Origin of the sequence: Micromonospora sp. DT44 (genome assembly GCF_049841635.1) — a bacterium.
GTDB lineage: Bacteria > Actinomycetota > Actinomycetes > Mycobacteriales > Micromonosporaceae > Micromonospora.
On sequence record NZ_JBNCKS010000018.1, the window covers coordinates 1 to 57,318 of the forward strand.

Here is a 57,318-nt window from a genome sequence, read left to right on the forward strand (position 1 = left end):
CCCCACACCCTCGAGCCAACGCACCGAACCGACACCACCCACGCGATAACGGCGGTCGACCAGAACTCGGTCAACCGCCGTTTAACACCAGTCACCTAGGCCGTGTCTTCAGAGGATCTTGGTGGAGGATGACATAGCGCGTCCTTCGATGGCCTGGGTCGGACTCTGGCGTTCGTGCTCTCGGGCGGCAACGTCAACGACTGCACCCGCTTCGGGCACACCATCCCTGAACGCGCCGACCAGCAGGCCAACCGCCACCGACGAGGCACCCGCGGCGGCCGGCCACCGGCGTTCGACAACAGCTCTACAAACGGCGCAACGTCGTCGAACGCTGCTTCAACCGGCTCAAGCAGTGCGGCGCCGTGCGTCTTCGCGACCGCCACGCCAAGCGACCGACGGCGACAACACCCTGATGAGCGTGATGCCTGTGAGTCATCTAGATGACTCACAGGCATCAGGGTCATCAGCATTACCGCCACCGCTCAGCGCCGCGGCCCCGACCGCGCTGATCGCGGCCTCGTTCCGGGCCACCGTCACGATCGCCGCGCTACTCCAGTGGTTGTGAACCTTTGAAGACACGGCCTCGGGCCAGTTCTTATGAGACAGGCCCCGGGAACCCGCCCGACTCGGCCGGTGTCTCTCTGGTGCGGGACACGTCCGTGTGGGAGGGGAGCGCGATGATCACTTGGGGCAGGTTTCTGCTGGGGTCGGTTCTGCTGCTGGCGGGCTGCGGCACGGCCGGCGACGGGCCGGCGACGACTGCCGGCGACGCAACCACTGCGGCGGTCGGCTGCGCGTCGAGGGTCGACACGGGGTCGCTGCCCGACTGGGCGGACGAGGGGTTCCACGGGGACACCCGGATGCCGCACGTCTTCGGCGCACGGGGTGAGATCGTGGCGGTGCTGTTCGGCCACCCGCTGGCGCAGGTCCGACCGGACGCGTCGAGCAACAAGATCCTCTGGGTGGCTCGGCCCGCCACGACCTCGCCGGCCCCGGACGCGTCGACCACGCTGAAGATCACCGCGACGTTGGACGGCACCGACACGAGAGTGACCCACGAGGTCGCCGGAGGGCCGGGGCCTTCGATCATCGACCTGCCCCGAGCGGGGTGCTGGCATCTCGACCTGCGCTGGGCCGGGCGTACCGACACGGTGGATCTCGTCTACGCCGAACGGAAGCAGTGACGGCGGGGAACAACACCTCCCGCCATATCCAACATATACCGCATGGGGGGACTTGCGGCAAGGCCCCCGCTGTGCCGCAGAATGGCCCGTCCAAGGCCATGACCTGCGCAAACGGGAGCCATGAGAATGAACGTGTCGTCGGCGGCGGCCAGTGTGTTCGACCTCCCCGAGAACCTCGCCGCCAAGGCCGACCCGGCGCTCGTCGCTCGGGACGAGGAGCACTTCGCCGTGATCGCGGCGAGCCTTCAGCGGTCGATCGCCGACCTGTCCGACCGCCTGGACGCCGAGCGCCGGGCACCGGCGGGCAAGGGTCGGCAGGCGGTCGTCCGGGACGATGAGGTCCGGCGGCTGACCGCCCGCCTGCGTGCGCTGCGTCGTTTCGGTCTGGATCTATGTCTCGGCCGCATGGTCCACGCGGACGACCCCGATCCCGTCTACATCGGACGGTTCGGCCTCAGCGACGGCGACGGCCGCCGGCTGCTGCTCGACTGGCGTTCACCGGCCGCCGCGCCGTTCTTCGGAGCGACCCACGCCAACCCGATGGGTCTGGCGAGCCGGCGTCGGTACCGCTGGACCCTCGGCCGGATCAGCGACTACTGGGATGAGGTGTTCACCCCGGACGGGTTCGAGGGGCACGCCGCGCTGGACGACCAGTCGGCGTTCATCGCCAGCCTCGGCGGCAACCGGTCGGCCCGGATGCGCGACGTGCTCAGCACCATCCAGGCCGACCAGGACGCCATCATCCGGGCCGGATCCCGCGGCGCGCTCGTCGTCGACGGCGGTCCGGGCACAGGCAAGACCGTTGTCGCCCTGCACCGCACCGCGTACCTGCTCTACTCCGACCCGCGCCTGCGGCAGGGGCGCGGCGGGGTGCTGTTCGTCGGGCCGCACCAGCCCTACCTGGCGTACGTCGCCGACGTCCTGCCCAGCCTCGGCGAGGAGGACGTGCAGACCTGCACCCTGCGGGACCTCGTACCCCAGGGCGCCTCGGCCGTCGCCGAGAGCGACCAGGAGGTGGACCGCCTCAAGTCCTCCCTCGGCCTGGTACAGGCGATCGACGCGGCCGTTCGCTTCTACGAGGAGCCGCCGACGACGGCGCTGACCGTGACGGCCGGCGACACCGACATCCGGCTGAGCGCCGACGACTGGGCCCAGGCGTTCGAGGCGCCCGGACCGGGCACCCCGCACAACGAGGCCCGCGACGAGATCTGGGACGAGTTGCTGAGCATCCTGCTCGGCAGGTACGACGGCGACGAACCCGAGGACCTCGTCCGCGCGTCGCTGCGGCGCGACGCGGAACTCCGTACGACGGTCAACCGCGCCTGGCCGCTGCTCGACGCCGCCGACATCGTCGCGGACCTGTGGTCGGTACCCGCCTATCTGCGCAGGTGCGCCCCCTGGCTCGGTCCCGACGACGTCCGCCGGCTCCAGCGTGCCGACGCCCGCGCGTGGACGGTGTCCGACCTGCCGCTGCTGGACGCGGCGCGACAGCGGCTCGGCGATGCGGAGGCGTCGCGGCGTACCCGCCGCCACGAGGCCACGATCGCCGCCGAACGGGCTCGCATGGCGACGGTCGTCGACGAGCTGATAGAGGCGCACGCCTACGACGACGGCGAGGGCGTGCTGTCGAGCCTGCGCCAACTGGACCTGCAGGACGCGCTTGTCGACGAGGCGGTGCTGCCGGGCGTCGCCGCGGATCTGCTGGCCGGCCCGTTCGCGCACATCGTCGTGGACGAGGCGCAGGAGCTGACCGACGCGCAGTGGCAGATGCTGCTGTCGCGGTGCCCGTCGCGCAGCTTCACGATCGTCGGGGACCGGGCCCAGGCCCGGCACGGATTCACCGGGTCGTGGCGGGAACGGCTCGCCCGCGTCGGGCTCGACGAGGTGACCCTGACCTCGTTGACCGTCAACTACCGAACGCCCCGGGAGGTCATGGCGCGGGCCGAACCGGTCATCCGGGCCGTACTCCCGGACGCGAACGTGCCGACCTCGATCCGCGGCAACGGGATCCCCGTCACCCACGCGTCGGTGCGCGACCGGGACGCGATCGTCGACGGCTGGCTCGCGGAGCACGCCGAGGGGATCGCCTGCGTCATCGGCGACCCCACGTTCCGGCCGGCGACGAATCGCGTCCGGTCGCTGAGCCCGGAACTGTCCAAGGGGCTGGAGTTCGACCTGGTCGTCCTCGTGGACCCGGAGGCGTTCGGTGAGGGCGTCCAGGGGGCGGTCGACAGGTACGTCGCGATGACGCGCGCGACCCAGCGGCTCGTCGTGCTCACCGATTAGGCTGCCGGGCGTGCCGGACGACGTGCGGAAGGCGGCAGCGCACAACAACGCGCAATGGTGCGAGGTGGTGTGCGCCAGCCACGGGCTGGTCGGCCGGACCGACGCTGACGCGTGGTCGGTGCCCCGCCGCTCCCCGCCCTGGTATCCGGACGCGGTCACCCTGCGCCCCGGCGTCGACCCCGAAGCGCTGCTCGCGCGGATCGACGACGGGGCCGGCGCGTCGGTGAAGGACAGCTTCGCCGACCTCGACCTGGCGGCGTACGGGTTCCGGGTCCTCTTCGACGCGCAGTGGATCCACCGCCCGCCCACCGAGCCGCCGGCCGGCCCGCCGCTCACTCCGGTCACCACCGGGCACGGGCTGGCGGCCTGGGCGAGCGCGCACGGCGGTGGGGAGCTGTTCCGCCCGGCGTTGCTGGCCGACCCGCGCATCCGGGTGCTGGCCCGCTATGACGAGAACGGCACGGTCATCGGCGGTGCGGTGGTCAGCGGCGACGACCCGTGCGGCGTCTCCAACCTGTTCAGCAGCACGGACGACGCGGACGAGATCTGGCGTGCGGTCGTCGTCGCCCGACCCGGCGTACTCCTGGTCGGCTACGAGTCCGCGCCGGACCTGCCCCCGGCCCGCCGAGCCGGCTTCCTCCCCCTCGGCCCTCTGCGCGTCTGGCTCCGGTGATCATGAAGTTATTGACGTGACACGCCGACACCGAGGGCAATAACTTCATGATCACCGGGAGCGGGCGGGTCACCGGGAGCGGGCGGGTCACCGGGAGCGGGCGGGTCACCCCAGGCGGGTCAGGTCTTCCGGGGTCAGGTTTAGGGACGCGGCGGCGATGTTCTCCTCCAGGTGTGCCGGGTTGCTGGTGCCGGGGATGGCGAGGACGTGCGGGCCCTGGTGCAGGGTCCAGGCCAGGCGTACCTGCGAGGGGGTGACGCCGTGGTCGCGGGCGACCGCCTCGACGGCCACGTCCGGCGCGGCGGTCGCGCCCGCCTCCCGGGACGTTCCGGCCAGCGCGAAGAACGGCACGTAGGCGATTCCCCGCTCGCCGCAGGCCCGGACGAAGGCGTCCTGTTCACGGTAGGCGTCCACGCCGTAGTTGTTCTGCACGCAGACCACGGGCGCGACGCCGGCCACCTCGTCGAGTTGCTCGGACCGGACGTTGGACAGCCCGAGGTGCCGGATCAGCCCGGCGTCGCGCAGCTCGGCCAGGGCGCCGAACCGCTCGGCCAGCGGCACCGCCCCCGGCCCCCGGCCGAGCCGTAGGTTCACCACGTCGAGCTGGTCGCGGCCGAGACGACGCAGGTTCTCCTCGACCTGCGCGCGCAACTGCGCGGGATCGACCGCCTCGTGGAACCCGTCCACCGGGTCGTACCCGAAGCCGACCTTGGTCACGATCACCAGATCCTCCGGGTACGGCGCGAGGGCGGCGTGGATCAGCTCGGTGGCGTACCGGGCGGGACCGGTGCCCACCCGCAGGGTTCCGCCGGGCGAGACGTAGAACGCGGCCGTGTCGATGTGGTTGACGCCCAGCTCCACGGCGCGGCGCAGCAGCGCGATCGCGCGCTCGCGGTCGGGGTTCGCGGTGATCCGCATCGAGCCGAAGCCCATCCGGCGCACGGTGCGGTCGCCCAGGGTCCAGGTGCCCGCCGCGGCGGCGGTGATCTCGTCGGTTGGCATCGGGCGACCGTAGCCAGCACGGGCGCGCGGCGCACTCGGCCGCGCGCCCGATACCGGTACGCCCTGATCCGGGCTAGTTTTGTCGTGCTGCCGACGCCTGCTCGGCGACGGCCTCGTCCGACTCCCGATCGGCGGCGCGCGGCGGGCGCAGCGCCGGCACCAGCGCCAACGTCGGCAGGAGCAGCAGCGGCACCACCAGCAGCGCCCGCAGGATGCCGACGTGGTCGCCGAGCAGCCCCAGCAGCGGCGGGCCACCCAGGAAGGCCGTGTAACCGATCACGGCGACGACGCTGACCCGTACCGCCGCGTGCGCCTCCTCGTCGGCCGCCGCGCTCATGCCGACGGGGAAGCCGAGTGACGCGCCGATCCCCCACAACGCGACGCCGACGATGGCCACCGGTCCCGAGCCGGCCAGCACGGCCAGCGTCGCGCCGGCGGCGGCGAGCAGGACGGTGCCGGTGAGGACCGGCACCCGCCCCCAACGGTCCAGCGCGACCGTGCCGGCGGTGCGACCGAGGGTCATGCCGACGACGAACACGCCGAAGACCGCCGCACCGGCCGCCTCGCTCAGGTCCCGGCCGTCCACGAACGCGACCGCCAGCCAGTCGTTGGCGCTGCCCTCGGTGAAGGCCGCCACCAGCACGAACAGCCCGATCAGCAGGGTGCGCGGCTCGCGCCAGGCGGCGAGCTGGGCCCGCCGACGGCCGGCCGGGCTGGTGTCCGTCGGCCCGTTGGCCGCGTCCACGACGGGCTGCGGCAGGTACGCCCGGGACGCGAAGACGGTGCCGACCAGGACCACCACGGCCACCACGGCGAGGTGCGCGCCCACCGGCACGTCCAGGCGGGCCGCCCCGGCGCCGACGCCCGCGCCGGCCACCGACCCGAGGCTCCAGGCCGCGTGGAAACGGGGCATGACGGTACGCCCCAACCGACGCTCCACGGCCGCGCCCTCGACATTCATCGCCACGTCACACGCGCCGGAGCCGTAGCCGAAGGCGACCATCCCCAGCGCGACGACGGCGGCCGAACCGGCGACCGTCGCGCCCAACCCGGCCACGATCAGGCCCACCGCGACCAACACGGTGGCGAGGGTGACCGTGCGGGCGGAGCCGAGGCGCTGGGCGAGCAGCCCGGACGTCGGCATGGCGAGCAGCGCGCCGACGCTCAGCGCGAGCAACAGCAGCCCGAGGCGGCCGGCGGACAGGTCCAGCGCCTCCCGGACGGCCGGTACCCGGGAGAACCAGCTACCGACGGCCAGGCCGTTCAGGGTGAAGGTCAGGGCGACGCCGTTGCGGGCGAGCACGACGGCCCGCGCCGGCGCGGTGGCGTCCGGGGCGACGGCGGGACTGGTGGGGGCACTCAAGGGGTGTTCCTCTTCCTGGGGGGTGATCTCCTGGCACGATCGCACACCTGAGAGCGCTACCACCACAAGCGGGCCCCGCCCCTTACCGCAAGCCCGCAGGTCGGGGGATGATGGCTGGCAGGCGCACGCCCACGGGGGGCGGGCGTCGTCGGGGAGGACGCGATGACGGCAGCGGCACAGCGGCCAGCCACCCTGGAGGACGTCGCCCGGGCCGCCGGAGTGTCCCGGTCCACCGCCTCGCGGGTGATCGCCGGCACCGGGTTCGCCTCGCCGGCCGCCCGGGCACGGGTGGTGACGGCCGCCGACCAGCTCGGCTACGTGCCCAACCCGGCCGCGCGCGCACTGGTGCGCGGCGGCGGCGTGCGGCTGGTGGTGGCCGCCCTGGGGACCAGCGCGGCCGTGCTGGACGACCCGTACGTGGACCGCGTGGTCGGCTCGGCCGCCCGGGTGTGCGCGCCGGCCGGCGTCGGGGTGGCCCTGCACTGGCTGGCGCTGGGCGACCCGCACGGCCTCGACCAGCTCGCCGCCGACCGCAGCGTGTGCGGGGTCGTGCTGGTCAACACCACCGAGGACCTGCTGGCGGCCGCACCCCGGGCGCTGCACGGCCGGATCGCGTCGATCGGCATCGGCTCGGCCACGGTGCCGTCGTTCGACGTCGACAACACCACCGGCGCGGGCGCGGTGTTACGCCACCTGTACGGCACGGGCCGCCGCCGGATCGCCATGGTGACCGGTCCGCGGTGGCTGCCGTGCGCGCAGCGGCCGGTGCGGGCGTACCGCCACCTGATGCACGAGGCCGGCCTGCCGGAGCGGGTCGTGTGGGGGGACTTCACGGCGGCGCGGGGCCGGGAGGCGGCCGGTGAGGCGCTGCGGCGCTGGCCGGACGTCGACGCGATCTACGCGATCAGCGACGAGACGGCCCTCGGGGTGATCGCGGCGCTGCGTGAGGACGGCGTCCGGGTGCCCGGTGACGTCGCGGTGGCCGGCTTCGACGACATCCCGCTGGCCGGCATGACCGCGCCGGCACTGACCACCGCGAGCCACCCCGTGGGCCGGATCGCCGCCGCGGCGGCCGCCGCCGTGCTGGCCGGTCGCCCGGGAGCGCCGGTGACGCTCTTCCCGTCCGACCTGGTGGCCCGCGACAGCGCCTGAACGGCCGCCCGGTTAACGGGCGGCCGTCCGGGTAACCGCCTCGCACCTCTCGTCGACCGCGAGGAGTTGGTGGCCCGTGTCCGACCCCGCGCCGCCGAGCCGGGAGCCCGCACAGGGTCATCGGCACGGCCGGTTGACCACACGCCCACACCCGCCGGTGGTGAGCGGGCCGACCGGCATCGTGCCGCTGCCCGGCGGTGACGGTGGCCGGCCCGCGATGGCGTACGTGCCGGAGCCGGCCGCCGACGGGGCCGCGTACCGGCTGGTGGTGCTCCTGCACGGGGCGGGTGGTTCCGCGCGGCACGGACTGGACCTGCTGCTCGCGGAGGCGGACGCGCACCACCTGCTGCTGATCGCCCCGCAGTCGTCGGCGACCAGTTGGGACCTGATCGCCGGTGGCCTCGGGGTGGACGTCGGGCACATCGACGCGTTGCTGGCCAGCGCGTTCGACGGCTACCCCGTACGCGGGGTCACGCTCGGCGGATTCTCCGACGGGGCGTCGTACGCGCTCTCGCTGGGGCTGGCCAACGGCGACCTGGTCGACGCGGTGCTGGCCTTCTCCCCCGGCTTCGCCGCGCCGCCGGTCGTCCGTGGGCGACCACGGATCTTCGTCTCGCACGGGGTGAACGACCCGGTGCTGCCCGTCGACGTGTGCAGCCGCCGCTTCGTGCCGCACCTGCGCGGCATCGGCTACGACGTCACCTACGAGGAGTTCCCCGGCGGGCATGATCTGCCCGCGGGAATCCGCGCGAGGGCCACCGGGTGGCTAACCGGGTGACCCTCGGTGTCGGTCAGACGGCGGGTAGGCCGAGGGCCGCGTCCACGCGGGCCAGGACGGCGACGTCGTCGTCGGGGTGCACGCCCCGCAGCAGGTCGATCGCCGTCGCCCGGACCTGGCCGATGATCATGGCGAGGGGGAGGGTCTGGGTCGACCCGAAGAGCTGCCCGGCGGTACGGACGGCAGCCAGCGCCGCCTCGTCCGCCCGCAGGGCGTGCCGGTCGGCGACCTCCTCCTGCCCGTCCAGGTCGGCGGCGAGCGCCGCGCCGGCCTCCCGGACCGCCTCCACCAGGCAGCGCAGCGCGTCGCCCAGCTCGGGCGGGTTGGGGGTACGCAGTCGACTGAGCGTCACGCCCGCGCGGGCGAGCACCCGGACGTTGCGGACCACGTAGTCGATCTGCCGGACCGACTCGTCGACCGACCGCAACCGGCCGATGTGCCGGCGTCGGCGCACGTTGAGCCGCAGCGCCTCACCGGCGGCGAGCACGCCGTCCCGCAGCCCGTCGACCCGGGCGTCCATGCTCCGGGCGCGCGCCAGGGCGGCCACCGCCGCCGTCTCGTCGCGCCCGTCCAGCGCGTCGGCGATCTCGCCCAGCAGACCGGCCAGCTCGTCGAACGTGCGCCGCACCTCGGCGGCCAGCGGCGCGAGCGGGTGCCGGGCGTCGGCGAGGAGGCTGACGGCGAGCGCCACCGCGCCGCCGATCAGCGCGTCGACGAAGCGGAACGGCACCAGCGACCCGTCCGGCGGCGCGACCACCACCAGGTAGAGCGCGGAGACGGCGGCCTGTACGAGAGTGACGCCGGTGGCGCCGAAGGCGACCGCGAGCAGGACGGTGAGCAGGATGACCGTGCAGACCGTCCACGTGCTGCCGGGGCCCAGCGCCTGCACGACCAGGTCCGCGACGAGCACCCCGGCGGCCACCCCGAGCACGACCTCGACGGCCCGCCGGATGCGCTGCCCACGGGCCTGACCGAGGACGATCAGCGCGGCGGCCGGCGCGAAGAACGGCTGCGGATGCCCGAGCAGGCGGGTGGCGAGCAGCCAGGCCACGGTCGCCGCGACGGTCGCCTCCAGCACCGGCCGCCACCCCTGCCGCAACCGATGGCCGGCGACCCGCAGGCCCGCGAACCACGTCATCGCCACCTCCCACCGGTCGACCGACGCGTTGTGCGGCCGTCAGCGATCACCGGCGTCCGCCGGCTCGCTCTCCGCGATCGTCCACCATCGGCCGGCGGAGCCGCCTACCGGGCCGCCCTCCGGTCACCCGCTCCGCCGATCCCGGGCCGGGCCCGCCGCGCTGCGCCTCACACCGGGCAGCGCCGCCCTGCGGAGCATGACCTGGTGCACCGACCGGCGACCGCCGGCAGGGTGAAAAACGGCGGCGCTCCGGCAGGCCGGGGGCGCAATGCTCCAGTCTATTCTTCGGGGCCACTCTCGGCCTCGGCCAAATACGACAGTCCGCCGGTACAATCGGCGACTACCTTGTGACCAATCGCTGACTGCTAATGGTGAATTGGATCACACACACTGAGCGCATGAACAGGAGCATGAACCGCGGTAGGGCACTCCGCGTCGCGGTGTGCCTCCTTCTTCTCGCCGCGTTGAGCGGCTGCATGCAACTCAACATGGGGCTCACCGTGAACGCCGACGACACGGTCGACGGGCAGTTGCTGCTGACCGCCCAGAAGTCGGTGCTGAGCTCCCAGAACAAGAACATCCCGGCCGCGTTCGCCGAGCTGCGCAAGAACATTCCGGCGCTGCCTCCCGGCGAGGAGACGGGCTACGAGGACAGCAAGCTCTTCGGCGCACAGATCAATTATCGCAAGGCGCCGCTGGCGGGCTTCGACAGCGAGAGCGTCAAACTGGTCCGGGACGGCGACTTCTACCGTTTCACGTTACCGCTGGATCCGAAGAAATACGGCGGGAAAGCCGCCCAGCAGAATCCTCAACAGCAGCAGGCCTTCCTCAAGCTGATGTCGTTCGAGATCTCGGTGACCTTTCCCGGACGGGTGATCGACACCAATGGCACCGTCAACGGTCGATCGGTCACCTGGAAGGTCGACTCCAACCAGGACAAGCCGATGGAATTGCGCGCCGTCGCCGAGGCGCCGCCGCGCCCCTCGGCCTCGCCGGCAGCCGCCGACACCGACTCGGGTGGTTTCCCGTGGCTGCTGGTCGTCGGCGGCGTGCTCCTGCTGCTCGTCCTCACCGCTGTGGCCGTACTCCTGTTGCGTCGCCGTCGCTCGACGGCGCCGGCGGCAGCCGGTCCGACCGCGACCGGCCCGACCGCGCCCGGCCCGACCCCGCCGGGGCCGCCCGCCGGCGCGCCCGGGCCCGGCTGACGCATCCGGTGGCCGGCGTCCGCCGGCCGCGTTCCCGCTCCGGCCGCCCCACGACGACGGCGACCGGCGTCGGCGCTCCCCGCGCGGGAGCGCCGGCCTCACCACCACCACATCCCGGTCGCACCACTGCAGAAAAGGGGGGATCGCCGTGAACGATCTCTTCACCTGGGCAGCCCTGGGCGGTCTCGCCGGAGCGAGCGCCGCCACCCTGCTGGCCACCAACGTCATCGGCGGGTTGATCGGTCCGAGCGGCGACAAGCTCCGCAAGTGGATCGCCATCGCCATCGCCCTGCTGCTGTCCTACCTCACGGCGGCGTTCGCCGACGAGGTCGGCGGCGAGAAGTGGGTCATCGCGTTCTTCAACGCGCTGGTGATCTTCTCCGCCGCGCTTGGCGTGAACCAGTTCCCGCCCGGCAACCGACAGGCCACACCCACCCAGCTCGCGAGCGGTCGCGAGCCCCGCGTCTTCCGCTCCTGGGTCTGAGGGGGTGTCGTCATGATCTTCGGAATCCTCAGCGCGGTGATCCAGATGGCTGCCGGCGCCGTCTTCGGCCTCCTGGCCGGCGGGCCGGTCGGCCTGCTCGTCGGGGCCGTCGTGGGCCTGCTGGTCGGGGCCGTGTTCGGCTGGGCCGTCACCTCCGCCGGGGTGTACGCCCCGGACGCCCGCGGCATCGTCCTCTTCGTCGTCGACCACACGTGGAGCCTGCTCAACACGGTGGTCGGGGCCGTCTACCTGGTCGTGCACCTTATCTTCGGGCACTCGTTGGACCGGCCCACGTCGACCGCCAGCGGCCGGGTCTGCGTGGTGGAGGGGGTCTCCCCGCGCTACGCCACCACCATCGGCACCGTCTGCGCGGGCTCCAACTCCGGCATCCAACGCCACGAGGACGTGCACATCTTCCAGGCGCGACTGCTCGGACCGCTGTACATCCCGCTGGTGCTGGCGAACTACGCGCTCTTCACGATCGCGCCGATCTGGCTGATCTACCACGACCACACCAACGCGCCGATCAACCGGTTCACCCGCTACTTCGAGATCGGCGTCTACCCGCACGTGTGGAACGAGGCCATCGCGTACCGCATCCAGGGGACCCCGCCGCGATGACCATTGACGGGCGCGGACCGATCGAGACGGCCACCGCCGAGCTGGTCGAATGGCTGACCGGCGCGGCGGGGGAACCCGTCCCGATCGGTCCACCCCGCGCGGGCGGCGACGCCGAGGGGCTGACCCTCTGGCCCCTCGAACTGCGCCCGGCCCAGCAGACCCGCTCCAGCGGCGCGGTCCGCGAGCCGTACCGGTTCACAGTCCGCTACCTGCTCAGCGTGGCCGGTCCGGCCGGGCTCGCCGTGCTGGACCGGGTGCTCGCCGCCACGACCCGGGACGGCCGCTACCCGGTGGTGCTGGAGGCCGGAGCGGCGGCGCTGTGGCACGCGCTGGACGCCGCGCCCCGCCCGGCGCTGCTGATCGACGTACCGGCTCAGGTGGACCACCCGACACCGGCCGCGCCCCCGGTCCTGCAACCGCTGCGGCTGCGTCAGGTCGCGGTGCGCGCCCTTGCCGGCCGGGTCGTCGGCACGCAGGACCAGCCCCTCGCCGCCATGCGCGTCGAGGTGCCCGGTACGGCGTCCGCGACCCGCACCGGGCCCGACGGCCGCTTCCTGATCGCCGGGGTTCCGCACGACCCCGAACACCCTCATCCGGTACGGCTGCGACTGAGCGGTCGCGGGCTCGTGCTCACCGCCGACGTGGACGCGGACGACGACGACATCGTCATCGTCTGCGCTCCACCGACCCACTGACGCCCACCCCGCACAGGAGGACCGATGCCCAGCTATTTCTCCCCCGGCATCTATGTCGAGGAGGTCCCCAGCGGCGCCCGACCGATCGGCCCGGTGAGCACCAGCATCGCCGCGTTCGTCGGCGTCGCCCCGAACCGCGACGCCCACCTGGGCAAGGCCGTACCGGTCAACAACTGGACCGAGTTCCTGCGGCTCTTCGCCGACGGCGACCAGGTCGAGAGCACCCCGCTGGCCCGGGCCGTCTTCGGTTTCCTGGACAACGGGGGCGCGCGCTGCTGGGTGGTCAACGTCGGCGACGGCGGCGCGATCACCGGCACCGGCAAGCAACGCGGCGGCCTGCAACTGCTGGAGGCCGTCGACGAGATCTCCATCATCGCCGCTCCGGGCTTTTCCGACCCGGTGTCCCACGACGCGCTGATCAGCATGGCCGAGCGGACCCGCACCATGGTGGCGATCTGCGACCCGGCCCCGGACATCGACGACATCTCCGCGCTGACCCGGGTCGCCACCCCGGCCTCCGGCAAGCCGCCGAAACCCGCCGAGGGTGCGGGCCCTGCCGCTGGTCCGGGCGGCGGGGAGGGACCGCCGGCGTACCGGCCCCGGCAGTCCGAGTTCGCCGCGTTCTACTACCCGTACCTGCAGGTGCGTGACCCGATCAGCGGCGAGTTGGAACTGACGCCGCCGAGCGGACACCTGGCCGGCATCTGGGCCCGCACCGACGCCCTGCGCGGCGTGCACAAGGCGCCGGCCAACGAACCGGTCCGTGGCGCGGTCGACCTCGGCTACCGGGTCACCCGCCCCGAGCACGACGTGCTCAACCCCAAGGGTGTCAACGTGATCCGCTACTTCGCCGGCGAGGGCATCCGCGTCTGGGGCGCCCGTACGCTCGCCGCCGAGGCCAGCGAGTGGCGCTACCTCAACGTCCGGCGACTCAGCATCGCCATCGAACAGGCCATCGCCAACGGCACCCGGTGGATGGTCTTTGAACCGAACGACTTCACCCTCTGGCGCTCGATCCGGCGCGACATCGGGGCGTTCCTCACCCGGGTGTGGCGCGACGGCGCGCTGCTGGGGCGCAGCGCCGAGGAGGCGTTCTTCGTCAAGTGCGACGAGGAGACCAACCCGCCGGACGTCCGCGACGCTGGCATGGTGATCGCCCACATCGGCATCGCCGTCGTCAAGCCCGCCGAATTCGTGGTGTTCAAGCTCAGCCAGTGGGCCGGCGGCGCCGAGACCGAGACGATCGGAGGCTGACATGGCCACTCCCGCCACCCCGCAGCCCGGCGCGCCCGGCGACCCGTACCGGGTCTACAACTTCCGGCTGCTCCTCAACGGCGTCACCAACGGCCACTTCACCGAGATGAGCGGGCTGGAGGTGAACATTCCCGGGCAGCCGTACCGGGAGCACGGCCCCGGACCGACGCGGATGGTCCCCGGCCAGGCCGAGTACGAGCCGGTGACACTGCACTTCGGCCTCACCGCGTCCCGCGAGCTGTGGGACTGGGTGAACGCCACCGCCAAGGGCACCCTCAGCCGCCGCAACGTGTCGGTGGTGCTGCTCGACGCGGCGGGCACCGCCGAGGTGCTGCGCTGGAACCTGATCGACGCGTGGCCCACCCGGTGGCGCGGAGCGCACCTCAACACGGTGAGCCACGAGATCGCCATCGCGTCGCTGACGCTGCGCTACGAGGGCCTCGAACTGGAGGCCGGCGGTGCCGCCGCGCCGACGCCCGCGTAGCTGGCTGGCCGGTCGCCTCCGCTCGGTGGCCGGCGCGGTGCAGCGCCTCGCCGGACGCGTCGACAACCCGACCGCCGAGCCGGAACATCCGGCCGAGCCGCCGCGTCGTTTCGGCGAGCCGCCGCAGCATTGGGTGGACCTGGTCGCCGCGCACGCCCCCGGCCTGCTCCGTGAGCTGGACCTCGACGTCGACCAGGCCGCGCCGACGCGGGACGGGACTCCGCCGGGCGCGACGCCATCGCGGCGGCCGGACCGCTCGGGCGACCCGGTCAACCCGGCGTTCCGACCGGTCGCCAGTCGGACCGGCCGACCGGTGGCGGGTCGGACCGACCGGCCGGTCGCCGCCGCCCACGGCCGGCCCGGCGACCCGCACCCGCGCGCCCGACCGGGCGGCGCTGGTGAGCACGCCCACCCTGGTCCCGGGGCGGGCGGTCCCGGACACCTGGACGGCGGCTCCGAACGACGGCTTCCGATCATTCGACCAGCGATCCCGGACGGCGCGACGTCGTCGAGCGGAACGCCCCGCTCCAACGGCTCCGCGTCGGCGGACGGGCGTGACATCGCGGCGAGCGTCGGCAGGCCGATCCGCGCGCCCGGCGTCGCTTACCCCGGAGAGGCGGTCGCCACCCCCGATAGCGCGCCACCTGTGCCACCCGGCGAGATCGTGGGAGGTCTCGGCACGTCCACGAGCGCTTTTCCTCGACGCTCCGCTCCGGACGCCACGACGGCGCGGCACGGACACGGGAGGGTGGCCGGCCCGTCCTGGCCCGCGCTGCCGGACGAGCCGACCGGGCCGGCCCGGCTCGGGGAGCACCCCACCGAAGAGCGGCCCCACGCCGGCCACCATCCCGAACAGCACAGCGACCGGCTCCCCGACCAACGGGCCGGGCGGCTCCCCGAGCACCACCTCCGTGGACGCTCCCGGCAGTTGCCCGAGCACCACGCGAGCCGGTTCCCTGACCAGCAACGGACGGACCGGTATGCAGGGCCGGAGGGGCCTACGCAGCACGACGCACCGCGCCAGCACGCCCGGCCGGACCGCGACCAGCGCGCCGATGGGCGGCGCGGGCGGCGCGGCGGCGAGGTCGGGCGGTGGGACGCTCGACCGGGGTACGGGACGGGCACCGCCGAGGTCGACAGCGCCGGGCACTGGCCGGTGAGCGCGCCGTTCCCGTCGGCGGCCGTCGCGCCCGGCGTGGACCCGTGGCCGGCTCTACCGGATGACGGACCGCTGTGGACGGTGCCCGGCGCGGCGCTCGACGCGGGCCACGAGCGCCGGCTCGACCGGGAGCAGGCGGGCGGCTGATGGAACGCGTGGCCTTCCTCATCGACTCCACCGGCGAGCGGGTGGACTGCCTGCTCAACCCGGAGACCGTGCAGGTGACCCGGCTCGCCGGCGTACGCCATCGGGGTGCGGGCGGCGCGCAGCTCACCGGTTCCGGTCTGGCCGACGACCCGCTGGTCTTTACCGGCGGTGGCCGTACGGAGTTGGTGCTGGATCTGCTCTTCGATGTCGACTTCGTCCAGGCGCAGGTCCGCCCCACCGACGTACGGATGCTGACGCGACCGTTGTGGATGCTGGCGGAGAACTCCGACGTCGAGCACGGCTGGCTGCGTCCGCCGCTGGTCCGGCTGGTCTGGGGCAAGACGTGGAACGTGCCGGGCGTGATCGTGGCGGTGGCCGAGCGGTTCGACGCGTTCACCGGTACCGGCTCGCCCCGGCGCTCCTGGCTGCGACTGAAGCTGGTCCGGACCGCCGAGAGCGCCGACCAGGCGCAGGCCGGCTTCGCCGAGGAGCTCGCCGCAGCGAGTACGCCGGTCGCCGCACCGGGCAGCGCCGTGGTCGCGGCCGGCGACGGCGCGACCGAGCCGGGCCACGCCGGTGTCCGTTTCGACCTGCTGGCCAACGATGCGCTCGGCTCGCCGCTGCGGTGGCGGCTGCTGGCCGAGCACAACCGGATCACCGACCCGCTCGCGGTGCCGGCCGGTACGACCCTCGCGGTGCCCCCCGTCGGCTCGGGCGGCTCCGCGCCGGAGTCGACGCTCGGCGCGATGGCACGGGCCGGCGGGTCGTTCGTGGACGCCTCGATCGCCGCCGCCGCGAGCTGGGCCGCCTCGATCGCCTCCGCGACCGGTGCCGGCCCGACCGCAACGGCCGCCGCGACCGGGGCCGGCCCGACCGGAACAGTCGCGGGGGGTACGCCGTGACCAGCGTGGCGCCCCGGGCGCTGACCGTCCTGCTCGACGGCGTCGAGCTGAACGCCGTGGCCCGCCAGCGGATCCGCTCGCTGCGGGTGGCCGCCCGGCTCGACCAGCCGACCCAGGCCGAGTTGGTCCTCGCGACCGCCGCCGGCACTGCGGCGCTCGACCCGGCCGTGCGCCCCGGCGCGACCCTCGACGTGCGGCTCGCCGACCACGCCGACGCGCTGTTCGTCGGGGAGGTGACCTGCGTGGAGGTCGAGTACGCCGCCGATGGCGCGGTCGTGCTGCGGCTGCGGGCGTACGACGCGCTGCACCGGCTGCGCAAGCGGCAGGACCTGCGGGTCTTCACCTCGGTGACGGCGGCGGAGCTGGCCCGGGACCTGTGCGGCGGGGTGGGGCTGACCGTGGCGGCCGAGGACGACGGCCCACGGCTGGAACGGTTGGTCCAGCACCGGCACAGTGATCTGGAGCTGCTCTGCGAGGTCGCCGGGCGGGCGGGGCTGCACCTGGCCGCCGACGGCGACGGCGTACGACTGGTGACCCTCGCCGGCTACGGTGAGCCGGTCCCGCTGATCCTCGGCGCGGGTGTGCACACCCTGCGGCTGTCCACGAACGCGGACCAGGCCAGCGGCGCGAGCGTCGCGTTGGGGTGGCATCCGCAGCGGGCCGAGCCGATCAGCCAGCGGGCCGACGAGGCGCGCTGCGGCCGGCCGGCCGGTGACCGTCCGGACCCGGCCGACGTGGGGGCCGACGGCGTCCGCACCGCCGTCGACCAGCCGGGACGCAGCGACGACGAGGTGGCCGCGTTGGCCCAGGCGCGACTGGACCTGCGCGCTGCCGCCTTGTCCACCGCCGAGGGGGTGGCCGAGGGTGATCCGGCGCTGCGGCCGGGCCGGCGGATCGCCCTGGCGGGGGTGCCCGACCCCCTCGCCGGGGCGTACGTGCTGACCGAGGTGGTGCACACCGTGGACGGCGAGGGGCACCTCACCCGGTTCTCGACCGTGCCGCCGGCCGTGCCGTCCTCGCCGGTCGGCGGCGCGGTCGTCACCCTCGGCACCGTGACCGACGTGGCCGACCCGGACGGGTTGGGCCGGGTACGGCTGACCCTGCCCGCGTACGGGGACCTGGACGCCGGTTGGCTCGGCGTGCTCTGCCCGGGTGCGGGACGCGGCAAGGGTCTGGTGGCGCTCCCCGATCCGGACGACACCGTGCTGGTGGTGTTGCCCGGCGGCGAGCCGGCCTCGGGCATCGTGCTGGGTTCGCTGTTCGGGGCCGTCGAGCCGTACGACGCGGGCATCGACGACGGTCGGGCCCGGCGCTGGACGCTGCGCACGGCCGGCGGACAGTCAATCGTCGTGGACGACGTCCAGCGCAGCCTGCGGCTCGGCACCGAGGGCGGCAGTTGGCTGGAGCTCACTCCCGACCTGGCCACCCTGCACGCGGCGACCGACCTGGTGATCTCCGCACCGGGCCGGGCCATGGTGGTCCGCGCCCGCAGCGTGGACTTCCTGCACGCCGAGGCGACCGAGGACCCGACCACCGCGGCGCAGCAGGCCCGTTCGCTCGCCCGCGCCCACCACGAAGGAGGCGGCTGATGCGTTGGATCCACCGCGACTCGCTGATCGCCTGTGATCACGACGGCCGGGTCGAGAACCAACCGTCGCAGCGGTGGGTGACCGTCACCGCCGTGCCGGTGCTGGTGGACGACGACCCGGAGGGACGGAAGATCGTCGCCTGCCCGAACTATGGCCCGACCATCAAACCGTGCGCGAAGACGCTGACCGTCCGCGTCGGCTACAGCGACTGGCTCCGCGTCGACGGACACCGGGTGGTGCTGTCGCACCTGGAGGGGTTCACCGACGGCACACCGCCGGACGCGGTCCACCACACCGTCCGCGACCCCCGGCAGCGCTTCCTGGGGGCGGACCGGTGAGGGCGTTCCGCTTCGTCGGGGCCGGCTTCGACGCCGGCCGGGGCGGCGGGTTGGCGCTCACCGTCGCCGGTGGCCTGGCCATGACCGAGGGCGACGAGAGCGTACGCCAGGCGCTGTTCCTGCTGTTGTCGACGACGCCGGGCGAGCGGCTGATGCGGCCCGGGTACGGCTCGCGGCTGCACCGGTTGATCTTCGCGCCCAACGACGACACCACGGCCGGGCTGGCGATCCACTACGTGCGGCAGGCCATCGCCCGCTGGGAGCCCCGGGTCGAGGTCATCGACGTCGACGCGGGGCCGGACCTGGACGACGCGTGGCGGCTGGTGATCCGGCTGGACTACCGGGTTCGGGCCAGCCTGACGCCCGGTCAGTTGGTGTTCTCCGTGGATCTGCTCCCCGCCGACGACGAACCGGGAGAATCTTCATGACGCTGCCCGTGCCGCACCTGGACGACCGGGGGTTCCTCGACCTCGTCACCGAGGCCCGTGAGCGGATCCGCCAGTCCTGCCCCGCGTGGACCGACCTGTCGGCGCACGACCCCGGCATGGCGCTGGTGGAGGCGTTCGCGCACCTGACCGAGGTGATGATCTACCGGCTGAACCAGTTGCCGGAGAAGGCGTACGTGCAGTTCCTGAACCTGCTCGGGGTGGCGCGGCACGCGCCCACCGCGGCCTGGGCGGACGTGGTGTTCAGCCGCGCCGGCGCCGACACCTCGGCGGTGCGGATCCCGGCCGGGCTGCGGGTCGCGGCGGCGCGTGGCGCCGATCCCCGGCCGGTCGTCTTCGTCACCACCGAGCCGGCGATGCTGCCGGCCGGCGAGTCCTCGGTGACCGTCCGGATGCACCACTGCGAGCCGGTGGACGCGGAGCTGCTCGGTCTCGGCACCGGCCAGCCGGGGCAGGTGCTGCGCGCGGCCCGCGCGCCCCTGGCCCACACCGGCGAGCCGCTGGACCTGCTGCTCGGGGTGGAGGTGCCGACCGGCTCGGTGGAGCTGGGGGCGGCCGCCCGCGAGCACGAGGGCCGCACGTTCGAGATCTGGCAACCGGTGGACAGCTTCGCCGGGCTCGGCCCGCAGGCCAAGGCGTACCTGGTGGACCGCTGCTCGGGCACCGTCACCTTCGCCCCGGCCCTGGACCTGCGGCCGTCCGCCGACGGCACCGCCGGGCCGACACCGGTGGCGGCCGTGCCCCCGGCCGGGCGGCAGGTCCGCCTCTGGTACCGGGCCGGCGGTGGTCCGGCCGGCAACGTCGCCGCCGGCACGCTGACCACCCTGCGCGATCCACTGCCCGGGGTACGCGTCGACAACCCCACCCGGGCGGCCGGCGGCCGGGAGATGGAGGCGTTGGAATCGGTGCTGCTGCGTGGCCCGTACGAGTTCTTCGCCCAGCAGCGCGCGGTCACCGCTCGCGACTTCGAGGTCCTCGCCACCAGCTCGGGCGCGGTGGCGCGGGCCCGCGCGTTCACCCGCTCGGCTGTCTACAGCTTCGCCCGCCCGGGTGAGGTCGAGGTGGTGCTGGTGCCCTACGTGCCGCCGGCGGCCCGCCCGGGCGGCCGGCTGCCGGTGGCGGTGCTGCGCGATTACGAGGTGCCCGAGGCCCGCCACCGCGTCGAGGCGGACCTGGAACAGCGCCGGATGGTCGGTATCCGCTCGCGGGCGAGCTGGGCCCGGTTCAAGGCGGTGTCGGTGCGGGCCCGCGTGGTGGTGCGGCGGGAGGAGGACGTGGACGCGGTCCGGCGGCGCATCCACGACCGGCTGCACCAGACGCTCAGCCCGCTGCCCACCGCGCTCAACCCGAGCGGGTGGCCGTTCGGCGAGCCGCTGCGGGCATCCAACGTGTACCGGTTGTTGGAGCAGGCCGAGCCGGGCGTGCGGTACGTCGAGTCGGTGCGGTTCGTGGTCGACGAGGCGCCCGACGCCAACGTCCGCGCCCTCGCCGTCGACGCGTACCAGCCGCGCACCTGGTACGCCGGGCGTGGCCCGGTGCTGTTCCGCTCCAGCAACGCGGGTTCGGGCTGGGAGCCGGCCGGCCGGTTCGACGACGACGAGACGGTGCTGCGGGTCGCGCCCGCCCCCGCCCCGGTGCGGCCCGGCATCGTGGCGCGTCCCGGCTCAGTGGCCGTGGTGACGGTGCGCGAGTCGGGCGGCTCCCGGGTACGACTGAGCACCGACCTGGGTGAGACGTGGTCGCTGCTGACCGACCTGGACTCGCGGATCTCCGACGTGGCGTGGCTGGACCGCGACGGCGCGGGAGCGCTGCTGGTGGCGACCGACACCGGGCTGTACGAGGTGTCACTGCTGCCCGGCGCGGTGCCGTTGCAGATCCTCGTCGACCCGTCCGACGCCGATCGGGGCTTCTACGCGGTCCGCGCCTTCGTCTCCGAGCGCGGCGCGCCGGGCGTGGCGGTCGCGGCGCAGGCCAGCTTCGGGGTGTACCTGTCGACGGCCGGCGGCCGGCCGGGCAGCTTCACGCACGTCGGGCTCTCCAACGTGGACAACCGGGTCCTCGCGGTGCAGTACGACGGCCCGGCCACACTGCTGTGGAGTGGCGCGGGCGAGCCGGACCCGAAGAAGCCCGGCCAGGGCTGTCACCGCACCCGGCTGTTCGAGTCCGACGTCAAGTGGCAGTCGGTGCAGGCCGGCTGGATCGGCGGCACCTGCCGGGATCTGGCGTTCGCCGGCCAGCAGGCGGTGGCCGCCACGCAGAGCGGCGGGGTGCTGCGGCTGGACACCCTGGCCGCCCAGCCGCAGTGGCAACCGGTCTCGGTCAACTGCGGGCTGCCGTTGCGCGACCGGACCCGGTTCGTGCCGGTCGACGCCGTCGCCGTGAGCGGCCCTTCCGCGGCAGCCGTCGGCACGGGCGGTCCGGCGGCCTCCGGCGCGGGCGGTCCGGCGACGGACCGGCTGGTGCTGGCCTCCGGCGAGCGCGGCGTGTACCGCAGCGCCGACGCGGTCACCTGGACCGCCAGCGCCAACCAGGCCACCGCCGACGTGGTGACCGTCCCGGACACGTGGCTGCTCTGCTCCGGCGAGCACGACATCGAGGTGGTGCGCCAGGATGCGACGCTCGGCGATTGAGCGGCTGCTGCCCGCCGCGTACCAGCGGGCATGCGTGCCGGGCAGCGTGCTCTGGGCGCTGCTGGACGTCATGGAGGGACTGCACGCCCCGGACGAGGCGATCCTCGCCGCGGTGGACGCCCTGTTCGACCCGTACCGGGCCCCCGACGACATGGTCGTACGCCTGACCCGCTGGGTGGCGATGGACCACGTCGTGGCGTCGCACCGACCGGACGCGCCGCTGCCCCTGCCGGTCGGGCGGCTACGTGACCTGGTGGCCCACGGCGCGCTGCTGGCGCGGTGGCGCGGCACCCCGTACGGGATGCGACGGGCCCTGGAGGTGGCGACCGGGGTCAGCGGCTTCGCCATCGACGAACCCGACGAGAGGCCCTTTCACATCGTGGTACGGGTGCCGGCGGCCGCCGCCGACCACCTCGCCGTGATCACCCGCATCGTCGAGGCGGAGAAGCCGGCGGCGACCACCGCCGAGGTCGTCCTCGCCGCCTCGCCACCATCGGATCAGCCGAGCGCGGCACCGTCCGCTTAAGGAGCCTTCATGACCACCGAATGGGCCGTCGTCGGCGCCGCGTCGCAGTTCACCCTGGACGCCGCCAACCACGGCGAGCTGACCTTCACCGTCTCCAACCCGGGTCTCGCGCCGGACACCGTCGTCTTCGACGTGGCACCCGGTGAGGGCAGCCAGCGGGCCTGGTTCACCGTCACCGAGCCGCAGCGGGTGGTGCCCGGTCAGGGTTCGGTCTCGTTCCTGGTCCGCCTCGCGGTGCCGGCCGGCACCGCTCCCCGCCGCTACGACATGACCGGGTTCGCGTACTCGGCGAACACCGCGCCGGAGGAGAGTTCGCGCTCCAGCGGCCGGGTGACGTACGAGGTCCGGGCGGTCGCCGCGCCGAAGCGGACGCCGTGGCCGTGGATCGCCGCCGCCGCGGCGCTGGTGCTCGTGGTCGGCGGGGTGGTCGGCTACCTGCTGACCCGCTCCGACGGCCCACCGACGCCGGGCGCGCCACGGGTCGTGACGCTGGAGGCGGAGAGCCTGGTCGACGGGGCGCGGGTGGAGTCCCCGGCGAAGACCGCCGCGGGCATCGGCGCGCAGCCGAACTGCTGCGACGTGACCTGGTCGGACGACGCGCAACTGTTCTTCACCGGCCTGGCGCCCGGTGACCGGGTGAGCGTCACCGTCGAACTGCCGGCCGACGCCCTCTGGCGTTTCTCCACCACGCGCACCACGAGCTTCGACTACGCCAACACCATCTGGCAGATCGACGGCGTGCAGCTCGGCAGCACCTTCTTCGGCTTCAGCCCGACGGTGATCCGGCAGGACTTCACCGACGTGGGCACCGTCCGGTTGGCGGCGGGCCGGCACACGCTCACCCTGGTCGCCGTCGGCAAGACGCAGGGCTTCGACAGGTACTTCGCGGGCGTGGACCAGATCCGCTTCACCGAGGTGACCGGAGCGGTCGCGCGGCGATGAGCGGTAAGAAGAAGGTCGTCCTGGTGACGCTGGCGGTGCTGCTGGTGGCGTTCTTCGCGCTCGCCGTCGGCGTCGGTGGCGGCGAGCAGGGCCGCGCGAGCGATCGGCCGGGGATCGTGCAGCGGCTGGGCCGCCTGGCCGGCGCGAGCAGCACGATCGACCCGGCGACCGTGCAGGCCGACTGCGACCGTACCGGCGACGTGCTCACCTTCGTCGGCGGCTGCGCGGTACGGGTCGCCGACCCGGGCGAACTGCGGACGTTGGTGCTGCGCAGTGGCCGGACGTTCGTGGTGAGCGCCCCGGCCCCCGGGGATGCCGACCTCACCGTGCGCTCCGAGGTCGAAGCGGACGACGGCGGTGAGGCGGTCGCCCGGATCGCCGTCGACAGCGCGACCACGGTGCTGCTGGGCTGCCCGGGAGGTGTGGGATGCACGGTCACCGTCGCCGCCGAGTGACAGGTCCACCCACCGGCCCGGGCCACGCGCTCCTCGACCGTACGGAGGCCCGTCATGGGTGACCTGCGCAAGCCGTTCCTGCTGCTCGCGCTGGTCGCGATCACGCTGGTGGTTCTCGTCGAGGTGGGATCGTCGCTGCTCACCGGTGGCGGCGACGCCACCGGCGCGCTGCTGGCCGGCGCGGCGGACCTCGGCGTGGAGGTGGACGCGGCCGGGGTCAGTGAACCGTCCGGGCGGGGCACCAGCTACCTGGCGTTGATCGACGCGGTGGCGCTCTGGACCACCGGCCTGTTCTGCCTGAGCCTGGTGGTGCCCGAGCGGGTGCAGGGCCGGATCCAGGGCGTCGCGACGCTGATCTTCTCGATCCTGCTCATCCTGGGCTCGCTGATCCTGCTGATCATCGCGTTCGTGGAACTAATGATCATGGTGTCGCTGTTCCTGGCCGTGCCGTTCGGCACCCTGGCGTACCTGGCGCTGTGGGGCTTCTTCCCGGTCGGCGACGCGGCGGTGCTGCTCGGGCTGGCGCTGCTGCTCAAGCTGGTCTGGGCGGGGCTGTTGCTGCTGGCCCAGCCCCGGTTTCTGCAGAACAAGGGCCTCGTCCTGATAATCATCACCACTTTGCTGTGCACCGTCGTGCTGGAGTTCCTGCACAATCTGGTGCCGGTGATCCTGGTGAGCATCGTCGACGACGTGGCGGCGCTGGTCTTCGCGATCGTGGCGATCATCTGGGGCCTGGTCCTCCTGATCGGCTCGATCCCGGCGATAGTCAAGGCCATCCGCGTCACCGCCGCCGCCGTCCCCGCCGCCCTGCCCCGTCGATCATGAAGTTGTTGTCACCGCGCTCGGCGTGTCGGGACAACAGCTTCATGATCGACGGCTGCTGGCGAGGGTGGCGCAGCGGTCGGGGGGCAGGACGCCGTCGGCGATCCACACCTGGTAGTTGCCTTGGCGGGTGGTGCCTGCTGAGACCTCCGTTGGGGTGTCGAAGGCGAAGGCCACGCACACGCCGGGATACATCGCGGTCCGCACGAACCACCGGTCGCCGGGGCCGAGGCCCGCGAAGACCAGGGTGTACGCGCCACCGCCCGGGCCGGTGCCGACCAGCGCCAGCCACGGGGTGGCGCTGCCGTTGACCGCCTCCTCCCCCGCCGCCTCGGCCGTGAACACCGTCGCCTCGCCCCCGGCGGCGACCGCCCGCCAGAAGAACCCGCCGTAGCCGGCCCCTCCGGGGCGACCGTTGGTGGCCGGGCTGCCCAGGCGCACTGGCCTGTCGGGCGGCGCGGTGAGCGCGGAGTCCAGGTCGAGCCGCCAGACGTCCGGCGTCACCGCCGACGCGGCCAACTGACGCCGCTCGGTGAGCAGCACCCGTCCGCGCGGATCGCGCCACTGGAGCTGATGGGCCAGCCGGTCGGCCGAGCGCCGCGTCCAACCGGTGTGGACGATCCGCCCGTGGTCCTCGCGCCACGTGTAGCCGACGTCGCGCACGTAGGTGCGCCCGCCCCACAGGTTGACGCCGTCGACGTCCTGCACCGCGAGGGAGGCTCCCAGGTGCCAGACATGGTCGGCGGGGAGCGCGTCGGTGACCACCGTGCCGCCGAGGGTGCGGACGGGGTGCAGGTACGGCCGGGGGCCGTGCCGCGCGTCCAACGCGGGGTCGACGACGTACCGGGCCACCTCGGTCCCGCCGACCAGCAGCCGCGCCGGCTCCTCGGCGCTCACCGTGCCTCCACCCGCTCGGGGACCGGCATCCGGTTGGCGACGGCGTGCAGGGCCGCCAGGGTGTAGCCGGCGAGGATGGGCACGGCCACCGGTGTGACCAGGACGGCGAGCAGCCCCGCCAACGCCGTCACGCCCGCGAGGGCGGCCCACCGGGTGGGCGCGTCGAGGCAGGCTCGGGCGCTGGACCGGGCCGCGACCCGCCAACGCCCGCCCCCGTTCCGGCCCGCCTCGACGACGACCAGCCCGGCGTACCCGGCCAGAGCGGCCGCGACCAGCCCGGTCACCGCCAGCACCGGTGGGCCACCGGGCACCCGCCCGGCGGTCAGCGCCGCCAGGTCGGCGGCGAGCAGCCCGAGCACGCAGAGCCCGAGCAGGCTGACCGGCACGCCGGGCAGCACCGAGCGGCCGAACCGGCGCAGGGTCGTACGCGCCGACGGCCAACCGCCGGTACGCGTCCAGTCGTGCACCGCCGCGCTGGCCGTACCGGCCGCCCCGGCGGCGGTGAGCAGCGGCGCCGCCGCGAGGGTCAACAGGATGCCGAGCAGCGCCAGGTCGGCGGCGTCACGGGCGACGTCGCGCCAGTCCCGCCGTTCGGCGTCGTCGACGGGTTCAGCCCTTGATGCCACTGGTGTTGATCCCCTCGACGAGCATCCGTTGGAACGCGACGAAGAACAGGAAGACCGGCAACAGCGACAGCACCGACATGGCGAACATCGGCCCGACCGCGCTCTGACTCGTCGAGTCGATGAAGAGGGTCAGCGCCACCGGCACCGTGTAGTCCTTGAGTTGGGACAGGAAGACCAGTTGGCGGAAGAAGTCGTTCCAGGTCCAGATGAACGAGAAGATCGCGGTGGTGACCAGCGCGGGTCGGCTCAGCGGCAGGATGATGTGCCGGAAGATCCCGTACGGGCCGGCGCCGTCGATCCGCGCCGCCTCGTCCAGCTCGCGCGGGACGCCCCGCATGAACTGCACCATGAGGAAGACGAAGAACGCCTCGGTGGCCAGGAACTGCGGGATGAGCAGCGGCAGGTAGGGCCAATCGCCACCGACCAGACCGAGGGTGCGGAACAGGATGTACTGCGGCACGATCAGCACGTGCTGGGGCAGCAGCAGCGTACCGATCATGACGGCGAACCAGAGGCCACGCAGCCGGAACCTCAGGCGGGCGAAGGCGTACGCGGCCAGCAGGCAGGAGAGCCCGTTGCCGACGACGGTGAGCAGGCTGACCAGCGCGCTGTTGAGGAAGAACCGGCCGAATCCGACGTCGAAGTTGAACCACCCGGCGGTGTAGTTGCCCGGGGTGAACCGCTCGGGCAGCAGCCCGACGTTGTTGACGATCTCCTCCCGGGACTTCACGGAGGTGCCGACCATCCAGATCAGCGGGTAGAGCACCACGGCCACGATCACCACCAGGATCAGCAGCCGCAGGACCGGCCCGCGCCCGCGCGTCACCGGTCCTCCCCGTCGGAGTAGTGCACCCAGAACCTCCCGGTGCTGAAGAAGATCGCGGTGATCAGCGCGATGGCGAGCAGGAACACCCAGGCCATCGCCGAGGCGTAGCCCATCTCCAGGTCGGTGAAGCCGGTGATGTAGAGGTTCAGCGTGTACATCAGGGTGGAGTCGACCGGGCCGCCGGTGCCGTTGCTGAGCACGAACGCGGCGGTGAACCCCTGGAAGCCGTTGATCGTCTCCAGCACCAGGTTGAAGAAGATCACCGGGGAGAGCAGCGGCAGGGTGACGTTGCGGAACTGGCGGAACCGGCCGGCCCCGTCCACCGAGGCGGCCTCGTACAGCTCGGTGGGCACCTGCTTGAGCCCGGCCAGGAAGATCACCATCGGGGCGCCGAACTGCCAGATGGCCAGCACCATGAGCGTCTGCAGGGCCCAGTCCGGGTCGTTGACCCAGGGCCTGCCCTCGATGCCGACGAGACTCAGCAGCGAGTTGAACGCACCGTCCCGGTTGAACATGTTGACCCAGACGATGGCCAGCGCCACGCTGCCGCCGAGCAGCGACGGCAGGTAGAACAGGCCGCGGAACAGCCCGACGCCGCGCCAGGCGCGGTTGAGCAGCAGCGCCACGCCGAGGGCCGCGGCCAGCTTCAGGGGTACGGCGATCAGCGCGAAGGTCAGGGTGACCCGCACCGCGTGCCAGTACGACGGGTCGGCGGTGAACATCCGCTCGTAGTTGGCCAGCCCCACCCACTGGGCCTCGGAGAACGGGGTGAGGATGTCGTAGTTGGTGAAGCTCAGGTAGAGCGACAGCAGCATGGGAACCGCCGTGACACCCATCAGGCCGATGAGCCACGGCGACAGGAAGACGTACCCCGCCAGACCCTCGCGGTGCCGGATGCCGCCGGACCCACGCCGGGTGGTGTGGGTCCGGACGGATCCGGGGCCGGGTCGGGTCGGGTCGGGCGCCGTGGTCAACGCCACGATCGGCTCCTCTCCTCGCCTCGTGGGGCGGGTCAGGCGATGGCGCCCTTGCACGCCTCGAGGAACTGGGCGGCGGCCCGCGCGGAGGTGGCCCGGCCGTACTGGGCGCTCTCCGCGGCCTTGACCAGCTCGGACTTGACCGTGCTGTGCCCCTTGATCGGCACCTGTGGCGACTCGCCGAACTTCTGGGTCAGCTCCGCCTCGACGGCGATCGACTGCTTCATCGCGGGGTCGGTGGTGCCGTCACTGACGACCTGACGCAGGTCCAGGTTGGACGGCAGTCCCCGGTCGGTGCCGAGCAGGGTGACGGCCCCCCGGTCGTTGACCAGGAAATTGATCACGTCGACCGCGACGTCCCTGTTCTTGCTGCCCTTGAACACCGACCAGTACATCGAGGCCCGGGCCCACTGCGCGCTCGGATCGCCGGGATAGGCGATCACTCCCAGCTCGTCCTTGGTGTTCTTCTTCAGGTCCGGCATCTGGTTGGCCCAGACCCAGGACGTCGCCGACTTGCCGGTGACCACCAACTGTTTGGTGACGTCGCTGGAGTTGCCCTCGTGGATGACGTCGGCGGTCGGGGTGGCCTTCCGGTCCCGCGCTCCCTTCCAGAGGTCGAACCAGGCGGTCACGTCCTCGACGGTGAAGCCCAGATCCTTGCCCTTGTAGAGGTCCTTGCCCTGCTGACGCAGCCAGACCCAGAACGCCTTGTAGTCGGCGCTCGGATCCTGGGTGCCGGGAACCCCCGTCTTGGCGGACACTCCCTCGGCCCAGGCGATGTGCTGCTCCCAGCTCATCCCGGTGGTCGGCTCGGGCAGGTTGTGCTTCGCCAGCAGCGTCTTGTTGTAGACCAGACCCTGCGTGTTCTCCCCGGCGGCCAGGCCGGCGAGCTTGCCGTCGACGACGCCGTACTGCCACAGGCTCTTGGGGAACGTGGCGGTGTCCAGCTTGCCGGACTTCTGGTACGAGGTGAGGTCGAGCGTGGTGTTGCGGGCCGCGTACTCGGCGAGGTAGTTGTCGTCGATCTGGAACAGGTCGGGCGGGTTGCCACCGGCGGTGAGCGTGGCGAGCTTGTCGAAGTAGCCCTGGTTCGCCTGCCAGGTCTTCTCGAAGGTCACGTTGGGGTGTTTCCGGGTGTAGAGGGCGAGGGCGTCCTCGGTCAGCTTGGCCCGGGCGTCGCCGCCCCACCAGAAGATCGAGAGCTTGACGGGGGCGTTGGGGTCGGCGGCGTCGTCGTCGCCGCACGCGGCGGCGCCGAACAGCAGCGTCGCGGCGACCGTCGCGGCGAGCAGGCCGCGCAGCAGCCGCCGCCGGGGCAGTGGGGTAGCGTGCGGACGCCCGACGGGCGTGCCGGTGGTGGGGGACGTTGCGGGGTGCATGTGCGCTCACTCCTCGGCTTTAGGAGGCGACGGCATCACCCGAGGCCGCGGTCGGGATGCCCGGGCCCGCAGGACAGTGCGGGTCCGGGCCACGGGAAGCGGCCCGGGAACGTGCCGGCCGGGCATGCGGACCCGGCCCGGTCGAGTCGCGGATGACCAGGTCGGTCTGGAGCATTACCTGTGCGGTGGTACGCCGGACGCCGACCGCCGTGCCGGTACCGGGCCCTCGCGCGCCGCGCGGTGACTCGATGTCCTGTTGCAGCAGCATGTCGACGGCCGTCCGGCCGGCGGCCCCGGTGGGTGTGGCCACCGTCGTCAGTTTGGGTCGGGTGAGCCGGCTCAGGGCGATGTCGTCGACCCCGACGACGCTCACCTGCTGCGGCACCCGGACCCCGAGCGCGTCCAGCCCTTCGATGAGGCCGATCGCCATCAGGTCGTTGTAGGCGAGCACGGCGGTGACGCCGCTGCGCCGCACCTGCTCGGCTACGGCGGAGCCACCGGTCTCGGTGGGAGCGTTGGGACCGAGCACGGTCAACTCCCCGCCACCGGCCCGGACGGCCGTGGTGGCGGCGCGCCGCATCTCCCGGTTGGTCCACGAGCTGCGCGGCCCGCCGAGCAGGGCGATGTCGCGGTGACCGAGACCGATCAGGTGCTCGACGGCCGTCCGGGCGCCCTGCCCGACGTCCATCAGCACGCACGGCAGGCCGGTCACCTGACGGTTCACCACGACCAGCGGCACCTCGCGGCTGAGCTGTTCGATCAGGCTGTTACTCATCCGGGGGCTGCACAGCAGCACCCCGTCGACCTGCTTCGCGAGGGCGTGGACCAACTCCTCCTCGGCGGTCGGGTCCTCGTTGGTGTCGGCCACGAAGACGTGGTAGTCGCGATGGCGTGCCTGACTCTCCGCCGCCTTGATCAGCGGTGGGAAGAACGGGTTCGCGATGTCGGCGATGATCAGCCCGATGTTGTGCGTACGCCCGGTGATGAGGGCGCGGGCGGCGCGGTTCGGCCGGTAGCCCAGGTCTTCGGCGCAGGCCAGCACCCGGACCCGGGTCTCGGGATTGACGAGGTGCGGGGCGGAGAAGGTGCGGGACACGGTGGAGATGTGCACCCCGGAGGCGCGGGCGACGTCCCGGATGGTGACTGGCACGGTGGCCCCTTCGTCCGAGTGCGGCGGTGGTCACGCGGGTGCCGCCAATTAATGCAAACGGTTGCTCCACTGTCAACGGTCAATGTTTGCAGCTCTGTTGCGTCGACGCTTCCATCGGTGACCTCCAACCCCGCATAAACCCACAATTGCCGCCGATTGTGCCGCTGTCGTTGACGCCATCACATTGATCGTGGTTACTTCACTGCAAACCTTTGCAGGGGTCATCCGGAGGGCGATCGCATGTCACCGAGATCCGGCGGGCGGGTCCGCTACGCCGTCGTGGGCACCGGCGCGCGAGCGGAGATGTTCGTCCGGGCCCTGGTGCTCGACCACGCCGACTCCACCGAGCTGGTCGCCTTCGCCGACGTCAACCAGACCCGGATGGACGCGCACAACCGCTGGCTGGGCGAGCTGGGACACCGGCCGGTGCCCACGTACCCCGCCGGCGGGTTCGCCTCCATGCTGGACGCCGAACGCGTCGACGTCGTCCTCGTGACCAGCGTGGACGTCACCCACGACGAGTACGTGGTGGCCGCGCTGCGCGCCGGTCGGGACGTCGTCACCGAGAAGCCGATGACCGTGGACGCCACCCGCTGCCGGCGCATCCTGGACGCGGTGACCGAGACCGGCGGCAGCGTCACGGTCGCCTTCAACTACCGCTACAACCCGCTGCACGAGCAGGTCCGCCGGCTGCTCGCCGAGGGCGCGGTCGGCGAGATCGGCTCGGTGCACTTCGAGTGGCTGCTCGACGTGCGCCACGGCGCCGACTACTTCCGCCGGTGGCACCGCGACAAGGCCACCTCCGGCGGCCTGCTGGTGCACAAGGCCAGCCACCACTTCGACCTGGTCAACTGGTGGTTGGCCGCCACCCCGGTCGAGGTGTACGCGGCCGGTCGACTCTTCTTCTACGGCGAGGACGGCCGCCGGCACGGCTACGCCCGCGACTACGACCGGGCGTACGGAGCCCCAGCCGCCGCCGACGACCCGTTCGCGCTGCGGCTCGACGCGCATCCCCGGCTGCGCGAGCTGTACCTCGACGCCGATGCCGAGGACGGCTACCAGCGGGACCGCAACGTCTTCGCCCCCGGGGTGAGCATCGAGGACGACATGGCGGTGCTGGCCCGCTACTCCACCGGCGCGACGATGACCTACCACCTCACCGCGTACGCCCCCTGGGAGGGCTACCGGGTGATGGTGAACGGCAGTCGGGGACGCCTCGAACTGGAGGTGACCGAGAACGACTACGTCGACCGGGGCACCGCCGGCGCCGTCAAGGGCGCGGCCCTGCACGGCGTCGAGGCGCCGGCCGAGGGGGGCGGCGCGACGCTCACCGTGCGCCCGTTCTGGGAACCTCCCCGACGGATCCAGGTCGCGGGTCGTACCCGCCAGGGGCACGGCGGCGCGGACGCCCGGATGACCGCGGTGCTCCTGGGCGGCCAGCCCGATCCGTTGGGCCGCGCCGCGACGGCCGAGGACGGCGCGTTGGCCCTGCTCACCGGCCTGGCCGCCAACCGGTCCCTGGAGACCGGGCGAGCCGTGCGCGTCGCCGACCTGCTCACCACCCGCTGAGAAGCAGAACGAGGAGCCCCGTGCCGACGTCCGACCACACCGACCTGCTCCTGCCGGCCGAGCCGGGCCAGCGCGCGCTGGCCCGGGAGCTGTACGCCCTCGCCGCGCGGCAACCGATCATCTCGCCGCACGGGCACGTCGACCCGGCCCTGCTCGCCGAGGACCGGCCCTTCCCCGACCCGGCGCGGCTGCTCATCGTGCCCGACCACTACCTGACGAGGATGCTGCTCAGTCAGGGCGTACCCCCGGCGGACCTGGGGGTGCCCACCCGCGACGGCAGCCCGGTCGAGGCCGACGGGCGGGTGATCTGGCGGCGCTTCGCCGCGCACTGGCACCTGTTCCGGGGCACCCCGTCGCGGCTGTGGCTGGAACAGACCCTCCGCACCGTCTTCGGAGCGCACACCCCGCTGCGTCCCGACACCGCCGACGCCCTCTACGACGAGATCGCCGCGAGGCTCGCCGAGCCGGAGTTCCGGCCCCGGGCGCTGTTCGAGCGCTTCGGGATCGAGGTCCTCGCCACCACCGAGTCGCCGCTGGACGACCTCGCGGCGCACGCCAAGCTCGCCGCCGACGGCTGGGGTGGGCCGGGCGGTCGGGTGGTCACCACGTTCCGCCCGGACGACGTGGTGGACATGGAGTTCGACGGCTGGTCGACCAACGTGGCGCGGCTCGGAGCGCTGACCGGCGAGGACACCGGCACGTACCCCGGTTATCTGGCCGCGCTGCGGGCCCGCCGGGCGGCGTTCATCGCGGCCGGCGCGACCTCGTCGGACCACGGGCACCCCACCGCGCGCACCCTGGACCTGACCCCGACCGAGGCCGCCCGCCTCTACGACCGTGGGCTGCGCGGCGCGGCGGACGCCGCCGACGCGGAGGCGTTCCGGGCGCACATGCTGATGGAGTTCGCCCGCATGTCCCTCGACGACGGCCTGGTGATGCAGCTGCACCCCGGCGCGGTGCGCAACCACAACCGCTGGCTGTACGAGCGGCACGGCCGGGACGTCGGCGGCGACGTACCGCAGGCCACCGAGTACGTGCACGCGCTCGCCCCGCTGCTGTCCCGCTACGGCAACGACCCCCGGCTGACGGTGGTGCTCTACACCCTCGACGAGGACACCTTCACCCGCGAGCTGGCGCCCCTGGCCGGCGGGTACGCCGCTCTGCTGCTCGGAGCGCCCTGGTGGTTTCTGGACTCCCCCGAGGCGCTGCGGCGGTTCCGGGAGACGGTCACCGAGAGCGCCGGCTTCTACAACACCACCGGGTTCGTCGACGACACCCGGGCGTTCTGCTCCATCCCGGTACGCCACGACGTGGCCCGCCGGGTCGACGCCGGCTTCCTGGCCCGGCTGGTCGCCGAGCACCGGCTCGCGATGGACGAGGCCGCCGAGACGATCGTCGACCTGGCGTACCGGCTACCCAGACGGGTCTTCCACTTCGGAGGCGCTGACCAGTGACCACCACCATCACCTCCGTCGAGGTGCACGACGTACGCTTCCCCACCGCCGCGCGGGGCGACGGGTCCGACGCCATCAACCGGGGCGACTACTCGGCGACGTACGTCGAGCTGGGCACCGACTCCGGGCCGGTGGGCGCCGGGTTCACCTTCACCAACGGCCGGGGCAACGAGATCACCTGCGCGGCGGTTCGGGCGCTGGCCCACCACGTCGAGGGTCGTACGGTCGAGGAGATCGCCGCCGAGCCGGTGGCGTTCTGGCGCTCGCTCAGCGCGGATGTGCAGTTGCGCTGGCTGGGCCCGGAAAAGGGCGTCATCCACATGGCCACCGGCGCACTGGTCAACGCGGTGTGGGACCTGCGGGCCACCCTCGCCGGCAAGCCGATGTGGCGGTTCCTGGCCGAGCTGCCCACCGACGGCCTCGTCGCCAGCGTCGACTTCCACCACATCAGCGACGCGCTCACACCCGACGAGGCGGCCGCGATCCTCGACAAGGGACGCGACGGCCTGCCCGACCGGCTGGCGACGCTGGAACGGGACGGTTTTCCGTCGTACACCACCTCGGTGGGTTGGCTCGGCTACCCCGACGACAAGGTGCGGGCGCTGACCCGGGCGGCGTACGAGGACGGCTGGCGGGCCATGAAGATGAAGGTCGGCGGCCCGCTCGCCGACGACCTGCGCCGGGCCCGGATCATCCGCGCCGAGATCGGCCCGGACGCGCTGCTGATGATGGACGCCAACCAGGTCTGGGACGTCGACGAGGCGATCACCGCGATGACCGCCCTCGCGGAGGTGGACCCGTACTGGATCGAGGAGCCGACGCACGCCGACGACATCCTCGGGCACGCCCGGATCAACCGCGCCGTCACCGAGCTGACCGGTGGCCGGTGCCGGGTGGCCACCGGAGAGGTCGCCGCCAACCGCGTGATCTTCAAGCAGCTGCTCCAGGCCGAGGCGATCGGCGTGATGCAGGTCGACGCGTGCCGGGTCGGCGGCGTCGACGAGGTCCTGGCCGAGCTGCTGTTGGCGGCGAAGTTCGGGGTGCCGGTCTGCCCGCACGCCGGCGGCGTCGGCCTCTGCGAGTACGTCCAGCACCTGGCGATCTTCGACTACCTGCGGGTGGGTGCCAGCCTCGACGGCCGGATGATCGAGTACGTCGACCACCTGCACGAACACTTCGTCGACCCGGTACGCACCTGCGGCGGCCGGTACCTGCTCCCGGAGCGCCCCGGTTACAGCGCCACCATGAGACCGGCGTCGATCGCCGAGTTCCGGTTCCCGGACGGTCCGGCATGGCGGTGACCGTCGGCGCGTCCCGCCTCGGCCTGGGTGTGCTGCGCCAGCTACCCGTCGACTCCCGCCCCCTGGTGCGGCCGGGCACCGTGCCCACGGGCGTCGTACACCTGGGGTTGGGGGCCTTTCACCGCGCGCACCAGGCGGTCTACACCGAGGCGGCGGTCGGCGCGGCCGGCGGCGACTGGGGCATCGTGGCCGTCGCCCCGCGCAGCGCCGCCGTGGTCGACGCGCTCGCCGCCCAGGACAACCTGTTCAGCGTGAGCGCCCTGTCCGCCGCCGACGCCACCACCCGGGTGGTGGGCGCGCTGAGCGGCGTACGGCACGCGCCGAGCGACCCGGACGCCGTGGTGGCGTTGCTCGCCGACCCGGCGATCCGCGTCGTGACGCTCACCGTCACCGAGAAGGCGTACCAGCTCGACCCGGTGACCGGCCGGTTGTCGCCGGACTCCGTGCTCGCCGCGGACCTCGCCGGTCACCGGCCCCCGGCCACCGTGCCGGGTCTGCTGCTGCGCGGGCTGGCGGCCCGCGCCGCCGCGGACGCCGGACCGGTCGCCCTGGTGAGCTGCGACAACCTGCCGGCCAACGGCCGACGGCTGCGCGGCCTGGTCGACCAGGCGATCGCGCGGGCCGCCGGGACGCCGGCCGGGCTCGTCGACTGGGTGGCGGCCAACGTGACGTGCCCGGGGACCATGGTGGACCGCATCGTGCCGGCCAGCACCCCGGAGACCATCGACACGGCCCGCCGGGCGCTCGGCGTCACCGACCTGGCCGCGGTGGCCGCCGAGCCGTACGCGCAGTGGGTCATTGAGGACGACTTCCCCGGCGGGCGGCCGGGCTGGGAGCACGCCGGGGCGGTGCTGACCGACGACGCCGGGCCGTGGGAGCGGTTGAAGCTGCGAGCCCTCAACGGTGTGCACTCGGCCGTGGCGTACCTCGGCGCGCTGGCCGGGCGGGAGACCATCGCGGACGCCCTGGAGATCCCCCACCTGACCGACGTGCTGCGCCGGCTGATCGCCGAGGACGTCGCGGCGAGCTTCACGCCGCCGGACGGCGTGCGGGTCGTCGACTACGGCGAGCAGGTCCTGGCCCGGTTCGGCAACCCGGCGATCCGGCACCGCACCCTCCAGGTCGCGATCGACGGCTCGCAGAAGCTGCCGCAACGCATCCTGCACACCATCGCCGACCTGCGCGCGTCCGGACGGTCCGCGCGCTGGGGCGCGCTGGTCGTGGCGTCCTGGTTGCGCTTCGCGCTGGGGTACGCCGACGACGGCCGCCCGTTGCCGTTGCAGGATCCCCTCGCCGGGCCCATCCGGGCCGCCCTGGACGCCGGCGCGCAGAGCCCGGCCGGCGCGGTCGACGCCGTCTTCGCGCTCCGCGAGGTCATCCCGGCCGATGTCGCCGAGGACGACGAGGTACGCGCCCAGGTGACCGCCTGGCTCACCGCGCTCGGACGACACGGCGTGGAAGCGACCCTGGCCGGTGCCGGGTGAGCCGGTCCGGCGGCAGGTCGACGGTCTCGGCGGCGGCGTTGGTTGGCGTGCCGTGAACGGGTGGGCGCCGCCCGCGACGGTGGCGGTGATCGGGGCGAACGGGCACGGTCACTGGCACCGGCGGGTGATCGCCCCGCTGCACGCCGACGGCCGGCTGCGGCTCGTCGCCCTGGTCGACGTCGCACCGGTGCGCGACGAGCGGGAGGCGCCGGTGCCGCCCGGCGTGGACGTGTTCACCGACCACCGGGCGATGCTCGCCGCGACCCGCCCGGAGGTGGTGGTGATCTGCACCCCGCCGCACACCCACCTGCCGATCGCCCGCGACGCGGTGGCGGCCGGCGCGGACCTGCTGCTGGAGAAGCCGCCGGTACTGTCGCTGGCCGAGCACCACGAGCTGACCGACGCGCTCGCGGCGGCCGGCCGGGTGGCCCAGGTCGGTTTCCAGGCGCTCGGTTCGGCGGCGCTCACCGCGCTGACCGACGCCCTGGCCGCGGGCCGCCTCGGCACGGTCACCGGCATCGCCACGGTCGCCGCGTGGCAGCGGCCGGACGCCTACTACGCCCGATCCGCCTGGGCCGGCCGTCGGACGTTGGACGGCCGACCGGCGCTGGACGGCGCGCTGGCCAATCCGTTCGCCCACGCGGTGACGCAGTGCCTGGCCGTCGCCGAAGCACTGGGCGGGGCGCCACCGTGGCCGGTCGCGATCGAGGTGGAGCGCTACCGGGTACGACCGATCGAGGTGGAGGACACGGCGGTGCTGCGCGTCCGGTTCCGTGCCGGCCCGCCCGTGCTGGCAGCGGTCACCATGGCCTCGGCGCAGTTCGTGCCGGGCGAGGTGACGGTGACCGGTACGACCGGGCAGGCCGTGCTGGAATACCCGACCGACCGGCTGCGGCTGCCCGGCGACGCGGCACCCCGGAACGTGCCCGGTCGACAGGGCCTGCTGGAGAACCTGCTCGCCCACCGGATCGACCCGGCCGGGGCGCCGCTGATCGCGCCGCTGGCCCGTACCGCGCCGTTCACCGCGCTGCTGGACGCGCTGCGGTCCGCGCCCGAGGCCCGACTGCTCGACGGCGACCTGGTCGACGTGGTGGGCGACGGCGACGAGCGGGTCCGCCACCTGCGCGGCGTCGTCGAGGTGCTGCGCCGCTGCGCCGAACGGGGGTCGCTGCCGAGCGAGCTGGGCGTGCCGTGGGCGGTGCCCGCGTACCGCGCCGACCTGACGGAATAGCGATCGGTCACGTCGTGTCAACGACGCAGGGGTCCATCGATGTGGGGAAGATCGGCTATAAGTGACGCATGGACTTCCCGCCGCACCTGGGCAGCATGCCGATGCACGCGATCACCGAGATCCACGGCGAACCGGGCCTGCTGGAGCGATTCCGGCTGGAGGTCCAGCAGTTCGACGACACCGACCGGGCGCGGTTGACCGCCGCGCTCGATCTGGCGGCCGAGCTGCACCGAGACGACCGGCGCGTTCGTGAGCCGTACCTGAACCACCTGTTGCGGGTCGCGATCCGGTTGATGCACCACTACCAGGTGCGGGACGTGGACGTGGTCGTCGCCGGTCTGCTGCACGACGCGGTCGAGGACCACCCGTCCGAGCTGGCCGGCGGCGACGCCGGAGCCGACCCGACCGCGGCCGCGTTGCGGGCGCTCGCCGCCCGGTTCGGCCCGCGCGTCGCCACGCTTGTCGCGGCCGTCACCAACCCGGTGTACGACCCGCACCGGGACCGCAACGAGCAGTACCGCGAACACCTGGCGGTCAGCCTGGAACGGGAACCGTGGGCACGGGTGATCAAGGTTTCGGACTTCACCGACAACGGCGTGGGGGTCATCCACACGATCGGGCCGAAGGTCGTCTCGTCGGCCCGCAAGTACCGGCCGCTGGTGCCGCTCTTCCGCGACCTGATCAGCCGGCCGGACACACCGCTGTCACCGGCGGTGAAGCGGCACATCTTCGGTCAGCTCGACCTCGCCGAGGAGCGCTTCAGCGCCATCCTGGACCAACCCGCCCCGAACTGACGCCCGCCCCGTCACCCGACCGGGTTCCGCGACAGATTCTCAGGTCTGCGATCACGTTCTCGACCTTACGGTTGGTTCGCGCCGGATGACGTATTCGTCTTTTTCGTCCGGGCGTACCCGATCGAGAGGACTCGGACCATGCGTGACCTATCCCGTCGTGACCTGCTCAGGGCGACGGCCGCCGGCGCCGGAGCTGTCGCTCTCCCCGGCGTGGTCGCCGGCAGCTCGGCGATCGCGGCGGACGGCCGATCCTCCGATGGCCGGCCCTGGAACGACAGGTTCCCGCCAGCCGAGCTGACCGGCCGTATCGTCCGTCCGCAGAGCCCGGACTACGCCGCCGCGAGCCTCGGCTGGGACGAGCTGTTCGTGCACTATCCGCTGGTCATCGTCTTCGCGCAGGAGACCCGGGACGTGGTCAACGCCCTCACCTGGGCGCGGCAGCACAACGTCGCGCTGCGGGTCCGCAGCGGACGCCACAGCCTCGAGGGCTGGTCGAACGTCGACAACGGCATCGTCATCGACGTCAGCGAACTGAAGGGCGCCCACATCGACCCGGCAGCTCGCACCGCGCGGGTCGGCGCGGGACTGAGCCAGTTGGAGGCGGTGACCGCGCTCGGGGAGCACGACCTGGCGGCAACCACCGGCACGGAGGGAACCGTCGGGTTGTCCGGCGCGACCCTCGGTGGCGGCTTCGGATTCCTCACCCGCTACCTCGGGATGGCCTGCGACAACCTGATCGGCGCGGAGATCGTCGTCGCGGCGGGCGCGGACGGCGCGCGGGTGCTCGACGTGGACCCGTGGAACCACGCGGACCTGCTCTGGGCACTGCGCGGCGCCGGGAACGGCAACTTCGGCATCGTCACCTCGCTGACCTACCAGGTCGCCCCACTGCGGAGCGTCGCCTACCTCCAGGCGACCTGGCCGGGCCTCGACGACCTGCGCGACGTCTTCGACACGTGGCAGCGCACCGCGCCGTTCAGCGACCCGCGCCTCGGCACCCAACTGGAGATCCACCGGAACGAGATCCTGCTGTTCGGGGTGCTCGCCGAGGGTTCGGAAGCTCAGGCCAGGAAGCTGTTGGCGTCGATCCTGTCGATCGGCGACCCCACGGTCACGGTGCAGATCGGCGGCTGGGGGGACGTCTACGCCGGATTCCAGATCCCGACCGGGGACGAGCCCGCGAACTGGAAGTTCTTCTCCCAGTTCACCCGCGAGCCATTCCCGGACAAGGCCATCGGGGTGATCCGCGCCTTCATGCGAGACGCACCCACCGACGACAGCAACTTCTTCACGCAGGCGTTCGGCGCCGGGGCGCAACGACACGAGCCGTTCGGTGGCTCGGCCTTCCCGCACCGCGACGCGCTGTTCTACTCCGAGCCCGGCGCGGGCTGGGGCACCCGCGGCGAGCCCGACAGCGGCGACGCCCTCACCCCGATCGCCCAGGCCTGGATCGCCGAGTTCAGCCAGGCGTTGCGGCCGTACGTGGACGGGGCGTACGTCAACGTGCCGAACGTCGGGATGGCCGAGTGGGAGACGGCCTACTGGGGACGCAACTTCGAGCGGCTGCGCCGGATCAAGGCGAAGTACGACCCGCACAACGTCTTCCAGTACGAGCAGAGCATCCCGCCCGCCACGCGCTGACCGAGGCGACCGGTGTCAACTGTGCCGTCGGACCGCCTCCGGGACGGTCACACCGGTCAGGCCGGCGCGGACGAGCTGCTCCAGCCACCGTGTCGGGGCGATGCCCAACTCCCGGCCCAGGTCGGCGCGGAACAGCTCGAACCGCCGTACCGCCTCGTTGAGGTTGCGCTCGGCCAGGTGCACACCGATCAGCACGCGGGTCGCGCTCTCCCGCAGCGGTTCCAGGTGCACGGCGGTCAGCGCCACCTGCACCGCCTCGCTGAGGCGTCCCTGCGCGGTGAGTCGTTCGGCGAGGGCCTCCAGCGCGTGCAGTTGGGTCTGGCGCAGCCGCTCCCGCTCGGTCAGCACCCAGTCGTCGTACCAGCCGGGCAGCAGCTCGCCGGTCGCCAGCGCGGGCACCCCGACGCTGACGCCGGCCGGCACGCCGCCGGTCAGCAGCGCCGCGGCGGCCGCACCGAGGGTGGCCACGTCGCTGGTCACCCCGGCGGCCAGGGCCAGCCGGTCGTCCTCCTCGACGAGCGGCTCGGGGGTGGCCCGGTGCAGTCGCCAGAGCATGGTGCGCAGGTTCGCGCGAGCCCGCTCCTCGTGCGAGCCGGGCCAGAGGGTGCCGGCGGCCTCCCAGCGGGCACACCGCTGGCGTACGCCGAGGAAGGCGAGCAGCCGGCGGGCGCCCTGCGGCACCGCGACGGACCGGCCGTCGCGTTCCAGCGCGAACCCGCCGAGCAGCCGCAACGCGTAGCGCGCTGGTCGCGCCGCCTCGGTCTCCTGCGCCCCGGAGCGGAGGTCCTGTGACACCTCGTGAACTGCCATCCGTGCGCCCTTCGTACCCGATCGCCCCGTGGGAGTCCCACGGTCGGGTGTGGAGGGTCGGTACGCCAGCGCAGTGTCGTCACACCGACCCGGCGAACGGCGCGGATCAACCGTTCGCCGGAGTCGCCGCCGGCCGTTCAGCGCAGCTTGCTCAGCGTCCGGGCGTAGCCGGTCCACTCGGCGGCGTCGCCGACGTCGGCGCGTACCCCCGCCTCCTTCATGATGCCGACCACCCGCTCGGTCGACGCCTCGGCAAGCTTGCCCAGCGTGCTGATCCCGGCGCGTGTCAAAGCCGCCCGGGCCTTGGTCGGCACACCGGTCAGCATGGCGATGTCGGCGTCGGCGACGTTTTCCAGCTCCGCGTCGATGCCGAGCGCGGCGGAAACCGCCGACTGGGCGCCCGAGGTGGTCCGCACGATCGCCGCCTCCCGCTCGCTGACCTCGGCGACCAGCGCGTCCAGGCTCGGGTAGCTGCTGTCCGCCGGCAACACCTTGAGCACGTCGCGGATCGTGCGGCCGTCGGCCAGCTCGTCCTCACCGAAGGAGCGCAGGAACTCCACCACCTTCACCTCGCGGGGGAAGCGCTGCCGGACGTCGGGAGTCTCGACGGCGTACCGGTCGAGGTAGGCGGCGCCCCGGACCTTCGGGCCGGCGACCACGTCCACGCCGAGGGTCTCCACGGCGGGCAACACGATCGTGCCGGCCTTGGTCTGCCAGATGCTGACCTTCTTGTCCATGAACATCGTGGTGCCCATGTACTTGCCGAAGTCCAACGCGCCGATGTAGTTGGGGATCTGCTCGAAGGTGTACGGGCCGGGCACGATCTTGTTCTCGTGCACCGTCGAGTGCAGCCGGTTGATCTCGGCGCGGATCTCGTCGAGCAGCCGGCGCAGGCTCACCCGCATCGCCGCCATGCAGGTGAACGCCTTGGCCAGGTCGGCGCCGAGGTGGTCCAGGTCGTGCTCGATGCGGTGGAAGCGCTCGTTGAAGCCCTGCTCCCCCGGTGTCTGACCGGCCTGTACGACGTCCTCGCCGTCCACCCAGTCGGTGTGCGCGAACGTGCGGGCGAACGGTGGTGGGGCGCAGCCCGGCTCCACCGCCGGGAACGACTCGGCGTAGCTGAACACCCGCTTCGCGGTGCCGACGTTCTCGTAGATCCAGGAGGAGACCAGCACGCTGGCGTCCGAGGCCGGGATGCCGTGCTTGGTGAACGCCTCGTACAGCTCGGTGACGGTCACCCCGTCGTAGTTGATCTCGTTCGCCATCGTGGTGTCCCTCTCAGAGCTGGTCGTACACGCCGCGGTGCCGGCGCTGCTGGAAGGTGCGGAAGGTCCGGGCGACGGCCGGGCGCAGCGGCTCGGCCGTCCCGTCGTCGTCGAGGTCGACGTGGTCACGCCGGATGCCGAAGGTGTTGATCTCCACCCCGAGCGGGCAGATCCTCGTCAGGGTGTTCATCAGCCGCTCGTACTGCTCCAGGGTCAACGTCACCCCGTCGGGCAGCTCGACCCGGAACTCGTACGGATCGGTCCGGCCGGTCCGAACGTAGGAGAGCGCCACCACGGCGACCAGGCCGGCGTGGGTGGGGCGCAGCGCGGTCCGCGCGCCGACCGACTTGATCTCCGCCGTGCCGCCGCCGAGTCCCACCGTGTACCAGCGGAACCCGGTGGCCCGGCGCTCGCTCAGGTTCAGGCCGGCCTGCGGCAGGCCGATGACGCCGCACACCAGCAGCACCCGGTTGCCCGTCTCGACGAGCGGAAGCACGGCGGCGAGGTGCTGGTCGCGCAGCAGCCCCACCAGCCGGGCCAGCCGGTCGGCGGCGGCCGGCTGGCCGGCGATCAGCGCGGACGCCAGCGCGGCCGGCAGTTCAATGGTCTCCACCAGCTCGTCGGGCAGCCGGTTCAGCGCGGCCACCACGGGCGCCGGATCGCGCACCGCGGGCAGGCCGGCGGCGGCGAGGACCGCGTCGACCGGCTGCCCGGCCGGTCGGGTCGGCACGGCGGCCCACCGGGTCCGGGCCACCGCGTCGGTCAACGGGTTCCACGTCGTCTCCCCGGCGGCCACCCAGGCCGTCCGTGCCGCGGCCAGACCGGCCAGCAGCAGGGCGTTGCCACCCGGGTCGCCCGGCGCGTGGAACTGCGCCTCGACCGGCGCGTCGACGCCCACCGGGGCGGTCAGCGGCGCGGTCACCGCGAGCCCCCGGGTGGGCAGGTGCGACAGGTACATCACGGTGGTGGTGAGCCGGTGCGTGGTCGGCAACCCGCAGACCCGCCACAGCCAGGACAGCTCACTGTCCGCCGAGACCGTGGGCACGCCGGCGGCGCGGGCGGCGGCGATGAGCGCCTCGGCGGTCCGGTCGGCGGTCACCGTCCGGCCGGTGTCCAGCACCCGGTTGCGCAGGTCGTTGGCCTGCGCCGGGGTCGGCCAGCTCACGTCGACGCCGAGACCCAACTCGTAGCGGCTCCCACCGGCGTCGTCCTGGGCCCGGCTGACCTGCCACACGATCGTCGAGCCGAGCGCCCGGCACACCCGCCCCGCGCGGTCCAGGGCCGCAGCCAGCGGCGGCGCGATGCCGTGCGCGCTGCCGAAGGTGTACGACTGGCGCAGGCTCGCCCGCAGGGCCGTGACCTCGGCGAGCCGGCTCGCCGGCAGCGCCCGACCGGCGTGGACGGTGTTGTTCGGCGGGGTGTTGGCGGGCAGCACGAGGCGGTCGCGGCGCAGTTGGGCAAGGAAGTTGGCGCGGTGCTGCGGGTCGCCGACGGCCACCAGCCGGACCGCCACCGCGAACTGGTCGTCTTCCTCGCGCAGCGTGAAGCGCGCCCCTCCCGGCAGGTCGGCGAAGAGGCCCGTGTTCGGGTCGGTGTCCGCGCCGGGGCCGTTGAGCAGCCGGCGTACCGCGCCCGGGGTGGGCAGCAGGAACCGCCGGTACAGCCCGAGCCGGTGGGCGTACGCGTCGTCCGGCTCACGGGCCGGTGCGGCCAACCGGCGGGCGTACACCTCGCCGTTGGTCGGCTCGTGGACCAGCTCGTCGACGAAGCGGGCCACCCCGACGTCCGCGCCGATCCGGTCCAGCGCGTCGCGCCGGGCGTGGGCCAGGGTCCGGTACGCGTGCACCTCCCGGGCCGCCCGACGCAGCCGGTGCTTCTCGTACGACACCAGGTAGAGCAGGCGACCCAGGTTGCCCTCGACCACGGCCAGCTCGACGAGGGCGGAGAGCGCCGTACCGGTGACCGCCGTGGCGGCCGCGCCCTCGACGGCCCGCTCGGCCGACACGGCGACCGCGAACGGCGCGACAAGCGGTTCGTCGGCGGTGTCCGGCACGTACGCCGGCACCGACGCGCCCTCGGCGGACCAGGGCGCGAACACCACCGGCGGCAGCACCCGCTGCCCCGCGCCGCCCGGGTCGACGGTGACCGTCACCCGGACGGTCTCCTCGGCCAGGTCGCGGCGCAGCACGACGGTGAGCAGCGGGTGTCGACTGGTCCAGTCCACGACGGCGGCGCCGGCAGCGGCGAGTGGCACCACGACCCGCCGGACCGTCCCCGGGTACGGGCCCTCCAACTGGTCGACGAGGTTGCGTTCGACGGACGGGTCGACGCCGTCCACGGGTACCCGGATGTCGGTCATCGCGCCCCCGCTCAGACGATCCGGAACGGCCGGGGGTCGTCCCGGTCGACGTAGACGGGCACCTGGTTGGCGGCGAGCACCGCGTTGTCGCCGACCGGCAGCCGCTGCACCCCGTCGCCGGTGGGCGCGCTGCCGGTCACCACCACCGCCGAGTCGGCCGGGAAGCGGACCAGCCGCAGGTTGCGCACGTCGGCGACGCCCGGCTCGTTCATGAGCGTCCAGATCACCTCGGCGGCGCGGACCGGCTCGCCGAAGGGCAGTTCGTCGACGTACCGGCGCAGCCGGGCGTGCAGCCGGGCGCGCAGCTCGGTGGCGGCCGTGGAGGCGTTGATCGTCTCCTTTGAGCCGGTGGGCAGCGGCAGGCCCCGGATCACCAGGTCGGCTTCGACGCCGATGCCGACCTCGTCGGCGCGGTCCACCGAGGCGAAGATGCCCACCGGGCGCAGGTCCTCGATGACCGACTCGACGGCGGCGTGCAGCCCGTCCGGACCGTCCCAGATGGCGGCGGCGGTCGGGGCGACGAGCACCGTGACGTAGTACGGGTTGCCCAGGTCGCGTTCGGTGCTGAAGACCCGCTCGATGAAGTTGAAGTTGCCGAAGATGGACTGGTTGAGGTCCAGTCCGCCCCGGCCGTCGAAGACCTGCACCTGGCGTACGCCGGGCACGGTGGCCACGGCGAGGCCGATCGCTTCGGCCGTCCAGATGGAGCGGGGCGCGGCCAGCAGCAGTTGCCGGTAGCGGGCGTCGGAGACCTGCTGCTCGCCGCCGGTGAGCGCGACGGTGTGGGTGATCTCGACCAGTTCCTTGCCGGCGGCCTGCTCGGCGTCGTCCAGGTCGGCCAGCAGGGTGTCGGCGCGGTTCCAGCGGTCGATCTTCTGCTGCGCCTGGGTGGGGTCGAGGTTGTGCGCCGGGCCGGGATAGAAGGCGGCGACGGCCGGTTCGCGCTCACCGACGGCGGCGGAGAGCACCACCGTCTCGTCCAGGGCCACGTGGTGCCCGCCGGGGGTGGACAGTCGGGCGCCCCGGGGCAGCGTGAGCTGCGGGTGGCCGGTCGGCAGCGCGGCCTTGAGCTTGAGCTTCACCGTTCCCCGCGCCGGCAGGTACGGCCGGGGTATGCCGAGTTCCTCGCCGAGGCGGGTCAGCGCGTCGGCGGTCGCGGACACCACGAAGGAGTTGTCGTAGACCGCGCCGAGCGCGGCCCACATCCGGGCGTCCTCCAGGGCGGCGAGTTCGAGGACCTTGCGCAGCACCGCGCCGCTGGTCAGGTCGACGTCCTCGCCGAAGAGCAGCCGGGCGGTGGCCAGCTTCTCGGCGAGCAGCCGGGCGAAGGACTTGGGCACGAAGCCGGTCTCGACGATGCCGAAGCCCGTCGAGCCGGTGGCCCGCAGCGCGGCGGCGTCGACGGCGAGGACGTCGGCCAGCTCGGCCGGGAGGGTCGGGTCAGACACTGGGCAGCTCCCCGAGGCGCACCGAGAGCCGGTCGTCGGTGATGGTTTCGAACTGGACCTGGACCTGGAGGGTGCGCGAGGAGCGCAGCGCGGCGGCCGACGCGTCGTCGGCGCGGCCCGCGCCGAGCCGGCCGTCGTCGAGGTTCACGTCGACGATCTTGCGGACCCGCGGATCGCGGTCGAGCAGGGTGATGATGCCGATCCGGACCTGCTCCCGGATGAGGTTCGGCTCGATCTGCTCGGCGAGGGCGTTGAGCCCGTCGAAGCCGAACGTCGCGTCGAAGACGTTCGAGCCGCGCAGCGTGGTCAGCGCCACCGCGAGGCTCTGCGCCACGTTGCCGGTGCCCTCCACCAGCGCCAGCGTCCGGCCGTTCGGACCGTCGTCGAAGACGATGTCCCGGGCCAGGTCGACGCCGGGCATGGTGGGTTCGAAGGCGAGGCCCCACCCGAGGTAGCGGCGCTGGGCGGCCTGCCGTTCGCGCTCGGTACGGTCCACGTCAGGCCGCCTTCAGCTTGCTCTGGCCGGCGCTGGCGGACAGTCCGGGGCTGGAGCCGTCGGTGGCGCCGCTGAGCGAGTCCAGAGCGACCCAGGCCCCGCCGACAGTGAGCTTGCTGGCGGCTCCGGTCGCCGTGGTCACCGTGCTGCACTGCTTGGTGGAGTTGCTGGTGGTGATGGTGCAGCCGGCCACCGACTTGCCGTTGATGCCGTCGAGGCGGACCACCGGCTTGTGGTCGACGGTCAGCTTGCCCTGCCCGGCCGGAGAGACCTTCCCCTGGTTGGGGCAGTGCACGTCGCTCGACGTGGTGAGCACGAATGCCATGTCGCTCTCCTCAGTGGACGTTCATCGCGTTGCTGACCTGGACGTCGACGTCGTCGGCGGCGATGCTGACCGTGCCGCCGCTGATGTTCACCGCGCCGTTGCCGGCGTCCAGGTCGATCCGGGTGGCGGTGATGGTGATCGAGCCGTCCTGCTTCATGACGATCGAGGACCCGCCGCCGGCGTGCTCGATGGTGATGCTGTCGGCCTCGTCGGCGCGCGCCGGGCGCTGGCCGCGACCCTTGAGCTGGTCCCGGCCCACCCGCACGGTCAGCTCGCCCAGTTCGATGACCCGGTTGCCGTCGCCGTCGGTGAGGTCGTGCGCCACCTTGCCGTCGTGGTCGGCGGGGGTCACCGTGTCGGCGATGGACGAGCGGCTGCTGCTGGCCACCCCGACCGGCAGCGACAGCCACCAGTCCCCCGGCTCGGAGACCGGGGCGTGCCCGGTGGGCCAGAGCGCGCCCACCTCGACCGGGTCGTCCGGCGCGCCGTTGCGGTACGCCAGGGCCACCCGGGTGCCCGGGTAGCGGGGCAGGATCAGCCCGCACCCGCCCCAGGCGAAGGGCGTCAGGTAGGTCACCCCGGGCAGCGGCGCGGGCTGCTGCCGGCGTACCGGCAGGCGGCGGGCGGCGTTGGGGCGGCCGTCCGGGCGAACGAGGCCCTCCCACACCGTCTCGGTCTGTGCCGGCGGCTCGACCGCGTCGCTGGCGTTCGTGGCGACGGCGCGCACCTCGCCGATCTCCAGACCGCGCGTCTCACCCCGGGCCGCGCGGGCAGCCCGGCGCACCGCCTCGGCGGCAGCCACCCCGGGTGACGACGCGGGACCGGCCGGCTCGGCGGTCCCCACGCCGGACGCGTCGCTCCAGGTGTCCCACGCCTGGGCGCTCGACGCGACCTCGACACCCTGCACCACCGTGACGAAACCGGCGGTACGCGACAGCGTGTGCCGGGCGGCGCTGAGGTAGAGCAGCTTCGACCCCGCGCCCAGCTCCCCGGTCGACGGGGCGAACGGCGCGGCGAACGAGCCGAGCAGCGCCGCGCCGACGCTGCCCAGCGTGGTGGCCTCGTCGGTGGCGGGCGGGTCGAAACGCACCAGGTCGCCGGGCTTCAGGTCGGGGCGGCCCTTGAGGGTCAGCGTCCACGCCCGGCGGCGCGGCGCGGCGGTGCCGCCGGTCTCGGTGGCCGCGTACGGGTCGGTGTCCTGGGTGCCGTTCTCGGTGCAGGCCAGCAGGCCGGTGGCGAGGGTCAGCGGCTTCGGCTCGCCCTCCGGGTACGGGATGGGGCGCTTGCCGACGTGCACGGTGCCGTCGCGGATCAGCAGCATCCCCCGCCCGTACGCGTTGAGGGACTGCTGCAACGCGCCGCCGAGGCGTTCCAGGGCGGCGCGGTAGAGCAGCCCGGCCCCGAAGGCGACCCGTTCGTCGCCGGCCGCCTCGGTCGCGCCCCGGGTCATCGTGCCGTCCGGGTTGGCGCCCCATCCGGTCACGTCGACCCGGGTCCGCTCGCCGATGGCGCGGATCGCGGCGGTGAACGTGGCCGCCTCGAACCGTTCGGCGATCCGCTGCCCGAGCCGGGCGTACGCCTGCTCGACGAGGGTCAGCTCGGTGTCGTACGTGCGCTCGCCGGTGAGCCGGCGCACCTTCGTGACCCGCAGGACGGCGACCAGCGCCTGGGTCAGCTCGGCCGGGGTCGGACCGGCGTTGACGCCGACCAGGTTGGTGAAGAACGCGCCGACGGAGGTGTTGGCGTCGCGCCAGTACAGGTGCAACTTCGCCACCAACGGCGGTTGCCCCTCGGCGGTGCGCAGCGCGGCGAAGTGTTCGTCGATGAGCCCCTGCACGGTGACCGTGTACGCGCCGGGACCCAGCCCGTCGGGCAGCGCGGCGTCGATGGCCGCGTAGTAGTCGGCGCTGGACAGGGTGAGCGTGGCGTCCGGGCTGATGCCGGTCGGGGTCTCCCGGTGGAAGGTGATGGTCCAGCCGGCGTCGTTGCCGACGGCGCCCTGGCGTACCTGGCCGGTCTGGAACGGCGTGAGCGTCACCGCAGCACCCTCCGCATCTTCTTGTCGAGCAGGTAGCGGTAGCGCAGCCGGGCGGGACCGAGGTCGGACTCGACGCGCTGCGCGGGCGGCCGGCGACGCCAGACGAACTCGTTGATCGGTGGTGGACCGAACTGGTCCACCGCCCGGTCGGCGGGCCGCCAGGCCACGGTGAGGTAGGAGCCGTAGTCGCCGGAGCCGCGGACCGTCCCGGCGTGCAGCAGCCAGGCCAGCACCAGCACCTCGATGGCGACCGGGGTGACGCCGGGGGCGGCCGGTGTGCCCGCGTCGGGGCAGACCCGGCGCAGGCCGGTGGCGAGCGGCACGGAGCCGAGGATGCGGGTGCCCTGGCGGACGACGAGACGCAGCGGCACCCGTCCGACCAGCGCCGGTGGCCGGGACGTGGCCGTCGGCGCGGGTCGGGGCGCGAGGTCGTCGGCGGAGCTGCTCACCACGGCGAGTGGGTCGGTGGACAGCCACTGTCGGGCCAGGCCGGTGGGCAGGATCAGCACCGCGTGCACGCCCGCGCCCAGCTCGACGCGGTGTGGGAGGCCGGCGGTGAGGCCCTGGCGCACCTCGGTGAACCCGTCGGGCATCTCGATCGGTGTCTCCGGCAGCAGGTAGCGGTCGATCGGGAACGGTGGCATCAGTTGCCCAACCCGTCGGCGAGCGCGCCGACTCCGATGCTGGCCACGTCGAGCAGCTTGCCGAGCAGGCTGGGACGGGGCACGTGGACGAGGGTGATGGTGGTGTCCAGGACGTCGCGGCGGGCGGCCGAGGCGTTGAAGGTCAGCGACTGCACCTGCATGTCGGTACGGATGGTCATGGAGGTGACCAGGATCAGCCCGCCGAACTTCCCGCCGGAGTACGCCGCCAGCGCGGTGCCGCGTTTGCTGGCCTCGGCCATCGTCTCCAGGGCGAACTTCCAGGCGTAGCGTTCCGCGCCGACGAGCACCCCGGTGAGCGTGATGGTGTCGTCGTGGGTCGCCACGATGGCCTTGTGGGCGGTGGAGCCGATCGGCGGCAGGTGGTACGTCTGCGCCAGGGAGATGGCGGTGACCGCCCACAGTGGGATGGGCAGCACCCCGTCGCTGATGATCGCCGACGGCACCGTGCCGTACCGCATGAAGCTGCTGGTGATCGCCATGCTCAGCGTCCTCCGGTGGGTGGCAGCGGCACCGGCGTACCGGTGGGTTCGACGGCCAGGCCGAGGTCGCGCAGGGCCTGGGTGATCTCGCGGACCTCGCCTGCGGCGCTGGTGACGCGCAGCCGCAGCCGGCGCTCGGCCAGGGCCGCGCTGATCCGCGCGGGCCGGGTGGACGCGGATCCGCGCCGGTTGATCCGGTCGATCTCGGCGGCGGCGTCCTCCATTCGGGAGATCGCGTCGAGGATCCGGGGGTCGGGGGTGAAGCCGGGGTCGTCGCGCTGGAGGCGGGCGATGGCGTCGCGGAAGTCGGCGGCGTCGCGCCGCAGGTTGACCACGAGGTTGTCGGTGAGCGCGCTGACCCCGCTGACGCTGGCGGCCCGGTGCGACTTGTCGTCGACGAGCCACACCCAGCCGTCGTGACCGATGCCGACGAGGTCGGTGCCGGCGACCTTGACGTTGGCGTCCGGTCCCTTGAGGAACAGCTCGATGCTGCTCAGCGAGAACGCGGCGCTGTACTCACCGAGGACGCCCCGGCCGTAGGTGACCATGTCGTGGCGCAGGTAGGCGCGGAAGCCGGGGCCGTCGTCGGCGCGTCCGTTCCGGTCGCGGAAGCGCCGCCACAGCGTGGCCAGGGCTTCCGGGTTGTGCACGGCGAGTTGCTGGGTGAGCCACACGTCGCCGCTGGCCACCACGGCCCGCAGGTCCGGATCGCCGATGCGGGCGAGGGCGTCGGCGAGGCGGGCGTCGCTCATCTGCAGGCCACGCGAGCGGGCCCGGCCGAGGTCGTCGACGGCGGTGCGCAGCCGGGCCAGTTCGTCGGGGGTGAGCCGGCCGCCGAGGCGGGTCTGGAGGTCGGCGACGGCGGGGCGTTTGCCGGCCTCGCTCTCGGCGGCGACCGCGCGCCACAGCGCGGCCGGTTCCAGCTCGGCGGCCCGGCGCAGCGCCGCCTGCCGGTCCGCCGGCATGGCCCGGAACGCGTCACCGACGATCGCGGCCGGCTCGGCGTGCCGACCGGCGGCCCCGCCGCCGCCGTCGAACTCCCGCAGCAGCGAGTCGGCGTACGCGCCCGCGTCGTCGGCCAGCCGCAGCGGCGCGTCACCGACGATGCCCTCGCGGGGTCGGCTCAGCTCGCGCATCTCGGTGCTGAGCTGCTCGAAGTACTCGCCGAGGGTCGCCACCCGCACCCCCTCGGGCAGGGTGCCGCCCTCCAACACATGGTCGAGGATCGCGGCGATGTTGTCCCGCAGCACGGCGATGCGTTCCAGCCGGTTGAGCGCGTTGCCCAGGTGCAGGTCGCCGACGTCGTCGACGATGCGGCGGATGAGGTGTTCCAGCAGCCGCCGGGAGCGCACCTCGCCGGCCTCGCTGTGCTCGGCGATCGTCCGCATGAAGCGCCGCAGCCGGGGGTTCGCGTCGGCGGCGGCGTGCACGGCGGCGGCGTCGAGGAACCGGCCGGCGCGGAACCGGCGGGGCCCGGTCACGGCCGCACCACCGGCACGCGCGGGCCGGCGGCGGCACCGCCGGGCTGCGAGTCGAGCACCATGAGGATGAACCGGGCGCCCTCCGGGCCGCCGACCGCGCCGCTGAGCATCGCCTCGCGCTCCACGTACGCGAGGATCGGCTCCATCAGCTTCTGCACGACGCGTTCCAGCACCTCGTTGAGCAGGATCTCGGTGAGGAACCCCTGGAGCAGGTCGCGGGACGCGGCCTCGACGATCTGCCGGGTGACCCGGCGTACCACGTACCCCCGGGCGGCACGCAGCCCCGCGCGGACGCCGAAGCGCAGCGCGACCCGGCCGCCGCGCACGGCCGCGCCGCCGATGGTGCCGACCTCCGGGATGAGCGACATCGCCAACCCGAGGTACGCGGCGAACAGCTCCACCTCGACCTCGGTACGGGTGAGCACCAGCTCCGGGTCCAGCATCGAGGAGTAGAGGCGCTCGCGTTGGTGGGCGTGCGCCACGTCGACGGCGGCGACGGCGACGCCGACCACGAACCCCAGCGGCGGGCAGAGCAGGGACAGCGCGATGATCCCCACCATGACGGCGAACGCGCTCAGCGCCTCCCGGCCCAGCTCGGTGCTGAACAGGCTGTCGACGCCGCTGGCGTAGTAGGGGTTGCCGCCGAAGAACTCGCCGAGCTGCTGGTGGGTGACGAGGTGGATGCCCTGCAACGCGTAGCGTCCGCCGGGGATCGTGGCCGACGGGATGTGTTCGCTGATCCGGCTGGAGCGGAAGGCGAAGCGCGCGTCGGTGCGGGCGCGGCCGAGCATCTCGGTGTTGTGGCGTCGCATGTCCTGCAACACCCGCCACAGCTCGTCGCGGATGGCCGACCGGTTTCCGGCGAAGCGGGCCAGCACCTCGGGCACGTCGGTGATCTGCTTGACCAGCGGGTCGACACCCTCGGCCTCGCCACGCTGAATGACCAGCGCCTGTTCGATCTCGGCGAGGGTCCAGAGCACCGCGTGCGAGTCACGGATGCGGGTGACGCCGTCGCGTTCGACGATCTCGCCGGCCGCGCCGGGGCTGGTCAGCGCCGCCTCGGTGGCGAGGAACGCGCTGGAGATGGCGCGGGCGGCCCCGTACCAGGCGGTGGACGGGTTCAGCACGCTCAGCGTGGCGACGGTGCCGCCGCCGGCGTCGGTGTGCTCCTGCGTCCACCGGGCGGCCTCGTGGCGGCGCAGCCGCTCACGCAGCCCCTGCAACTCGGCGTAGTCGGTGAGCTGGGAGACGATCAACCGCTCGAAGATCGGCGCGTACTGGTCGAAGCGGGCGATCCGCGCCTCGATACCGGTTTGCGAGCTGAGCAGGAGCTGCACCAGCATGGCCTGGCTGCCGACGACGAACACCTCACCCACCGCGGCGTTCACGGCCGGGCTGAGCGCCTGCACGAAGTGCAGGTTCCAGGAGGCGGAGGTGTCGATCCAGCCGCCCTGGATCCGCGCGAAGTGCTCGGGCTGGCTATAGCGGCTCATGACGAGTTGGGCGAGGTGGTCGAGGCGGGGTACGACGCCGGCCAGGTGACGCAGGAACTGCACGGCGGGCGAGGCGACCGGTCGGAAGTCCAGCGGGCCGAGTCGCCCGCTGCCTTCCGGCACGGGCCGGGTGAACGCCTCCCGCTCGGCCGAGCCGACGAGCAGGCTGATCGCCGCGGCCCGGCCGCGCAGCACGGCGGCGGCCTGGAGACAGAAGTTCGCCGGGTAACGGCACGGCTCGCCCATCTGCAACCGGAACGCGATGTCGTCCATGAGTCGGCGCAGCTCGTCGCCGTCCGGGCCGAGCGCGGCCAGCTCCGGCTCCCCGTTGAACGACGCGCAGGCGGGCATCGTGGAGTGCCCCGCCCCGACGGCGGGGAACCGCCGTCCCTCGACGCCCGGCGGCGCGCTGGGGCTGCTCGGGTCGAAGACGAAACCGCCCCGCCGGGCGGCGGTGCCACCGTCACCGGTGCCACCGGCCCCGCCACCGGGACCGCTACCCGTGCCGAGGCCTCCCGCCCCGGTTCCGCCCGGTCCACCGCCACCCGGGCCGCTGCCCGCTCCGCCGCCGGTTCCGTTCCCCGCGCCGGCCCCGGCGCCTGTGCCGACCCCGCCGCCGGGCGGCGCGTTCGGATCGGGCGGGGCGACCGGGCGCTGCTCGACGCTGATCGGCAACAGGTTCGCCGTACCGGTGAAGTGCAGCGTGGCGTCGGTCTCCTCGGTGCCGACCAGCAACAGGGAGACGCCGCCGATGTCGACCACCACCAGGCTGGTCGGGGTGGCCCCGCCCACCGACGCGAGGATGGCGTCGACCCGCCGCGTCACCTCGGCGTCGACGGCCCGCTCGATCTGCGCCTGGTACTCCTCGACGCTTGTGGTCTCGCCACGCGGCGAGGCGATTCGCAGCCGCCGCCGGATGTCGCCGCTCAACTCCTCGTCCACCATCGCGACCAGGGCGCTGCGGTCGGCGACCGGCCGCCGCTGCACCGTCCCGGGTTGCGGGCTGGGCACCCGCGCCTCGACCTCGAAGTGGGGTTGCGGGGTGGCCCGGAACACCGTCTCGCCGAACTGCTCGAAGGTCAGGATCGACAGTGGAGTGGTGGTCACCATGATCGCCCAGACCGGACGGCCGTCCACGCCGACGACCCGGGCGATGATCCCCTGCGGGGTGCCCGACGGGAGCCCGCCGTGCTGGCGTACCGCCTCGCGGGCCAGCTCGACGAGGTGACCGGCCAGGTAGGCGGCCGGGCGCAGCAGCCACTGGTACGTCACCCGCGGCGGCTCGGGGCCGTCCACCGGCACCTCGGCGGCGTCCCCACCGGCGTCGTAGGACGGCACCCGGTACATGGCGAGCAGGTGGCGCATCCGCTGCGGGTCGAACAGCTCGGTCGCCGGTTCGCTCAGCGGCAGGGGCACCCCGGGCGGCAGGCCCGGGTCGAGCCGCGCGGCGGCGACCACCTCGTCGACGCGCCGGCGCAGCCGGGCCTCGAAGGCCCGCCGCTCGTCCGGCGACACGTGCTCCCGGGCCGCGCCGGTCCAGCGGAACTCCGGCGCGTCAGCGCGTACCTCCAGGTAGCCGCCGTGCGGCGCGACCGCCTCCTGGCGGGAGCGTTCCAACGCGCGGGCCAGGGCGGCGGCGAGCGCGTCGGTCACGGCCTCCGGCCGCTCGGTCACCGACCGGGCGTCCAGCCGGATCCGCACCGGCACGTGCACCGAGATGGCCACCGTCAGAACCGCCCGTCGAGGTGCTCGGCGAGGCGGGCCAGCGCGAGGTCCGCGAGCGCGTCGGCGTCGAACGCGCCGCCGGCCGCGACCACCTCGATCTCCACCGGAAAGTGGTACGCGATGACGGCGCGGTCGTCCTCGGCCACCTGCTCGGCCTCGGCCTCGCTGCCGGCCGCCGGCAACACCAGCTCACCCGCGTGCACCAGGGCCAGCCCGGTACGGGTGACCCGGGCGGCGCGGCCAGCTCCGGTCGCCATCTGTTACCTCCGGTTGATCCTGGTGGGGTTACGGCAGGACGGACGGGTCGCCGGTCTTCGGGTCGACCGAGGCCGCCAGGCTGAAGCCGCTGAAGGTGGCCGCCGGCGCGCCGGAGATGGTGGCGGTGGTCGGTGTGGCGCTGGTGATCAGGCAGTCCTGCAGCACGAAGGACGAGAACGCCCAGTCGTCGCCGGTGTGCTCCAGCAGCGCGATGTCGAACAGCTCGCCGTCGAGGGCCAGTTTGGTGAGCCGGCCGGCGACGTCCCCGATCGCCTTGACGGTCATCGTGAAGTTCATCGACACGGGCGCGTGGATGACGCCCATGTGGGTCACCTCGCACGAGTGCAGCGCCTCGACGTTGAGCGAGAAGGACGGGCTGAACGAGTCGATCGGGCTGATCAACACCGTCTCGGTGCCCTTGGTGTACTGCACCGCGAGGCGGGTCTTCCACTCCATGGTCTGGTTCCTCCGGTCAGAACTTGGCCACGAGCGTGACCAGCAGGCGGCTCACGGCCGGGCCGTACGTGACGGTGACGACGAGGTCGACGGTGCGGTCGGCCCGGGCGGCGGTGACGATCGACGTGTCGGTGGCGGTACGGGCCACCTCGGGGATGGTGAGGATGTCGAGTACCGGGATCTCGATGCGGTAGTCGTCGATCACGGCCTGCCGCTTGAGCGGGCCGAGGATGCCGTCCACCTGGGTCTTGAGCAGGGTCATGCCCGGCTTGGTGATGCGGGCGTCGCCGACCAGGCCGATGAGTCCGGCGCGGAGCATGAACTCGATCGAGTCGAGGGTGCGCACCAGGTCGACGTGCAGCAGGCTCGCGTCGGAGGTGAACAGCCGCCCGTCGGCGAAGTGCAGGCTCTCGCCGGTGATCAGCGTGGGGTCGATGATCGGCGTGAGGTTGGCCTCGGAGAGTCCCTTGATCTCGGCCGGGCTGTACTGCTTGGCCACCGGGATGGCCACCCCGCGGATCTTCTTCAGCACGATGCTGTGGTGCACCGGCAGCCCGGCCACGGCGGCCATGGCGGCGGTGGCCGCGTCGCCGTCCGCGCCCCGGGCGGCGATCATCAGCATCCGGCTGGTGCTGCTCTTGAGCGGGTTCGCGGCGGTGGTGATGTCGGTGACGTAGGTGGGGCTCTTCTCGGTCGCCGGGTTGACCATGGCGAAGCCGATGCGGCGCTGGCCGGCGGCGGACATCGTCTCCACGTGCGCCTTGAGCGCGTGCAGCCCGGTGGGCGCGCCCGCTCCGGCGGGGTTGCCGACGGTCGACTCGTTGGCCAACGACACCATGGTCACGTCGTCGGCGGCCTCCAGACCGCTGAGCGCGGCGGCGTAGTCGTCGCCGGCGACCTTGACGCCGTACACCTTGGCCGGGCGCGGGTCCTGAAGGAACGCCAGTTCGAGCGAGTTGTAGAGGGCGTTGCGGACGACGTTGCCGGTCTGTCGGCGGGCGAAGTTGGTGACCGCGTCGTCCAGGGTCTCGATCCGGACCGGTGTGTTGGCCGGGGCGGAACCACCGTCGGCCGTGGACGGGGTCTTGCCCACCACGGCGATGACGCCCGGCGAACGCTGGGCCAGCGGCGCCGGTGGCGGCACGATCCGGACCTCGATGAACGGGAATGCTGCTGTCGGTGCCACGGGTCCTCCCGGACGAAGTTGCTGCTGGTCTGATCTCAGGTCGGGACGGCGGCGAGCCCGATGCCACTGCGGGCGAGCCACTGGCCGGCGCGGGCGAACCGGGCGGCCCGCTTCTGCGCGGCGGTGCCGGTGTCACCGCCGGGCCATCCGTCGTCGTCGAACGTCTCGACGGGCACCACCCACACGGCGACCACCCGGTGTCGCCGCCGGACGTCCTCCGGCGCGGGCACGTCCAGCCCCAGCTCCTCGGCCCGGGCGCGGACCAGCCGCGTCTCGACGAGCAGGTCGGCCAGGGAGAAACCCTTGTCGCGGACCAGCACGGCGGCCGCGAACGGCAGCGGGCGGGGCGTGGGTGGGGCGGTCGGCGGCGCGGCGTAGCGCAGCCGCACGGTCGCGCCGGCGGCCTGCCCCCGCATCCGGTCCACCAGGTCACCGGCGTTCGCCGCGCCGACACCGGCGAGCAGCCGGCCCAGGTGCGCGTCGGTGAAGGCGGCCGGCTGGTGCAGGCCCGCCCGCAGCCGGGCCACCAGTCGGGTACGGCGCTCGGTCTCCAGCAGCGCCGGATCGGCCGGCAACGCGCCCAGGTCGGCGATGATCTGTCGGTCGACGTCGAAGGCCGGCGTCGCCACGTCGAGGTCCTCGACCCGGTCCCGGGCGGCGCTCGTGCGCACCACGAGGCTCCCCCGCCAGAGCGCGTCGATGCGCAGCGCCGAGCTGCCGAGGCCGTGCAGACGTACGCGCAGCTCGGTACGGGCCGTGCCGCCCTCGCCCAGCCACTCCCCCTCGGCGAGGGTCACCGGCGCGGCCGCGAAGCCGAGGGTCAGCTCGTCGAAGACGGCCGCGTACGGGGGCGCGACCGGCATCGCCTCGGTGTCGTACGCGGCCTCGACCAGGTGGGCCAGCGAGGCGTCGTCGAAGAGCGCGGCGCGGGTGCCGGGATCGGCCAACCGCACCAGCACACCGTCGACGAAGTCCACGCTGCGGCCTCCCCGCTGCCTACCCCGGGGCACGCCGCCCGGCTCGGCACGATGATCGCCAAGGGGCCGTCACCCGAGCGTCACCGCCACCGTCACCGCCCTCGACCATCGGCCGGACTGTCGGCAGCCCGACGCGACCTCAGGGACGCAGGACCACGCGCAGGGGGTGCGGGGCGCTGCTGGCGAGGTCGTCGAGCACGGCCCTCAGCAGCGTGTGCTGGCCGGACGGCTCGTCGGCGAGGAGCTGACCGGC

General features: G+C 73.3%; 53 protein-coding genes and 1 pseudogene (1 of these 54 only partly in view). 29 read left to right on the plus strand and 25 right to left on the minus strand.

Annotation, left to right across the window (positions count from 1 at the left end):
* Window positions 1–216: 216 nt before the first annotated feature.
* From ACLQ25_RS12755 to ACLQ25_RS12770, 4 genes and pseudogenes are all read left to right on the plus strand, one after another.
* A pseudogene (locus ACLQ25_RS12755) lies at window positions 217–413 on the plus strand (IS5 family transposase); the annotation flags it as partial.
* A 264-nt stretch (window positions 414–677) separates the two neighbouring features.
* Window positions 678–1,184, plus strand: coding sequence for a hypothetical protein (locus ACLQ25_RS12760; protein WP_425731087.1), 507 nt, complete (start codon window positions 678–680; stop codon window positions 1,182–1,184).
* A 126-nt stretch (window positions 1,185–1,310) separates the two neighbouring features.
* Window positions 1,311–3,470 (plus strand): RNA polymerase recycling motor ATPase HelR, encoded by a 2,160-nt coding sequence (gene helR / locus ACLQ25_RS12765; RefSeq protein ID WP_425731174.1) that lies wholly within the window; start codon window positions 1,311–1,313, stop codon window positions 3,468–3,470.
* Window positions 3,471–3,480: 10 nt separating this feature from the next.
* Window positions 3,481–4,143 (plus strand): hypothetical protein, encoded by a 663-nt coding sequence (locus tag ACLQ25_RS12770; RefSeq protein ID WP_425731088.1) that lies wholly within the window; start codon window positions 3,481–3,483, stop codon window positions 4,141–4,143.
* A 105-nt stretch (window positions 4,144–4,248) separates the two neighbouring features.
* Here the strand turns inward: ACLQ25_RS12770 and ACLQ25_RS12775 are convergent, their stop codons facing one another.
* The gene (locus ACLQ25_RS12775) at window positions 4,249–5,145 is read right to left on the minus strand and encodes an aldo/keto reductase (RefSeq protein WP_425731089.1); all 897 of its coding nucleotides are present in this window, start codon (window positions 5,143–5,145) and stop codon (window positions 4,249–4,251) included.
* 73 nt (window positions 5,146–5,218) lie between these two features.
* Window positions 5,219–6,508 (minus strand): MFS transporter, encoded by a 1,290-nt coding sequence (locus ACLQ25_RS12780; protein ID WP_425731090.1) that lies wholly within the window; start codon window positions 6,506–6,508, stop codon window positions 5,219–5,221.
* A 162-nt stretch (window positions 6,509–6,670) separates the two neighbouring features.
* On the opposite strand from ACLQ25_RS12780, the gene ACLQ25_RS12785 reads away from it, so the two are divergent.
* Window positions 6,671–7,660: a LacI family DNA-binding transcriptional regulator gene (locus ACLQ25_RS12785; protein ID WP_425731091.1), complete on the plus strand. Its 990-nt coding sequence runs from the start codon at window positions 6,671–6,673 to the stop codon at window positions 7,658–7,660.
* A gap of 76 nt (window positions 7,661–7,736) precedes the next feature.
* Complete coding sequence (locus tag ACLQ25_RS12790) at window positions 7,737–8,438, plus strand: alpha/beta hydrolase (RefSeq protein ID WP_425731092.1); 702 nt, start codon at window positions 7,737–7,739, stop codon at window positions 8,436–8,438.
* 13 nt (window positions 8,439–8,451) lie between these two features.
* On the opposite strand, the gene ACLQ25_RS12795 is transcribed toward ACLQ25_RS12790, so the two are convergent.
* Window positions 8,452–9,576, minus strand: a complete 1,125-nt coding sequence (locus tag ACLQ25_RS12795) for an FUSC family protein (protein ID WP_425731093.1) — start codon at window positions 9,574–9,576, stop codon at window positions 8,452–8,454.
* Window positions 9,577–9,974: 398 nt separating this feature from the next.
* On the opposite strand from ACLQ25_RS12795, the gene ACLQ25_RS12800 reads away from it, so the two are divergent.
* The 16 genes from ACLQ25_RS12800 to ACLQ25_RS12875 all read left to right on the plus strand — a co-directional run bounded on the left by ACLQ25_RS12800 (window position 9,975) and on the right by ACLQ25_RS12875 (window position 24,278).
* A complete protein-coding gene (locus ACLQ25_RS12800) occupies window positions 9,975–10,781 on the plus strand; it encodes an LppM family (lipo)protein (RefSeq protein ID WP_425731094.1) in 807 nt (268 codons plus the stop codon).
* Window positions 10,782–10,929: 148 nt separating this feature from the next.
* Window positions 10,930–11,265, plus strand: a complete 336-nt coding sequence (locus ACLQ25_RS12805; protein ID WP_425731095.1) for a hypothetical protein — start codon at window positions 10,930–10,932, stop codon at window positions 11,263–11,265.
* Between the two features lie 12 nt (window positions 11,266–11,277).
* Window positions 11,278–11,886 carry a glycine zipper family protein gene (locus tag ACLQ25_RS12810; protein ID WP_425731096.1) on the plus strand — a complete coding sequence of 203 codons (609 nt, stop codon included), beginning with the start codon at window positions 11,278–11,280 and terminating at the stop codon, window positions 11,884–11,886.
* Window positions 11,883–12,581 (plus strand): carboxypeptidase-like regulatory domain-containing protein, encoded by a 699-nt coding sequence (locus ACLQ25_RS12815; RefSeq protein ID WP_425731097.1) that lies wholly within the window; start codon window positions 11,883–11,885, stop codon window positions 12,579–12,581. Before ACLQ25_RS12810 ends, ACLQ25_RS12815 begins: the two co-directional genes overlap by 4 nt.
* A 24-nt stretch (window positions 12,582–12,605) precedes the next feature.
* The gene (locus ACLQ25_RS12820) at window positions 12,606–13,835 is read left to right on the plus strand and encodes a phage tail sheath subtilisin-like domain-containing protein (RefSeq protein WP_425731098.1); all 1,230 of its coding nucleotides are present in this window, start codon (window positions 12,606–12,608) and stop codon (window positions 13,833–13,835) included.
* A 1-nt stretch (window position 13,836) separates the two neighbouring features.
* The gene (locus tag ACLQ25_RS12825; RefSeq protein WP_425731099.1) at window positions 13,837–14,319 is read left to right on the plus strand and encodes a phage tail protein; all 483 of its coding nucleotides are present in this window, start codon (window positions 13,837–13,839) and stop codon (window positions 14,317–14,319) included.
* Entirely contained in the window at window positions 14,294–15,625 is a 1,332-nt protein-coding gene (locus ACLQ25_RS12830; protein WP_425731100.1) for a hypothetical protein, read from the plus strand. Before ACLQ25_RS12825 ends, ACLQ25_RS12830 begins: the two co-directional genes overlap by 26 nt.
* Window positions 15,625–16,527, plus strand: coding sequence for a hypothetical protein (locus ACLQ25_RS12835; RefSeq protein WP_425731101.1), 903 nt, complete (start codon window positions 15,625–15,627; stop codon window positions 16,525–16,527). Before ACLQ25_RS12830 ends, ACLQ25_RS12835 begins: the two co-directional genes overlap by 1 nt.
* The gene (locus ACLQ25_RS12840) at window positions 16,524–18,116 is read left to right on the plus strand and encodes a contractile injection system protein, VgrG/Pvc8 family (RefSeq protein WP_425731102.1); all 1,593 of its coding nucleotides are present in this window, start codon (window positions 16,524–16,526) and stop codon (window positions 18,114–18,116) included. Before ACLQ25_RS12835 ends, ACLQ25_RS12840 begins: the two co-directional genes overlap by 4 nt.
* Window positions 18,116–18,454 (plus strand): hypothetical protein, encoded by a 339-nt coding sequence (locus tag ACLQ25_RS12845; protein ID WP_425731103.1) that lies wholly within the window; start codon window positions 18,116–18,118, stop codon window positions 18,452–18,454. The genes ACLQ25_RS12840 and ACLQ25_RS12845 overlap by 1 nt, the downstream gene beginning before the upstream one ends.
* The gene (locus tag ACLQ25_RS12850) at window positions 18,451–18,882 is read left to right on the plus strand and encodes a GPW/gp25 family protein (RefSeq protein WP_425731104.1); all 432 of its coding nucleotides are present in this window, start codon (window positions 18,451–18,453) and stop codon (window positions 18,880–18,882) included. Before ACLQ25_RS12845 ends, ACLQ25_RS12850 begins: the two co-directional genes overlap by 4 nt.
* On the plus strand, window positions 18,879–21,530 hold the full coding sequence (locus ACLQ25_RS12855) for a putative baseplate assembly protein (protein ID WP_425731105.1): 2,652 nt from the start codon (window positions 18,879–18,881) through the stop codon (window positions 21,528–21,530). The genes ACLQ25_RS12850 and ACLQ25_RS12855 overlap by 4 nt, the downstream gene beginning before the upstream one ends.
* Window positions 21,511–22,056, plus strand: a complete 546-nt coding sequence (locus ACLQ25_RS12860; protein WP_425731106.1) for a phage tail protein — start codon at window positions 21,511–21,513, stop codon at window positions 22,054–22,056. Before ACLQ25_RS12855 ends, ACLQ25_RS12860 begins: the two co-directional genes overlap by 20 nt.
* 9 nt (window positions 22,057–22,065) lie before the next feature.
* A complete protein-coding gene (locus ACLQ25_RS12865) occupies window positions 22,066–22,998 on the plus strand; it encodes a hypothetical protein (RefSeq protein ID WP_425731107.1) in 933 nt (310 codons plus the stop codon).
* Complete coding sequence (locus tag ACLQ25_RS12870) at window positions 22,995–23,453, plus strand: hypothetical protein (RefSeq protein WP_425731108.1); 459 nt, start codon at window positions 22,995–22,997, stop codon at window positions 23,451–23,453. Before ACLQ25_RS12865 ends, ACLQ25_RS12870 begins: the two co-directional genes overlap by 4 nt.
* Window positions 23,454–23,507: 54 nt before the next feature.
* Entirely contained in the window at window positions 23,508–24,278 is a 771-nt protein-coding gene (locus ACLQ25_RS12875; protein ID WP_425731109.1) for a hypothetical protein, read from the plus strand.
* Between the two features lie 39 nt (window positions 24,279–24,317).
* On the opposite strand, the gene ACLQ25_RS12880 is transcribed toward ACLQ25_RS12875, so the two are convergent.
* From ACLQ25_RS12880 to ACLQ25_RS12905, 6 genes are all read right to left on the minus strand, one after another.
* Window positions 24,318–25,172, minus strand: coding sequence for a PmoA family protein (locus ACLQ25_RS12880; protein WP_425731110.1), 855 nt, complete (start codon window positions 25,170–25,172; stop codon window positions 24,318–24,320).
* Window positions 25,169–25,798, minus strand: coding sequence for a hypothetical protein (locus ACLQ25_RS12885; protein WP_425731111.1), 630 nt, complete (start codon window positions 25,796–25,798; stop codon window positions 25,169–25,171). Before ACLQ25_RS12885 ends, ACLQ25_RS12880 begins: the two co-directional genes overlap by 4 nt.
* Window positions 25,782–26,543, minus strand: coding sequence for a carbohydrate ABC transporter permease (locus ACLQ25_RS12890; protein WP_425731175.1), 762 nt, complete (start codon window positions 26,541–26,543; stop codon window positions 25,782–25,784). Before ACLQ25_RS12890 ends, ACLQ25_RS12885 begins: the two co-directional genes overlap by 17 nt.
* A gap of 77 nt (window positions 26,544–26,620) precedes the next feature.
* Window positions 26,621–27,604, minus strand: coding sequence for a carbohydrate ABC transporter permease (locus tag ACLQ25_RS12895; protein ID WP_425731112.1), 984 nt, complete (start codon window positions 27,602–27,604; stop codon window positions 26,621–26,623).
* Window positions 27,605–27,636: 32 nt separating this feature from the next.
* A complete protein-coding gene (locus tag ACLQ25_RS12900) occupies window positions 27,637–28,980 on the minus strand; it encodes an ABC transporter substrate-binding protein (RefSeq protein WP_425731113.1) in 1,344 nt (447 codons plus the stop codon).
* A gap of 19 nt (window positions 28,981–28,999) precedes the next feature.
* Window positions 29,000–30,130: a LacI family DNA-binding transcriptional regulator gene (locus ACLQ25_RS12905; RefSeq protein WP_425731114.1), complete on the minus strand. Its 1,131-nt coding sequence runs from the start codon at window positions 30,128–30,130 to the stop codon at window positions 29,000–29,002.
* A 240-nt stretch (window positions 30,131–30,370) separates the two neighbouring features.
* Here ACLQ25_RS12905 and ACLQ25_RS12910 point away from each other — a divergent pair, with 240 nt between their 5' ends.
* From ACLQ25_RS12910 to ACLQ25_RS12940, 7 genes are all read left to right on the plus strand, one after another.
* Entirely contained in the window at window positions 30,371–31,699 is a 1,329-nt protein-coding gene (locus tag ACLQ25_RS12910; protein WP_425731115.1) for a Gfo/Idh/MocA family protein, read from the plus strand.
* A 20-nt stretch (window positions 31,700–31,719) separates the two neighbouring features.
* Window positions 31,720–33,153, plus strand: a complete 1,434-nt coding sequence (gene uxaC, locus ACLQ25_RS12915) for a glucuronate isomerase (protein ID WP_425731116.1) — start codon at window positions 31,720–31,722, stop codon at window positions 33,151–33,153.
* Window positions 33,150–34,454, plus strand: a complete 1,305-nt coding sequence (locus tag ACLQ25_RS12920) for an enolase C-terminal domain-like protein (RefSeq protein ID WP_425731117.1) — start codon at window positions 33,150–33,152, stop codon at window positions 34,452–34,454. Before uxaC ends, ACLQ25_RS12920 begins: the two co-directional genes overlap by 4 nt.
* On the plus strand, window positions 34,445–35,938 hold the full coding sequence (locus ACLQ25_RS12925) for a mannitol dehydrogenase family protein (protein ID WP_425731118.1): 1,494 nt from the start codon (window positions 34,445–34,447) through the stop codon (window positions 35,936–35,938). Before ACLQ25_RS12920 ends, ACLQ25_RS12925 begins: the two co-directional genes overlap by 10 nt.
* Entirely contained in the window at window positions 35,928–37,169 is a 1,242-nt protein-coding gene (locus ACLQ25_RS12930) for a Gfo/Idh/MocA family protein (RefSeq protein ID WP_425731119.1), read from the plus strand. Before ACLQ25_RS12925 ends, ACLQ25_RS12930 begins: the two co-directional genes overlap by 11 nt.
* 68 nt (window positions 37,170–37,237) lie before the next feature.
* Window positions 37,238–37,963: an HD domain-containing protein gene (locus ACLQ25_RS12935; RefSeq protein ID WP_425731120.1), complete on the plus strand. Its 726-nt coding sequence runs from the start codon at window positions 37,238–37,240 to the stop codon at window positions 37,961–37,963.
* 138 nt (window positions 37,964–38,101) lie between these two features.
* On the plus strand, window positions 38,102–39,604 hold the full coding sequence (locus ACLQ25_RS12940; RefSeq protein WP_425731121.1) for an FAD-binding oxidoreductase: 1,503 nt from the start codon (window positions 38,102–38,104) through the stop codon (window positions 39,602–39,604).
* A 15-nt stretch (window positions 39,605–39,619) separates the two neighbouring features.
* On the opposite strand, the gene ACLQ25_RS12945 is transcribed toward ACLQ25_RS12940, so the two are convergent.
* The 16 genes from ACLQ25_RS12945 to ACLQ25_RS13020 all read right to left on the minus strand — a co-directional run.
* Window positions 39,620–40,414: an AfsR/SARP family transcriptional regulator gene (locus tag ACLQ25_RS12945; RefSeq protein WP_425731122.1), complete on the minus strand. Its 795-nt coding sequence runs from the start codon at window positions 40,412–40,414 to the stop codon at window positions 39,620–39,622.
* 137 nt (window positions 40,415–40,551) lie between these two features.
* Window positions 40,552–41,679, minus strand: coding sequence for a hypothetical protein (locus ACLQ25_RS12950; protein ID WP_425731123.1), 1,128 nt, complete (start codon window positions 41,677–41,679; stop codon window positions 40,552–40,554).
* 13 nt (window positions 41,680–41,692) lie between these two features.
* Window positions 41,693–44,038 (minus strand): hypothetical protein, encoded by a 2,346-nt coding sequence (locus ACLQ25_RS12955; protein WP_425731124.1) that lies wholly within the window; start codon window positions 44,036–44,038, stop codon window positions 41,693–41,695.
* 11 nt (window positions 44,039–44,049) lie between these two features.
* Entirely contained in the window at window positions 44,050–45,486 is a 1,437-nt protein-coding gene (locus ACLQ25_RS12960) for a baseplate J/gp47 family protein (RefSeq protein ID WP_425731125.1), read from the minus strand.
* Window positions 45,479–45,982 carry a hypothetical protein gene (locus ACLQ25_RS12965; protein WP_425731126.1) on the minus strand — a complete coding sequence of 168 codons (504 nt, stop codon included), beginning with the start codon at window positions 45,980–45,982 and terminating at the stop codon, window positions 45,479–45,481. Before ACLQ25_RS12965 ends, ACLQ25_RS12960 begins: the two co-directional genes overlap by 8 nt.
* 1 nt (window position 45,983) lies before the next feature.
* A complete protein-coding gene (locus tag ACLQ25_RS12970; RefSeq protein ID WP_425731127.1) occupies window positions 45,984–46,307 on the minus strand; it encodes a hypothetical protein in 324 nt (107 codons plus the stop codon).
* Window positions 46,308–46,317: 10 nt separating this feature from the next.
* Complete coding sequence (locus tag ACLQ25_RS12975) at window positions 46,318–48,345, minus strand: hypothetical protein (RefSeq protein ID WP_425731128.1); 2,028 nt, start codon at window positions 48,343–48,345, stop codon at window positions 46,318–46,320.
* Window positions 48,342–48,989, minus strand: a complete 648-nt coding sequence (locus ACLQ25_RS12980; RefSeq protein WP_425731129.1) for a hypothetical protein — start codon at window positions 48,987–48,989, stop codon at window positions 48,342–48,344. Before ACLQ25_RS12980 ends, ACLQ25_RS12975 begins: the two co-directional genes overlap by 4 nt.
* Window positions 48,989–49,489 carry a hypothetical protein gene (locus tag ACLQ25_RS12985; protein WP_053659787.1) on the minus strand — a complete coding sequence of 167 codons (501 nt, stop codon included), beginning with the start codon at window positions 49,487–49,489 and terminating at the stop codon, window positions 48,989–48,991. The genes ACLQ25_RS12980 and ACLQ25_RS12985 overlap by 1 nt, the downstream gene beginning before the upstream one ends.
* Window positions 49,490–49,491: 2 nt before the next feature.
* Window positions 49,492–50,970 (minus strand): hypothetical protein, encoded by a 1,479-nt coding sequence (locus ACLQ25_RS12990; protein WP_425731130.1) that lies wholly within the window; start codon window positions 50,968–50,970, stop codon window positions 49,492–49,494.
* Window positions 50,967–54,188: a hypothetical protein gene (locus tag ACLQ25_RS12995; protein ID WP_425731131.1), complete on the minus strand. Its 3,222-nt coding sequence runs from the start codon at window positions 54,186–54,188 to the stop codon at window positions 50,967–50,969. Before ACLQ25_RS12995 ends, ACLQ25_RS12990 begins: the two co-directional genes overlap by 4 nt.
* A 2-nt stretch (window positions 54,189–54,190) precedes the next feature.
* The gene (locus tag ACLQ25_RS13000; protein ID WP_355051243.1) at window positions 54,191–54,445 is read right to left on the minus strand and encodes a hypothetical protein; all 255 of its coding nucleotides are present in this window, start codon (window positions 54,443–54,445) and stop codon (window positions 54,191–54,193) included.
* A gap of 28 nt (window positions 54,446–54,473) precedes the next feature.
* A complete protein-coding gene (locus tag ACLQ25_RS13005; protein ID WP_355239242.1) occupies window positions 54,474–54,902 on the minus strand; it encodes a hypothetical protein in 429 nt (142 codons plus the stop codon).
* 16 nt (window positions 54,903–54,918) lie between these two features.
* A complete protein-coding gene (locus ACLQ25_RS13010) occupies window positions 54,919–56,088 on the minus strand; it encodes a hypothetical protein (RefSeq protein WP_425731132.1) in 1,170 nt (389 codons plus the stop codon).
* 35 nt (window positions 56,089–56,123) lie between these two features.
* The gene (locus ACLQ25_RS13015) at window positions 56,124–57,065 is read right to left on the minus strand and encodes a hypothetical protein (protein WP_425731133.1); all 942 of its coding nucleotides are present in this window, start codon (window positions 57,063–57,065) and stop codon (window positions 56,124–56,126) included.
* Window positions 57,066–57,204: 139 nt separating this feature from the next.
* A protein-coding gene (locus ACLQ25_RS13020; RefSeq protein ID WP_425731134.1) for a barstar family protein crosses the window boundary here: on the minus strand, window positions 57,205–57,318 show its 3' end. It continues 189 nt past the right edge of the window; the window shows 114 of its 303 coding nt (coding positions 190–303); its start codon lies beyond the right edge, outside the window; its stop codon occupies window positions 57,205–57,207.

Bases quoted from the DNA above. Each gene is read 5' to 3' on its own strand.
- ACLQ25_RS12795 (WP_425731093.1), bottom strand. From the start codon at position 9,576: ATGACGTGGTTCGCGGGCCTGCGGGTCGCCGGCCATCGGTTGCGGCAG.
- ACLQ25_RS12785 (WP_425731091.1), top strand. From the start codon at position 6,671: ATGACGGCAGCGGCACAGCGGCCAGCCACCCTGGAGGACGTCGCCCGG.
- ACLQ25_RS12890 (WP_425731175.1), bottom strand. From the start codon at position 26,543: ATGGTCGGCACCTCCGTGAAGTCCCGGGAGGAGATCGTCAACAACGTC.
- ACLQ25_RS12845 (WP_425731103.1), top strand. From the start codon at position 18,116: ATGCGTTGGATCCACCGCGACTCGCTGATCGCCTGTGATCACGACGGC.
- ACLQ25_RS12860 (WP_425731106.1), top strand. From the start codon at position 21,511: ATGCGACGCTCGGCGATTGAGCGGCTGCTGCCCGCCGCGTACCAGCGG.
- ACLQ25_RS12775 (WP_425731089.1), bottom strand. From the start codon at position 5,145: ATGCCAACCGACGAGATCACCGCCGCCGCGGCGGGCACCTGGACCCTG.
- ACLQ25_RS12955 (WP_425731124.1), bottom strand. From the start codon at position 44,038: ATGACCGACATCCGGGTACCCGTGGACGGCGTCGACCCGTCCGTCGAA.
- ACLQ25_RS12870 (WP_425731108.1), top strand. From the start codon at position 22,995: ATGAGCGGTAAGAAGAAGGTCGTCCTGGTGACGCTGGCGGTGCTGCTG.
- ACLQ25_RS12985 (WP_053659787.1), bottom strand. From the start codon at position 49,489: ATGGCGATCACCAGCAGCTTCATGCGGTACGGCACGGTGCCGTCGGCG.
- ACLQ25_RS12950 (WP_425731123.1), bottom strand. From the start codon at position 41,679: ATGGCGAACGAGATCAACTACGACGGGGTGACCGTCACCGAGCTGTAC.
- ACLQ25_RS12835 (WP_425731101.1), top strand. From the start codon at position 15,625: ATGGAACGCGTGGCCTTCCTCATCGACTCCACCGGCGAGCGGGTGGAC.
- ACLQ25_RS12875 (WP_425731109.1), top strand. From the start codon at position 23,508: ATGGGTGACCTGCGCAAGCCGTTCCTGCTGCTCGCGCTGGTCGCGATC.
- ACLQ25_RS12940 (WP_425731121.1), top strand. From the start codon at position 38,102: ATGCGTGACCTATCCCGTCGTGACCTGCTCAGGGCGACGGCCGCCGGC.
- ACLQ25_RS12935 (WP_425731120.1), top strand. From the start codon at position 37,238: ATGGACTTCCCGCCGCACCTGGGCAGCATGCCGATGCACGCGATCACC.
- helR (WP_425731174.1), top strand. From the start codon at position 1,311: ATGAACGTGTCGTCGGCGGCGGCCAGTGTGTTCGACCTCCCCGAGAAC.
- ACLQ25_RS12980 (WP_425731129.1), bottom strand. From the start codon at position 48,989: ATGCCACCGTTCCCGATCGACCGCTACCTGCTGCCGGAGACACCGATC.
- ACLQ25_RS13005 (WP_355239242.1), bottom strand. From the start codon at position 54,902: ATGGAGTGGAAGACCCGCCTCGCGGTGCAGTACACCAAGGGCACCGAG.
- ACLQ25_RS12900 (WP_425731113.1), bottom strand. From the start codon at position 28,980: ATGCACCCCGCAACGTCCCCCACCACCGGCACGCCCGTCGGGCGTCCG.
- ACLQ25_RS12810 (WP_425731096.1), top strand. From the start codon at position 11,278: ATGATCTTCGGAATCCTCAGCGCGGTGATCCAGATGGCTGCCGGCGCC.
- ACLQ25_RS12855 (WP_425731105.1), top strand. From the start codon at position 18,879: ATGACGCTGCCCGTGCCGCACCTGGACGACCGGGGGTTCCTCGACCTC.
- ACLQ25_RS12800 (WP_425731094.1), top strand. From the start codon at position 9,975: ATGAACAGGAGCATGAACCGCGGTAGGGCACTCCGCGTCGCGGTGTGC.
- ACLQ25_RS13000 (WP_355051243.1), bottom strand. From the start codon at position 54,445: ATGGCGACCGGAGCTGGCCGCGCCGCCCGGGTCACCCGTACCGGGCTG.
- ACLQ25_RS12925 (WP_425731118.1), top strand. From the start codon at position 34,445: ATGGCGGTGACCGTCGGCGCGTCCCGCCTCGGCCTGGGTGTGCTGCGC.
- ACLQ25_RS12760 (WP_425731087.1), top strand. From the start codon at position 678: ATGATCACTTGGGGCAGGTTTCTGCTGGGGTCGGTTCTGCTGCTGGCG.
- ACLQ25_RS12820 (WP_425731098.1), top strand. From the start codon at position 12,606: ATGCCCAGCTATTTCTCCCCCGGCATCTATGTCGAGGAGGTCCCCAGC.
- ACLQ25_RS12815 (WP_425731097.1), top strand. From the start codon at position 11,883: ATGACCATTGACGGGCGCGGACCGATCGAGACGGCCACCGCCGAGCTG.
- ACLQ25_RS12970 (WP_425731127.1), bottom strand. From the start codon at position 46,307: ATGGCATTCGTGCTCACCACGTCGAGCGACGTGCACTGCCCCAACCAG.
- ACLQ25_RS12825 (WP_425731099.1), top strand. From the start codon at position 13,837: ATGGCCACTCCCGCCACCCCGCAGCCCGGCGCGCCCGGCGACCCGTAC.
- ACLQ25_RS12910 (WP_425731115.1), top strand. From the start codon at position 30,371: ATGTCACCGAGATCCGGCGGGCGGGTCCGCTACGCCGTCGTGGGCACC.
- ACLQ25_RS12865 (WP_425731107.1), top strand. From the start codon at position 22,066: ATGACCACCGAATGGGCCGTCGTCGGCGCCGCGTCGCAGTTCACCCTG.
- ACLQ25_RS12945 (WP_425731122.1), bottom strand. From the start codon at position 40,414: ATGGCAGTTCACGAGGTGTCACAGGACCTCCGCTCCGGGGCGCAGGAG.